The sequence below is a fragment of the Acinetobacter legionensis genome, from assembly GCF_057165765.1.
Map to the genome: position 1 here is coordinate 3,863,987 of NZ_CM169896.1, position 57,671 is coordinate 3,921,657.

The window sequence follows — 57,671 nt, forward strand, 5'->3', positions numbered from 1 at the left end:
ATTCCTAAACTTTCAGGATGACCAATATGTACGGGAGCACCATGAACACTCGGCATACGCGCCGTAATTTTTACCGCCTCAGCTATTTGATGGGCAGGAATGGGGCGCATAGAAACCACCATATTCCCTGAAATACGTCCAGCAGAAAGGCATTCGATATTACTCAAATACATCGGTACATTGGTCTTGTCATGGATATGACGCACTTCAATCCCTGCGTCTTGTAAAGCTGTTTCAAAGGAGAAACTACAGCCAATTAAAAAGGTCACTAAATCAGGATGCGCGTTATAAAGCTCACTCGCATCAGTGAGCTCATCAACCATTTCACCGTCTTTCCAAACACGATATCGTGGAAAATCAGTGCGAATGTCTGTGTCAGCAGCCAATCGAGAGTGGTATACGCCTTCTTCCAAAACATCTAACACAGGGCAACTTTGTGGGTTACGCTGGGCATACAACAAGAAATCATATGCCCAGTCTTTGGGTACAGAAATCATATTCACTTGTGTCATTCCAGCAGCCATTCCTGCTGTGGGTTGATCAAAACCCGCACGAATTTGTTGTCGCGCATCCAATGCAGCTTTTAGTTGAACTGGATCGACTTTAATCTCTTTAAACATGTGTATTGTCCTTATTGTTTTATGCACAAAATGAACGAACTTGAATGTCGTTTTTTAACAGCTCAGCTTTAATCGCTGCGGAAATTTCTAATGCGCCAGCAGTATCACCATGTAAACAAATCGTATCGGCTTGAATTGGAGTAAAGATGCCATCAATTGACTCAACCCCGCCATTTTTTAACATCGCAACAACACGTTTTGCCACAAACTCTGCATCATGCAAAACAGCACCCTCCAAACGGCGTGAAACCAGTGAACCATCACGGTTATAAGCACGATCAGCAAAGGCTTCTGAAACCACTTTTAGACCTGCCTGACGTGCTTGTGCAACCAAATTTGACCCAGCCAAAGCAACCAGTACCAATGCTGGATTATACATTTTAATGGCTTCAATCACGGCTTCGGCTTGTACGGGATCTTTGGCTACGGTGTTATACAATGCCCCATGCGGCTTGACATATTGCACTTTGGAGCCAGCAACTTTTGCCAAACCATCAAGTGCCGAAATTTGATAGAGCACATCTGCAATCAGCTCGTCTTGAGACAGATCCATATTACGGCGACCAAAACCAACCAAATCTGGGTAGGAAACATGCGCACCAATCGTGACATCTAATCGCACTGCTTGTTGAAGCGTTTTCAATATTCCCAATGGGTCACCTGCATGGAAGCCACAGGCAATATTAGCACTACTGACAACAGGTAAAATTTGCTCATCATTGCCCATTTTCCATGAGCCAAAACTTTCACCCAAGTCACTATTTAAATCGACATACATTGTGATCATTCCTTTTCAATTGAGTGTGAAGTTGATTAAAGCTTGGTGAGGTAATTAAATACCGTCGTGAATGACATATAACCCATCCACCATGTGAGTAAGCAGGTTAATACACCCAAAACCAGCAACCATTTTGGATAATTATAATTGCCCATCATGTCTTTACGACATGCCGCAACATAGACAAAAATCGTTAAACCAATTGGTAATACCAAACCATTAAAACCACCCACAAAGATCAATAAGCCCGCTGGTGTTGCACCTAGAATCACGTAAAGCAACAGGGCTAAAGAGATAAAGCTAATCGTGAGGTAATTGGTATGTTTGGTGGTTAAGTTCTTTTTAAATGCGGACATAAACGAAACAGAGGTATAAGCTGCACCAATTGTGCTACTGATTCCCGCTGCCCAAAAAATCAAGCCAAACAGTTTAAAACCAAATGTACCCGCAGCATATTGGAATGCTTGCGCAGCTGGATTGGCATCGTGACTTGCTAAATCGATATTTGCGCCGCTGACCACAACCCCTAAGAATGCCAAGAACAATACATAACGCATGATCCCGACCACCACAATACCTTTGGTTGCGGCTCTGGCAACTTCATCAATATTTTCTGGTCCTACAGCACCTTTGTCCAATAAGCGATGCGCGCCTGCGTAGCAAATATAACCACCCACTGTACCGCCAACAATGGTTGTAATGATTGCGAAATCAATTTGATCAGGTGCAAAAGTTTGTTGAACGGCTTGCCCCACAGGTGGCATGACAATAAATGCAACGATCACGATCAAAACAATTTTGAGTAAACCCAAAATAATCATGCTCTTGTCCATCGCCAGTGTGGCTTTTCTGGAGGCAAAAATCAGAATTGCCAAAGCACCGCTCAGCACGCCGCCGACCTTGGTATCCAACCCAAAGAGTGCATTTAAGCCCAGTGCAGCACCTGCAATGTTACCGATACTAAAGAAAAACCCACCTAAAATAACCAGAAATGCGAGTAAGTAACCACTCCCCGGTAAAGCTTTATTGGCAATATCAGAAGCGCGCATTTGCGTTAAGGTAACTACACGCCAAATGTTTTGCTGAACAACGTAATCAATAATGATCGAAACTAGGATTGCAAAGCCAAATGCAGCACCTAATTTCACTGTGAATACAGCGGTTTGGGTTAGAAAACCTGGCCCCATCGCCGATGTTGCCATCATAAATATAGATGCAACAATTGCCCATTGGCGGTCAGATAAAAAAGAAGATTTCAATAAAGACATGTAGGCGTTCCTCATCCATTTGAGCTTAATCAACGCTATTTCAAGTGAAACAAAGAACATCTATTTTTCTAAAATATGAAATTCTTTAATCCTTTAAACTTTTAAGATTTTTTGGTTATGCTGAACCAAATCTGTATTTCAAATAAAAGCATAGGCGAAGGTGAGTCACAATAAGACTTTATTCAAAATTTATTAAACGTAAGATATTGAATTCATATGTTTTTATTATTTTTAAAATCATTTAATAATGAATATTTATCACTTTCTATAAGTTCTCATTATCAATATTTCATATTTTTGCAATTTTTAAATCAAAACCAAAGCCGAATAAAATGCCGTTTTATTCTTCACTATCTAATTTTATTATTCAGCTTTTTCATGGCATTTTCCGAAGTTAAAACCGCTAAATCGGTCAACTTTTCTTTTAATGCGGTGTTATTGCCTTGTGTATAGATTGCGGTAAAGTGGAATGTCTTTAATTGGATTGGCGTATCCAAAATTTCCAATCGCCCATCTAAAATTTCTTTGATTGCCGTTAGTTTAGGTACCACTGCAATCCCTAAACCTTGTTCAGCTAAACGTAATAATGTGACCAATGAATAACTTGTAATGGATAGTGGTTCATCTATCTTTTGTTCTTTCATTTTTGCTTTGAGCTCTTTATAAGGATAGGTAATTCTTGGATAGGTTAAAATGGTATGCGACATCAATGCCCGCAATGACATCTGCCCGATTCCACCTTTAAATGAAGGTGATGCCAGAAAGCTTAATTCAAAATCACACAATGAACGTTCTATACATTCAAAAGGCAAAGTTGGCCCCAGTAAAAACGCCATATCCAAATCACCAGTGCGTACACCTTCTTGTAAATCTGGAGTTAAATTCACCACGATTTCAATGGAAACTTTTGGAAACTCTTGCTGGACTTGCTCCATATATTCCACTAGCCAAGTATGGACAATCGTTTCGGAAACCCCTAAACGAATCGTTCCTGTTAAATACTGACTTTCTGTGAGTTCAGCCACTAAGTCTGTTTCCAGTCGCATAAACTTTTCAGCATATTTAAATAAGGTCATGCCCTTATGCGTGGCTTTTATTTGACGAGAACGGCGATCAAGCACTTTAAAACCGAGATCATTCTCAATCGCAGTAATTTTTTGAGAAATTGCAGGCTGAGTCGTTTGAAGCTTTGTTGCGGCTTTATTAAAACTGTTTAAGGTCACCACCCAATAAAATGCTTCGAGGTTTTTTAAGTTCATAATCCATCTTAACCCACAAATTTAGCGCTTGCGTTATGCAAATCCTTTGCCAATACCATTGCTATGTGTGAATTTACTCTTGATTCAGCACACCTCAGCCACTCATATTTCACTTTCGTTAGATCAATAATGCGGAGGACGATTGGTCATTGGGTCAAATGCTGCAATACCTTCTGACAAATCAGCAGATTCTATACGTTGGTAAATTAACTGCATTTGTTTTTTTAAATCAGCGATTTCCAAGCTTTGTTGCGCTACTTGATCATTTAATTGTTCGACTAAATCATCTAAAAATGCAATTCGGACTTGCAAATCTTCTATGGGTGCGGAAAATGACGCCTGATCATCAATATTTTTATGTTTAGTCATTTTTAGTCCTCAGTGTGGGATGTTTAGGAAACCGTATGGCCTATATTACTATAAGGGATGTCCAACTTGCGTTTGGTGGACCTGCCCTGCTCGATGGCGCAAACTTCAATTTAGAACGAGGCGAACGAGTCTGTCTGATTGGTCGTAACGGTGAAGGTAAGTCTACTTTACTCAAACTGATTGAGGGAAGTTTATTGCCTGATCAAGGTGAAATTGCATTACAAAATGGTATTACAATTTCTATGCTTGCTCAGGATGTACCGATGGATTCGGGCAAAGTTGCAGATATTGTTGCCGAAGGTGCAGGAGAAGCCGCGCTCGTCCTAAAAGAATACCACGAAGCCAGCGATGCTTGTGTATTAGGTGATATGGAAGCTTGTGATCGTATGGGCAACCTACAACATAAGCTGGATTTGCTCGATGGTTGGGCATTAGAAACCAAAGTAAATTCTATCTTGAGCAAAATGGGCTTAGATCCTGAAGCGGATTTAGCTGATTTATCAGGAGGGCGTAAACGCCGTGTACTTTTAGCACGTGCATTGTTGACGCAACCTGACGTTTTATTACTTGACGAACCAACCAACCATTTGGATGTAGAAAGTATTGAATGGTTAGAGAAATTCTTACTTGATCAAAACAATCTGACCCTGTTATTTATTTCCCATGACCGTGCTTTTGTTGACAGTATTGCGACTCGTATTGTGGAATTGGATCGTGGTATTTTACGTAGTTATGAAGGTAACTACTCACGCTACCTCGACTTAAAAGCACAACAAATGGAAGCTGAAGAAAAGCAGAATGCGCTGTTTGATAAACGCTTGGCTGAAGAAGAGACTTGGATTCGTCAAGGCATCAAAGCACGTCGTACCCGTAACGAAGGTCGTGTACGTGCATTAAAAGATTTACGTGAACAATCTAAAGCACGTCGCTCACAACAAGGTAAAGTGAGCATGGCAACTCAAGAGGCAAATCGTTCAGGTAAATTGGTGTTCGATATTGAACACTTAAGTGTGGCTTTTGGTGATAATGCACCAATTATTAAAGATTTCTCTGCATTAGTACTACGTGGCGACCGTATTGGTTTAGTGGGTGACAATGGTGTAGGTAAGACCACCTTGATCAAAGCAATTTTAGGTGCACTTGAACATGGTGGTTCGGTAAAAACAGGTACACAACTTGAAGTGGCTTATTTTGACCAATTACGTAATGCGCTAGATCTTGAAAAATCAGTAATGGCCAACGTGTCTGAAGGCTCAGACTTTGTCGATGTTAATGGTGGTCGCCGTCATATCTACAGCTATTTACAAGACTTTTTATTCTCGCCTGAGCGCGCACGTACTCCTGTCAAAGCACTTTCAGGTGGTGAGCGTAATCGTATCCTTTTGGCGAAGTTATTGCTTAAACCGTCTAATCTTATCGTAATGGATGAGCCAACCAACGACTTAGACATGGTGACTTTAGAATTACTTGAAGAAATGTTGAGTGATTATAAAGGGACTTTGTTATTGATCTCTCATGACCGTGCATTTATGGACAATGTTGTGACATCAACTTGGGTATTTGATGGTAAAGGCAATATCGATGAATACATTGGTGGCTATCAAGACTATCTAGAACAACGTCCAGATCAGCGTGTTGTCGATCAGAAAAGTGATGTAAAAAAGGCCATTGCTAAAGCGGAAGCTGCTGCGACGCCTGCTGAACCAGCTGTTAAAAAAGTGAAGTTGAGTTATAAAGATCAACGTGCTTTAGAACAGTTACCCGCAGAAATTGAAGCTTTAGAAAAAGAACAAACTGAACTAACTGCAAAACTTGCAGATGGTTCTTGGTTTGTGACTGATGCAGATGCAGCCACCAAAGCGTCGCAACGACTTGGCGAGATTGATGAACTGCTGCTTGAAAAAATGGAGCGTTGGGATGCATTAGAAGAAATGACCAAAGGTTAATTCTTATAAAATCTTTCAATAAAAAACTCCGCAAATATGCGGAGTTTTTATTGAGCCTGCCGACATTGAAACCAACAACATTGATCAATCATCTTATAGATATACAACACATATTTTCAGCTTTATGTATTAACCAGATTTAAGGACATTGGAACATAACGTAACCCATGATTTTCAATGGTTTCATCTTTCACCACAAAGCCAAATCGTTCATAAACAGGTTGTGCATTACAGCTTGAATTTACCGTAAATACTGAAACACCAGACTTTTTCACCTCCTGCAAAATAAAGTCCCACATTGTTCGGCCAATTCCCTGAGCTTGCTTCTCTTTCGATATAAAGAAATGAACCAAATGGGCCGGATTCTTATACGCAATAACACCGATCATCTGCTGATGATCGCTATAAACAAAATAGTGAATTTCAGGATTCTCAAGCATTTTTTCAATCATACTTGCGGAAAACAGTTGTCGCCCACTGTCATTAATTGCAAACTCATCAATAAAAGGCGCAATCAATTGAGTAATTGCAATTAAGTCCTTAATGGTTGCTCTTCTGATTGTCTTATTCATGTGAGGGGCATTCCAATAGTGGAGTAGCAGTAAAAGATCAAAATGCTCAATTTAAGTCTGTAATCAGAATTTCGTTATCTAAATAATACTTGAAATGATATATAACAAACTCCTTCATTTTTAAAAATAAACGCACTTATTTAAATGGCTTAGTTCAAGTTAAAATGACGGCAATACTTTACTAATTAAAATTAAATAAAACTTAAAAAATCAAAGCACTTACCATTCCCCACTCATCTTACCAATGATCATTTCATTTATACTGAATTTCGCTACAAGCACTTCATGATGTTTCCATACAAATCCACCAAGATATGATTATCGAATCTAGTTCAGATCTCGAATTATTTAGTGAGAATATGATCATGAAAAAAGTTACATCATTACTTGTTGCAGCATTCACCACAGCAATTTTCGCAGGTTCTGCAATGGCAGCAACTCCAGCACAGCATTCGACTCAAGCGGTTAAAACCCATCAAATGCAAAAACAACATAAAGCTGGCCATAGCCAAAAACACCATGCCGCTGCACAAAAATCAGCAACAGCAAAAAAAGTAGAGGGTAAAGCAGCAACCAAATAATCCACTTTAAAACGTTGTTTTAAAACTGTCGCTTTATAAAATTATGATCCTCATGCTTAAAAGCTACACCAACAGTGTAGCTTTTAAATTTTTAGCGAATGCTCTGGATCGCTTCAAATCCATTCAGCTACTTTAAACCAAACTTCTCAGCAGGCTTGATTAACCATAAGGATAATTTTCTTAATAAAACATCAAAAAATTGCTGTTGTAACATCCAGCAAGTCAATACAGATAAACCAATACAAATCCCAATTTCCACAAAAATATGAAAATCCAGTTGCCAATAACGTGCAATCAACATCACCACAAAACCATGTAGCAAATACACCGCCAAAGTGTTTTTCCCAAGTTGCACACAGCCAATATTCAATAATTTTGTCCATGCAAACATCGCGAAAATGCCCAAACTCGACATCAATAGACAGCCTATTCTGATCCACGTACCATCCCACATACTTACCTTAAGCTGCTGATAACTTAAACTGCCATATAACCAAAATGGGTTGATTTGGGTGAAATATACCAAGCTTGCAATGCCCATCACGATAAATCCAGCTAAAACTTGAGTGAATTTAAATTGCTGAATTTTCTCGACAATGGTTTTGCCATAAAGCGCACCCACAATAAAAAATGGAAAGAAGCTAAAAATTCTTCCGATAGAGTATTGGTAATTGTTCCAAGGGCTTAAACCGATACATAAAGCAAGAATCAGTGCAATCGGCAGTGCAAATTTTGTTTTTATCAAAAAATGGGTAAGCGTTGTCCATACCATCATGCCCAACAGATACCATAAGATCCAATAAGCTCGTTCAAAAAAATTCCAACTAAGTTGAAATTTACCTGACCAGATGGCATCAAATGCAGGAAATAGAATTTGAAAGGGCAAATAGAGCGAGACAAAAAATAAAATATTCTTAAACCACTTACTGTCTTTAAACAACATGCCCGAAATAAAGATAAAAGCAGGCATATGTACAAAATAAATCGTACCTAATAAGACATGATCAAGCGGATCTTTCCAACCGATCATGCGTTCTAGAAAATGCCCGAGCACCACAAGAAATATCAGTGTTGCCTTACAACTGTCTAAGTAGGTATTTCTCATCGCAAGGTTGTCTAGAATAATCAGTGAATAACTGTAATTATATACCTAAAACATGTACGTGCTTTTGGTCAATCTCAGCAAGATGCTGGCGATAGATTTTAAAATTTTCCAAATCAAAACACACGAAACTGACTTCCTCTAAATTGGTCGTCTGGGTTAAAAACTTAGTCACGCTGTTTATGGCAATAAATGCTGCCTCTGATTTGGGAAAACGATACATGCCTGTTGAAATATTCGGAAATGCCAGTGTTTTTAGCTGATATTGCTCAGCGAGTCTTAAACTGTTCAGATAGGCTTTTGCAAGAAGTTCATTTTCAGCATGCTGTCCATCTTGCCAAGTGGGGCCCACGGTATGAATCACATAATTACAGGGCAACAACCCCGCTGTGGTAATCACTGCTTCACCAATTGCACACCCCCCCTGTCTGGCCTGAATCTTTTGACAATCCTCCAAAACAGCTACCCCACCTTTACGATGAATCGCACCATCCACACCACCACCGCCAAGTAACGAGCTATTGGCAGCATTCACAATTGCATCCACCTTTTGAACTGTAATATCACCTTGAATTAACCGAATTATTTTCACGTCATGCTTCCTTGCTTATCCTCAATGAGAGTGAATGACATCTTGAATTTTCTTCTTTAAACCGCTTCATGCTACACTCCTTTCAGTTTTAACTGCCCCAAAATTTACAAAACTGCTATGAGTAAAAAGCATCAATACGAGCCTGGAAAATTTTATTGGGCATTTTTACATCCGAAATATTGGGGAATCTGGATTGCGATTGTATTTTTGATGATGCTCGCAATTATGCCTTGGGCAATTCAGTATCGCTTAGCAACACTGTTGGGCAATATTGCCTTTGACCGACTGAAATCGCGTCGTGAAACAACAACGCGTAATTTAGAAGTCTGCTTTCCAGAATGGTCGCCTGAACAAGTCATCGACAATTCAAGACAAGTCTTTGTTGATCAAATGGTCGGGGTCTTTGAAACCTTAAATGCATGGTACTCACCACAATGGTTTAAAAACCGTGTCAGTATTCAAGGTCTAGAGCATATCCGACAAGCCAAACAAAATGGTCAAGGCATACTGTTACTCGGCACTCATAGCACCATGCTTGATGCTGGTGGTTATTTATGTGCACAATTTTTTGAACCCGATGTCGTGTATCGCCCACAGAATAATCCTTTACTCGATATGCTGATTTATCGTTGTCGTGCAACGATTTATAAAGCGCAGATTGATCATGATGATATGCGTGGATTGATTCGCCATCTGAAAGAAGGTGATGCGATTTGGTATAGTCCAGATCAGGATTTTGGATTAAAACAAGGGGTGATGGCACCATTTTTTGGTACGCCCGCTGCAACGGTAACAGCACATCGACGTTTATTGAAAATATCAAAAGCTGTCGCGATCCCACTGTATTTCTATCGTGATGGTGATATAAAAGATCCAAAATACCATGTACTTATTGAACCTGCTGTTGATCCATTACCCAGTGAAGATGAAATGGATGATGCGATTCGTGTCAATAAAATCATTGAAAATCAACTACGGATCGCGCCGACACAATATATGTGGTTTCATCGTCGCTTTAAAACACGTCCCAAAGGCTATGAGAAAATTTATTAATTTTGAAAGCTTTCGTTTTTAACAATCAGGAGATATAAAAATATCTCCTTTTTTATTTTGGTCATCTAGCGTTTAAATACCATCGTTCATGGCGAACTGCGTCTAGTTACATATGCCCACTTTCTTGATTAAACAATGCGAATTAAGATTTATCAATAATAAGCTAAATACATTCAAATTTAAGGAAAATAAAACCATGAATATCATCAATAAAGTTCTTTTTTCATGTTTGATCAGTTCCAGTTTGATATTTACTGCATGCTCAGAGCAAAAAGCAGATATCGCCCAAAACAAAACCTCAGAAACTACGTCTAGGGTAACAACTCAAGGCAATTGGAAAAGCAAAGCGACTGAACTGAGTACAGCCAACGCAACAGAGATTACAACAGACTTGGCTCAACTTAATCAGATCATCAATCATGCAAATACTCAAGCACTTCAATTAAGAGCGGAGCTTCAATCAGCTGCTTCCCAACCTGAAAAGCGCCAGCAGATTTTACTCAAAGCCAATGATATACAAGCGAAAACTCAACAACAAATTATGGCATTAAATTTAAAAAGTAGTGAAGTACAAAGTCTACGCACACAGATGATTGATAATTTAATCACCAGCCAGAAAATGTATACGCTTTCAACAGCCTCAGATTTTAATCCAAATGCACCCAGTGATGAATTTAAGCAACTTGGTAAACGTTCAATAGCTCTTCAACAAAAAATTTCTGCTGAAATAGACGCCTTAAATCAACACTATGGAAAATAAAAACAATCTGGATCATAAGCGGGTTAAGTAGAAAGACCTAACCTTTCCATGCTCGAAAACGTGCCATCGCCCAAATCACATAAGGCCAAAAAATCATATTGACTATACTATGGATACTTTCCCAAATACGCCAATAGCCTCTACCAAAAATATCTGCGCGTGCATTAAAGATTTCAATTACAAATGCAAGCACAACTGTGGCGATAATCGCAAAATTTGATTTAAGTTGTCTTTTATGAATTGCAGCAACAATAAAATAAATGATTAAACCTGCATAGATAAATAAAGCATCACTACTTAAACCTGTAAAATGTTTAAGACTTGAAGCGAATTCTTGAACTTTTGCGAAAAACATAGCCACTCTTTTTTATTTTCAATCTTATCTGTTCTAAATTATATACCACAAATAAAGCATAACCCGAGTTCTGCATCCTGCAAAACTCGGGTTCATGAGGTTGTGCTTTCACATCTTATTCTTATTTTCTTGGTTATCCATTCCAACATCAAATCCTTGATGATTACTCCATCGACTTCGTCTTCCTTAGTGAGATTTTCCGTTCTCATTCCCTGTGTCGATAAGTAAAGATTAAAACGAATATGCTTTTCATGCTATCCGCTTAGGGCCTAAATCCATGTAAGTAATTGCTTACAAAAAATAGCCATTTTTTAATTTTTTTGTCAGACAATCAGGTTCCAACTTTATAACTTTGCGCAATTTCATCGGTTACCCGCTTTTCCTCTTTCTCTGCTTTTTCAATTCCTTCTTGAATCGCCTCTTGCGCTTCACGCTCATCCGCGTCTGTTTGCTCCAACTCTTCTTGAGTCTGCTCAAAAATACGCCCTGTTTGTAATACTACATAAATCGGAAAATGATCTGAACCCACATGAGGCAGCCGTTGCATATGCACTAAAGCAAAATCTGTACTATGAAATAAATGATCCAAAGACCATCTCAAAAACTTATAGTCAGCATGGAAAGTGTTGATATATCGACGCCCCACACGTGGGTCAAGCAAACCACTGATACGCTGAAATAAACGCGTTGTGCGTGACCAAGCAACATCGTTTAAATCACCCATAACAATACAGCTCTCATCCAAGTCTTTAATCTGATCCCCCACAATAAGCAATTCAGCATCACGTAAAGTCGAGTCTTTGGCTTCTGTTGGGCTTGGTGGTTTGGGATGTAAACAATACAGTTGCACTGCTTGCCCAGATGGTAAAATCACCGTGGTATGAATAGATGGAATTTCATCACTGAGAATGAATTTAACCTCTGTATCGACCAACTTGAGTTTGCTATACAAATGCATCCCATAGAGGTTGTCTAAAGGTATAGCCACACGATAAGGATAGTCTTTTTCAATTCGAGCTAGTTCATTTTGCCAAGTTTGATCAGTTTCAAGCGTCAAAACAATATCAGGCTGGTGCTGTTCAATTTGCTCAAGCAATAAATGATATTGATCATTCGGTGTCAATACATTCGACACAATCACTGAAATTTGCTGATCAGGATTAAGCTGATCTTTCGTCACCTGTTTAACTTGTTTCTTCCAAACGAAGGTATAAGGCAAAACCATCTTTAATTGAAAAGCTAAGGCAGCAATCAATAAAAATAAAATCACCTCACGGATCAAGTCCCAGGGCGCTGTCCAAAACAACATCAATACCATTGCAATCAGACCAACAAATAATATCTGCAAGCGTGGAAAATCAGCACCTCTAAACCACCATTCATCACGGGGAATCAGTGACCAGAAACTTAGCCAAATCACAATCGACGCAAGTACTTCTATCCAAATCATATTTTGTCACTCTTATATTCTTAATTTTTGCATGATTCATAAATTAATATCAATTTTGCATGTATCATAAACAAGATATATTGCACAATATAGTGGTGTTTTCATTGTGTATGCTATTGCAGTTACACACCCTTTTGATACACTCAAACCCCCTTTTATTTTTTAACGCACCGAGGCAAAGTGGCATGAAAGTAGGTCTGGTCGGTTGGCGCGGGATGGTTGGTTCTGTCCTTATGCAACGTATGGTTGAAGAGAATGATTTTGCTCATTTTGAGCCATTCTATTTCTCTACCAGTAACGCAGGTGGTGAATCTCCTGCTTTTGGTGGTAAAACTGCTCCAGCACTTATGGAAGCGACGGACATTACCAGTCTGAAGCAAATGGATGTCATTATTACCTGTCAAGGTGGCGACTATACATCAGAAGTCTTTCCTCAGCTAAAGGCTGAAGGTTGGAAAGGCTATTGGATTGATGCAGCTTCTACATTACGTATGGATGATGAAGCAATTATTGTACTCGATCCAGTCAACTTAAATGTTATCAAAGACGGTTTGGTCAATGGTATTAAAACATTTGTTGGCGGTAACTGTACGGTTTCGTTAATGTTGATGGGCATGGGTTCACTCTTCCAACACAATTTGGTGGAATGGATGACGGCGATGACTTATCAAGCCGCTTCGGGTGCTGGCGCGCAAAACATGCGTGAGCTGATCACTGGTATGGGGTATTTATATAACAATACTCAAGACTTGTTAGATGATCCACGTTCTGCGATTTTAGATATCGACAGCAGAATTGCCGAATTACAACGTGGCGAAGCTTTCCCGAAAGCAAACTTCGGTGTGCCTTTAGCGGGTTCTTTGATCCCTTATATTGATAAGCAACTTGAAAGTGGTCAATCTAAAGAAGAGTGGAAAGGTCAAGTTGAAACCAACAAGATCTTAGGTAATGCTCAGATTGTTCCAATTGATGGTCATTGTGTACGTATTGGTGCAATGCGTTGTCACTCTCAAGCCTTAACATTGAAATTGAAAAAAGATGTTCCGCTTGATGAAATTGAGGACATGATTCGTCAGTCTAACCAATGGGCAAAAGTGGTTCCAAATACACGCGATGCGTCAATGACGGATCTTACCCCAGTAGCTGTGACTGGTACTCTATCTGTGCCAGTAGGTCGTTTACGTAAATTAAATATGGGTAAAGAGTATTTAGGCGCATTCACTGTTGGTGACCAATTACTTTGGGGTGCCGCTGAGCCTTTACGTCGTATGTTACGTATCTTAATCGACTATAAAAATGCTTAAAGTCACAAAAAACTTATAAACAATGAAAAAGCCGATCTATCTTGATCGGCTTTTTTATGTAACTATGTTTATGTAACTCTAATGTTAATATTTTACATATAGACTACAGCTAAATATTGTATTATGGGGATGCCTTGAACTTTGTCAGAACAATGGATAGAGATGACTGTATATAACAAATTAAAAATTGCCATTTTAGCCATCATGACGTCGCAAGCGGTGAGTGCGATTACAATAGACCCGATCCAAGTTCAATCAGGGTCTGGTGATCTGCTTTATGCTGAAATGAAGTTTAGTAATGCAAATTCAAATGAAAAAATAGAAGTCGGATTAGCCGATGCAGATGATATTCAAAATATTGGTATTTCAACGCAAGCACCTGGACATTTAAATTTTTATACTCGTCGTTCTGGAGATGGCACTGGGGTGATTGTGATTACCTCATCTCGCCCGATTGTTGAATCTGAATTAAATATATTATTAAAAGTCAAAGAAGGGAGTGCGACCCATATTCAGCAAGTCAAAGCCCCATTGACCCGTGGGCGTAGCAACATTCCTGCTCTAATGAGCAATGCTTTAGTCAAAGAAAAGCCTCTGACACCTCAAATCATCGTCAGCGAAAAGGATATTGCATTAAATTTACCAACCAGTACGCAATACCACGTGACAACACCAGAAGTCTTAACTCCACCAGCTATAGCAACCAAAGCAACGATGACAACGGATTCAGCTGGTACTTTGGCGATTAATGTGATTGCACCACCAGCACTCAAAACAGAACAAAAACCAACCACAGTTGCAACAAACACACCGCCTGCGGCTACAACCAATACTCCAAACCTTCGTCAAAGCAATCATCAAAGCAGTGCTCAGAATATGCCACAAACAACGGCGGTAACTGTACAGCAAGCGCCTCAACCTCCAGCCGAAAAAGCACCAGTGCCATCTGCAAAAGCTCAGACCCCACCCGCCAAATTAGACGAGCAAAAAGCAGAATCACAAAAGCCAAAAGATTCCAAAGCTGAGACCAAGCAAGCAAAACCGAATGAATCTCACGTAGAGAAATCGAAAGCAGAGTCACAAAAAGCGCTCAAACAAGAAAAGGCCAATAAAGCATTAGATAAACAACCTAAGCATATTGTTCAGGCCAATGAGTCATTGTGGAAAATTGCATCGCGGATTGCAGCAGAAACCAATCAAAGCGTTCCAGAAGTCATGCGACAAATTAAAGCAAATAATGCCAATGCCTTTATTCAAGGTGATGTAAACCGTATTCGTCGTGGTGCTGCGCTCAATCTTGCAGCAAGCTATCGTCAAATACCACAAAGCAAAAATAAAGTTGCAACGGCTGGACCTGAAATTGCCAAAAAGCAATCGGGTTCTGCCAAATATCGCTTAGATCAAGCAGAAATGAGTTTAGTCGCAGATAATGAACAACCCGCTGTTCAGAGTCAAGGAAAGCAAAATACACAGTTGAATCAGACCACTACTGAATTATCTACAAAAGTTATGACATCTCGTGAAAAAACGGTTAAATTACAGAAGAATGTGAACCAACTTGCAGCAGGTTTACAACAAAAGAATCAGCGAATTCAATTATTAAATGCTCAGCTTGCCCAATTGCAACAGCAATTAAAACAGCAGAATGCAAAGAAACCAAATAGTTAGGATATTCAAAAATATTGATTCATTGTGCTCAATGAAGGGGAAATAAAATGTTGTTGTATGTGATTCCATTTGTTCTACTTTTGGTCGTGGCCATCGTTTTAAAAAAACGAGAAGATGCCAATAAAGAAAATACCAGCACCAATAACAAAAAAAGTAATCATAAAAAGACATCGAAAAAAAATGTAGCGCGTACCGCACGTACCTCACAGAAACAACATACGACTGTTGTTGAAAATGAAGTTGTTGTTAAACAAGCAACAAAACCATTAAGCCCCGAATTAAAAAAGAATATTGAAAGACTAATTGCAGAGAAAAACTATTTCTCTGCTGAAGCAAAGATCAATCAAGTTTTAAACCAAGACAATGCTCAACATGAACTATATCTTTATCTTTTAGATGTACATCTTGCACAAAAAGATGAATTTGCAGTGAACCAATTGATTAATCATATTCGTTCATTGGGCTTAGACGAAATCGTCATTCAAGCAGAAGAACGACAAAAAGCCAATCAAGCGGATCATCCGATTGAATCCATAGCTTTTGAGCCTTCAAGCCCTGTAGTACCTGAAATCAAAAATACAGCTGCCTTTGATGCCTTGATTGGAAATACAGAAACGATTTCACAACCAACAGTATCTGAAACTCAAAATCTTACCCATGTCGATGCGCTAGAATTTAACCACTCAACTGTCACTGAACAGAAAATTGATACAACTCAAGAACCCGTTGAGCCTTTAGAATTTAATTTAGATCCGGCTTCTCAAAAAGAAACAACACCAACAACTGAGTTTTCTTTCGAAACAGCACCACCTGCCCCAGAAGTCAAAACTGAAGCTGTCAAACCGTTAGAATTCACGTTTACAGCAAATGAACCTACAGCAGTTCCAGTTGAAAAAGCGGCAGAAGTTGAAATCGCACCAGAATTCAAACTTGATTTTGCTGAATCGATTACGCCAGTAGCTACTGAAGAAAGCACACCAGTACGTGATTTTGAATTTAAACTCACGCCTACTGAACCAGAGACACAGCCCACTTTTAATTTTGATCTAGATCCGAAACCTGAAACAGTTGAGCAAGTGCATAGCACAGCAACACTTAGCCTTGAAACGCCTAGTGAAGCTGAAACCAGTCTGGCCATAGATGCAAACGACCCATTACTCAATTCATTCCCTGAGCTGGCTCAAGTGAATGAAGTTCAATTAAATTTAGACCTTGCTCAACAATATCTAAATTTGGGTGCATATGCTTCCGTTCGTGAGCTACTCTCACAAAATGAAGCAGCGTATACCGCTGAACAACGCCAACAATCACAAAATTTACTCAATCAAATAGCTTCTTAAATCTATTCGTCTTAAGATAAAGCAGTCATGAATGGCTGCTTTTTTATTATGAACAAAAAAATTGCTTTAATTTACATGGGTGGAACTTTTGGCTGTATTGGCGAGCCTTTAGCGCCAATGCCTGATGCTGAGTTTATTCCACAACTCAAAAAGGTCTTAGCACCTCAGTTTAAAATTGAGTGCTTTAAGGCGCCCAGTATCAAAGACAGTAGTGCATGTACAGCCATTGACTGGCTTATGCTGATTCAACAAATACAAAGCCTACAACTCCAAAATTTCCAACACTTTGTCATTATTCATGGCACAGATACGCTCAGTTATGCTGCGGCGACCTTATCACGCTTTTTAGCTGAGTCCTGTCATGTCGTCCTTACTGGAAGCCAATATCCACTGCTCAATATTCAAGGGGACAATACTCGAGAATTCACCGATGCGCTGGATAATTTAAATACTGCACTGGATGCCGTCACTCGACTTCCTGTAGGCGTGTATTTGGCTTTCTACCATCAAGTGATTCATGCCAGAACCACATTAAAAGCCCATAGCACTGCTTTAGATGCGTTTAAAGGACTCAAAGCAGAACAACAAATAGCGGTAGATCATTCCGTCCTTCAGGTACAACTTTCACATCTCGAAAAAGCCAAATCGCTGAATATCATCAATTGGATGATGGTGCCGACTGAAATATTACAGTTTGAACGTAATCTGGAAATTTTCTCCAAACATGCTCCGCATTTTCTGATCATTCAAGCTTATGGGGTAGGTAATTTAGCCGTAAATGCGAGCATTATCCAAAAAATTAAAAGCTTGCAGGAAAATGGCTGTCAAATCATTTTATCCACTCAAGTCCCTCTAGGCGGCATGGATCAGCGCTATGCGATTAGCCAATGGATCAAAGATTCAAAAATTTTAGTCAGTGATGCACTGAGCCAAGCAGATCTTTATGCCAAAATTGTTAAAATTTATTTACAATACCCCTCTTCGGAACAATGGCATGACCATTGGTATGATCATCCTGAATAGAGGTATTTATGCAACGTTTTGCAATTGGTATTGAGTTTTGTGGCATGCGATATAAAGGTTGGCAAACTCAACAGCCTGGCGTACGTAGTATTCAGGAAACCATGGAAAAGGTGCTCAGTAAAATTGCCGACGAGCCTATTATTTTACATGGTGCGGGTCGTACTGATGCGGGTGTCCATGCGACCAATATGGTGGCCCACTTCGACACCAATGCGATTCGGCCTATACGTGGTTGGTTAATGGGTTCAAATAGTCAATTGCCCAAAGACATTTCAATCCAATGGATTAAAGAAATGGATAACGATTTCCATGCACGCTTTAAGGCAAAGGCTCGTCGTTATCGTTATGTGGTCTATCAATCGGCAAACCGCCCTGCCTTATTACATAAACAAGTAACACATGCCTATTATCCACTCGATGTGGATAAAATGATTGAAGCGGCGCAAAAATTTCAAGGCACGCATAATTTTGAAAGCTTCCGCGCTGCTGCATGTCAGTCCAATCAGCCTGTACGTCATGTCAAACATTGTCGCTTAATTCGTCATGGCAACTATCTAGTATTGGATATTCAAGCAGATGGCTTCCTACACCATATGGTACGTAACATCATGGGTTGCTTACTTGAAATCGGTCAAGGTCTATATGAAGTGGATCATATTGATGAAATTTTTGCGGCACAAGATCGTAAAGCGGCAGGAATCACCGCACCACCAGATGGGCTTTATTTTATTCATGCAGATTACCCAGAACAATTTGAATTGCCTAAAATGCCTTTAGGGCCACATTGGTTAAATATGCCTGAATAATTTTTTGGGGCTGCATATAAAAAATCCTTCTCAATAGAAGGATTTTTTATATTAAAACTGTTCAGTTCGTTTCCCACAAGCATACGATTTAACGCTGCTTACGCTTTCTATATTCCACAGGCGTTTCATTGGTCCAGCGTTTAAATGCACGGTAAAAAGTACTTGGCTCAGAGAATCCAGTCAAATAAACAATACGCTCAACACTTTCAGTGGTATTGGCCAACAGTTTCTTGGCTAAGCGACAACGATAATCAGAAAGAATTTGCTGAAAACTGGTATTGGCTTCCGAAAGCTGTGTACGTAAACGACGTGGGGTAATGCTGAGTTGTGCAGCAACAGTTTCAAGGGTTGTTTCACCACTTTCCAAGGTTGAACCTATCGCACGGCGTACTTCACCCACCAAATCATAACGTGCAAGCTCTTGCAGTTTTTCAATTGCAAGTTGTTCATGCAATTGCAATAACTCAGGCTCCGCTTGCCACAATGGATATTCTAAAATGGAAGGATCAAAATAAAGACGTGTCTCTTTTTGTCCTAAACTGACAGGACAACCATAAACACGATAATACTCACCATCAGAAGCGCCATTGGCAAAATTAAAATCGATGTAAATCGGTTCAAATCGTCCTTCAGTGATAAATTTAAAGAAGCGTAAAATCCCTGAAATAGCACATTCTGAAAAATGACGATTGACGATGTTCTCACCCCAAGGCTGTTCACCATTGGTTAAATAACAACGCCCGTCATCATCAATGATCAATTTGGCATGAAATGCATCGCTAATTAAACGTTGATAAGCCAAAGCTCGCTTTAAACCTTCGCCAAAGTTTTCACTTGAAATAAACAGGTGTTCGATCACTTGCCCACGATACAGTGGCAAGTGCTCTCCGAGGTGTAAACCAATATCTGGATCATTACTGACTTCCTCCGCAGCGACCCAAAATGCAAATTGTGCATTCAATGGTGTTCGAGCATTTTGGTCGACCTGACCCAATGCTACCCCAGCCTTTGATAATATTTCTTCTGTCGGCAATCCTGCACGACGGATCGCTTGATAGCCTAATCGTAAAACAACCGAAGCATCAGTTAGCTGACTCACGCAGTGCCCTTCCTTGTATGTTATTCATTTATACTTAAAACATTTAATTTAGATTACAGTCGATTGACCAAACTGACAATATTTATCCGCTTTTTTTTGTAGAAATTGTTTAACAATATGTTCGCTTATTTTCAAGTCATCTACCGCCTTGTAATGCCGAATATTCTTGTCTTTCTGTAAAAAATTGCCTATAATTTGCGCCTTTCCAATTTGATCATCAGGTAGGCTATGGCCAATAAAGAGGAACTTATCGAGTTCGAAGGCGTTGTCACCGAAACGCTTCCTAATACTATGTTCCGTGTGCGTTTAGAAAACGGTCACGAAGTGATTGCTCACATTTCTGGTAAAATGCGTAAACACTATATTCGTATTTTAACAGGCGATAATGTAAAAGTTGAAATGACACCATATGACTTAACTAAAGGTCGTATTACATATCGTGCACGCTAAGTTTTAGTGTAAGCAAAAGCCACTTTTAGGTGGCTTTTTCATTATCCACAAAATTTACCCTCCTGCTTACGCTTTTTAGTCGTCTAGCAATTATATATCTGACACATTAAAATCTGTTTCATATACCTATTTATCACTTGTAATCCATTTACTTCAAAGTTGATAGCACTAATTTGTTCTAAATTTTTAATACAACTGATCTTTTCACAGCTTCATCAGTTCTGTCTGTTTGACTCTATTTGGTAAAATTTATACGACTTGGTTTGCCCTGCAACCGATCTACATACATATGCGTGTATATTTATTATACTGAATAGAGATCATTTCTAAATTAAGTTAACTATGGATCAGGTGAAGCTTATGAAAATATATGTATGCATGTTTTTGTTCGCCTCTATTGCACTTGTTGGATGTAACAGCTTAAACACTCGACCTGCAAATTTAGATGAATATTTACAACAATTCATTGGTAAAAGCAGTGCTGAGATTCAAAGCAATTTAAACTTTAAGGCGATGGGTTATCAGGTAAGCGATAAAATCCAAACCACTAATAACGCGTTAAGCTATACCATCCTTAGACCAATCAATATCCCCATGGCAGGAGGCAATGCGACTGTAGGGTCAAATGGGATGGGTATGCCAGTGATTCGTTATGATACTATGGGCACGCCAAGCTATGACATTAATTTCAATTGTAAAGTTACTTTTAAATTAAAAGATGGTGTTGCTGAATCTGTTGAGTATTTAGGTCGAGCCTGTTAGCTATTTTAAAGCGAATCTAATACCTATCGGTATAATGGTGAGAATATGGTTAGACTTTTATCAAAACTTATCAGAAGCTAAAATTTAAAATAAAAAACACAGCTTAAGCTGTGTTTTTTATTAGCAAGTATCTAAAACAAGTGCTTAAGCAATCACTGCAACGACAGCCTCACCCATTTCAGCCGTACCCACTTTACGCATACCATCAGACATAATATCACCAGTACGCAAGCCTTGGTCTAAAACTTGCCCTACAGCATCCTCAATGGCTTTTGCAGCCACTTCTTCACGAAAGGTGTAGCGTAGCATCATTGCCACAGAAAGAATGGTTGCAAGTGGATTGGCAACGTTTTGGCCTGCAATGTCAGGAGCAGAGCCATGACAAGGCTCATACATACCTTTGCCATTCTCATCTAAAGAGGCAGATGGAAGCATACCAATAGAGCCAGTTAGCATTGCTGCTTCATCGGAAAGAATGTCACCGAACAAGTTCCCAGTCACGATCACATCGAATTGTTTTGGCGCACGGACCAATTGCATTGCTGCATTGTCAACATACATATGTGAAAGTTGAATATTTGGATATTGCTGTTCTTTGAGTGCAGTCACTGTCTGCTTCCAAAGCTCAGTTACTTCAAGTACATTGGCTTTATCCACTGAACAGACTTTACCGCCACGTAAATTTGCCATTTCAAAAGCAACTTTTGCGATACGTTTAATTTCAGACTCTGAATAAACGTCAGTGTTATAACCTTGCTTCTCACCATTTTCGAGTTCACGAATACCACGTGGTTGACCAAAGTAGATGCCCCCCGTCAGCTCGCGAACAATAAGGATATCTAATCCAGAAACAATTTCAGGTTTAAGACTAGACGCATCCGCCAATTGCGGATAAAGGATTGCAGGGCGTAAGTTAGCAAATAGATTTAATTCACTACGAATTTTCAATAAACCACGTTCTGGACGAATTGAACGTTCAATGTTATCCCATTTTGGACCGCCTACAGCACCTAGTAAAATTGCATCTGCTTTTTTCGCTTGTTCCGCTGTCACTGCTGGGTAAGGTTCGCCATGTGCATCAATTGCTGCCCCCCCTAACAAACCTTGTTCCCATGTTAAACCTAAATTAAATTTATCATTGACACGTGTCAGTACTTTTTCAGCAGCAGCAACGATCTCAGGACCGATACCATCACCTGCCAAAATCAAAATTTGTTTAGACATTTGTAGTTCCATTTATTTTTCAGTATCTATACTGATGTGAGATTAAATCTTCTGTTCAACAAATTCGCTCACGCCAGTCACCGCATTATGTGGACGACAAAAACGGCGAATTGTCCGTTTTTCTTGAATCATATCGACACATAGTGGCGTCGGTGAAGAAACATTCAGCAAACTTCCTGAACCCTGTGACCTTAAGCGATACATCTTAAATGTGTATTTTTGATTTGCTTTAAAATCATGAATAACATGGAAAATTTCAGCATGCTGTTTAGTGATTGGATAGAATCGAATCACCATCTCATATTGCTGAGGTGGAATCGTTAAATAAACACCATTTTGATCTAAAGGCTCACCCGTTAATTTGAGATAACCCTTTTGAATGGCACTACGATTGGCACGTTGTGCACGTTCATCCATGATAATCACATCATTTAAGCGCGCAAATTCACAATGTTCTGCACCTGAACAATAGACAGAAACTGAATTTTGGCTGACATGTTTATTTTCAGCTTGCTTGATACGCATTAAATCAACCATTTGAGTAGATTGACATGCACTAAGCATAAGGCTTATTAAACCTATTAAAACACTGCAACTCAAAAACTTAGTCATTGCTCAACCCCAACCCTCACTTCACTGAGTTAACATTCATTTTGTTATACTTGCATGTTAGCAAGAGTTAGGCATTCACGCTATGTGTAAAATGTTCGCTGAAAATTAACCTTGAATTTCAGCAAATACCCAAGGGCGTGATTGTTTAGTTTTTTCTTCATAAGCACGAATTTCATCCGCAGCCTGTAAAGTCAAACCAATATCATCCAAGCCATTCAATAAACAGTGTTTACGGAATGGATCGACTTCAAATTTAAAAGCTTCACCACTTGGAGTACGAACTTCTTGAGCTTCTAAATCAATGGTTAATTGATAGCCTTCCTGAGCAGTACATTCTTTAAATAATTGATCAACAACATGTTCAGGCAAAATCACTGGCAACATACCATTTTTAAAACTGTTATTGAAAAAGATATCCGCGTAGCTTGGTGCAATCACTGTACGAAAACCATACTCTTCCAATGCCCAAGGCGCATGTTCACGACTTGAACCGCAACCAAAATTGGCACGAGAAATTAATACAGATGCCGCTTGGTAACGTGGCTGATTCAAAATAAAATCAGGATTCTTCGGACGTTTAGAATTGTCTTGCCCCGGATAACCTTCATCTAAATAACGTAATTCATCAAATAAGTTATCCCCAAAACCAGTGCGTTTAATTGATTTTAAAAACTGTTTTGGAATGATTAAGTCGGTATCTACATTGGCACGGTCTAAAGGTGCAACAATACCCTGTTCAACGGTATAAGCTTTCATATCTTTGCTCCTTAAGCCTGATTAGAATGAACGTACATCAACAAAGTGACCTGCAATTGCTGCCGCAGCTGCCATTGCTGGACTCACAAGGTGAGTACGTCCACCATTGCCTTGGCGGCCTTCGAAGTTACGATTTGAAGTTGAAGCACAATGTTCACCTGGTTGTAACTTGTCAGCATTCATCGCCAAACACATTGAACAACCTGGCTCACGCCACTCAAAACCAGCTTCGATCAAAATTTTATCTAAACCTTCCGCTTCTGCTTGTTGTTTCACTAAACCAGAGCCAGGAACAACCATCGCCTGTTTAATACTTGACGCTACTTTTTTACCTTTCGCCACTTCTGCAGCAGCACGAATATCTTCAATACGTGAGTTGGTACAAGAACCAATGAATACTCGGTCTAATTGAATATCAGCCAACGCCTGACCCGCATTTAAGCCCATATATTGATAAGCACGTGTCCAATCATTACGCTGTACATCATCTTTAGCCTGCTCCAACGTTGGAACAGCTTGAGATACAGGAATCACCATCTCAGGAGAAGTCCCCCAAGACACTTGCGGTTCTATTTCTTCACCATTTAAAACGACGATCGTATCAAAGTATGCATCCTCATCAGAATGTAAAGTATTCCAATAAGCAACTGCTGCATCCCACTGCTGGCCTGTCGGTGCATAAGGACGATCTTTAACGTACTCAATCGTTTTATCATCTACTGCAACCATACCCACACGCGCGCCGCCTTCGATTGCCATATTGCAAACTGTCATACGTCCTTCAATCGACATATCACGGAATACCTGACCTCCAAATTCAATTGCATGCCCTGTACCGCCAGCAGTGCCGATTTTACCAATAATTGCTAAAACCACGTCTTTTGGAGTGACGCCTTGACCTAATGTCCCATCAACACGCACCAACATGTTTTTCATTTTCTTCTGTACTAAACATTGGGTTGCCAATACATGTTCAACTTCTGATGTTCCAATCCCGTGTGCCAAACATCCAAATGCGCCATGTGTCGCTGTATGCGAATCTCCACATACCACCGTCATACCTGGTAAAGTTAAACCCTGTTCTGGCCCAACGACATGTGCAATACCTTGACGAACATCGTTAATATCAAACTGCACCACATTAAAGGTTTTACAATTATCATCTAAAGTCTGAACTTGGATACGAGAAGTATCATCTTCAATTCCAGCAATTCCTTCTGAGCGCTCTTTGGTTGATGTGGGAACATTATGGTCAGGTGTTGCAACGTTAGCACTTAAACGCCAAGGTTTACGCCCAGCAAGTTGTAAGCCTTCGAATGCTTGTGGAGAAGTCACTTCATGCAATAAATGACGGTCGATATAAAGTAATGCTGAGCCATCATCACGTTGTGTTACAAGATGGTCATCCCACAATTTGTCATACAAAGTTTTTACTGATTCTGTTTTTGCTTTTTGGTTTTCGCCTGCCATGTCGAAATGCTCCACTGGACTGGGTAATTCTTTCATTAGCTCAATTATAACCACGTTTTTACATAAATCTAATTTATCATTTTTATTAATTTAAAAACTTTTTGGAATTAATTTTGTCAAAATAAATAACCTGTAACCACATCCATAAATTATTCAACTTCTCTTTTGTTTAATCAATTATATATTTTCAATAATTTTAAAAGAATTGGGTTAGTCAACAATAAAAACCGAGAAATTAGCAAACAAAGTTGAGGTGTAAACTAAACAATAAGCAAGTTCATCATTTAAAAAAATGGATAAATGAGATAGAAAAAATCGCTATGCAATACATAAAGAATAGAATATCGTTTTATCCAATCAATATTAATCAAAAAAACCTTTTTACATTACAATTGATAATGATTATTATTTAACTAATCGATAAATCAGTGGTGAAACTCATGGCGGGTATCCAGAATTTCTTACAAAACAATCAACGTGTTTTCAAAAAAACCTTAAGTTATTACATTATGCACATCACCGTAGCAATGTTAGTTGCTTATGCAGTAACAGGTAATTTTTGGATGGCTGTGACATTAAGCTTACTTGAGCCGACCGTACAAGCATTTGCATTCTTTTTCCATGAAAAGGCTTGGAATAAACGAGACCAAAAAGCCGCTCAAAGTACTGAAATCAAAATCTAGATTATATGTTTTGCTGGGGCTGGAGATGCTAATCACCACCGCCTCCTCCGCAGCTGCTACAACTGCTACAAGAAGAAGATGAAGAATCTGAGCCTGTACTATGAGAGTGGCTCGAATCACTTGATGAACTTGAACAAGAGCTCGAAGAACATGATGATGTTGCAGAAGCCTGCGGAAGATCTGAGGCTGAACTCATCATTTGGCTATACATCGTAATCATAAAAGGTAAACTAAAAATTAAGCCTTGCTGCCAGCGAATATGGGCATCAACCTGAAAAAGTCGCGGTAAAACTTGAGTGCTTTGTGGATTCAAACGATGTAAATAACATGCGCCTTGCCAAGTATTGAGTAGTTGCTGTCTTTGAGCAGCTTGTTGTGATTCAGTTGCTTGTAAAGCATGTGGTTTATGAATCAGTTTATAGCCTAAAAAACGTTGAGTCATCGACTGATAAAACTCATCAAATTCTTCAATTAATATATGCCATAACGCGTCCACTGAATGCGAAGGCATTGCATATGCTCCTCTACGCCACAAATGAATTGCCAAATAGTCTTTAAAACCTTCTTCAATCAAGGGATAGTAAGATTGTCGAATATTCGGATGTCTTTGTTTAAAAGCAAGCCAAATATTATTTGGGATTTTAAAACTCACCAAATCTCTCATTTTTCTTAAGCGATTTAACCGAAGCTTCAACCAAATTATGCTGAGAATAGCGACGATAATGATGGGGAAATAGATATTAAAAAAATATACACAAATTAAACCCAAACCAGAAAATATGAGTATCGTGATAAAAAATTGAAGCCAAGTTTTAGAGAAAGTATATCTAGTATAATGTTGAAAATAGTGAATGGCGGTGTTTGATGATTGATTCAAATAGCTTTCCTTTTGTTGTTTTTATCCGCAGACTATAAATGAGCTTTGCTCAAATTGTATAGCAAAAAGTTGTATTAAAATTTTTCCAACGCATGAATGGAAGCAATCACTTTGTACAAAATAAAAAAAATTGAAAATTACTTTGATTAATTCTTAAAGTTTCTAAATAATGAATTACGCATAAAAATTCTTTATGGATGAAAATATTATGAATCTCGCTGCTTTTGAAGCTTTTGTCAAAGTTATGGAAACTGGTTCTATTTCTATGGCAGCAGAACATCTGTTTATTACTCAGCCAGCTGTCACCAAACGCATACATAGCTTAGAAGAATATTTCGGCGTCAAACTTTTTGAGTCCGCAGGTCGTGGAGTCCAAGCCACACATGCAGCGCATTCATTATTACCTAAAGTAAAAAACTGGTTAAATGAGTTGGGAGATATTCACCATACCTTAAGTCATGAGCAAGGCGAAGTTAGAGGAAAACTCAAGATTGGCACCAGTCACCATATTGGCTTACACCATTTACCACAACATTTAAAAAAATATGTACAGCACTTTCCTGAAGTTAAACTAGATGTACATTTTGTGGACTCTGAACAAGCACATGAACAAGTGCTCGCTGGGGATTTAGAACTGGCATTTTTAACCCTTCCGCCACAAGGTGATGAGCGTTTGCGTTATATCACGATTTGGAATGACCCTTTAGTTTTCGTGGTTGCACCCTTCCATCCTTTGGCACAAAAAAAGAATCTTAAGCTTGAAGATCTGATTGAATACCCAAGCTTATTGCCAGCAGCACAGACTTATACCAGCCAAATCACATTGGCAGAATTTGAAAAGAAAGGTTTAAAGCCGAAAATCACCATGAGCAATAATCCACTTGAATCTATTCGTATGTTGGTTTCAATTGGTTTAGGCTGGTCTGTTTTACCTAAAACCTTATTAAATCAAGACTTACAACAACTTGATATTCGTTTCGAAATGAACCGCCAATTGGGTATGGTTTGGCATCCTGGGCGTACACAATCTAGAGCTGTACAGGAATTGATTGAGATGATGAAATAATCCCTGCAATAAAAATCCCTTATCTTGTGACTCAAGATAAGGGATTTACATATTACACAGGAATGATCTTACTAATTATTCCCTTATAAAATCTTCATTGCACAATTTTTTACTTTACTGAGTCCTCATGTAAAGACTCGTTTAACTGATCAACCACTAATGCCCATTCACCATCAGATTTAATTTTTTCAGCAAGAAACTGACGTTGTCCCTCACTCCAATAAGATGCGTCTGTAATTAATGTATCTGCATCCAACTGGTGATTTGCAATAAAACTTTGAATCGCCTCTTCGCTAGAATCCAAACCGAGTTGTTCAAATAAATTGGTCATTCTTGGACGTGTCTGGCTCATTATATAATCTCCGTCAGTTTTAAAAGTGCTCAAATCAACATAGCATTTTTATAATGAAAATGAAGTACAAAATCTTCATTTATAAAAATTTTTACAAAACTTAGCATTTTTAACAAAACCATGAACCTATAAAAAAAAGTGATCAACACTACTTTAAATCACAATAATGAATCTATCTCAAATCGACCAATCTTGGATATCCCACCCCTGTTCTTTGGCGAAGTGCTCAAGACGATCATCAGGATTTACTGCAATCGCATGATCAGCATATTCCAATAAAAAACGATCATTAATAGAATCTGAATAAGCCCATGATTCAGTGACAGTACGTCCATCGAGCCATTGATCTAAACGTGCCAATTTACCTTTTTGGTAACATGGGACATTAATCACTTTCCCTGTGTATCTCCCATCTTTTATTTCAGCATTGGTCGCAATAATTTCGCTGATACCAAATTCACGGAAAATAGGTGCTGTAATAAAATCTGAGGTTGCCGTAATACCAACCAACGCATGTCCTAAATCTTTATGTTTTTGAATCGCGGCAAAACCAGCTGGACGCATTTGTGGGCGGATCACTTTTTGCATAAACAACTGATGTAACTCAGTTAAATAAGTATTATCGTGTTGAGTAAGAAACTCAAAGACAAATTCATTATAAGCAATTGGATCAAGCTTGCCTGCTTTATAATCTTCATAAAACTGATCATTCATCACACGATGTCGGACTGGATCGACCAAGCCTTCATTGACTAAGAACTCTCCCCAAGAATGGTCAGAATCTGTATTTAATAAGGTGTGATCTAAGTCAAACAGCGCCAATTCCATAAAAATACTCGTTTAAACTGAAATTTAAGAAAAAAATTGTAAATCTATCACCGCTAGTCGATAGAAATTCGTTAAGATCATAGCAATTTTAAAACATTATTACTTTGACTTTATCGAGTTGGACAAAAGAGTGTATGTCCCCATATATAAAGTCAAATGAAATTAACAAATTTTAGGTAGCCAAATGATCGACTCAGAAGGTTTCCGACCCAACGTCGGGATCATTTTGGCAAACGATATTGGACAAGTTTTATGGGCAAAACGCATTGGACACAATGCTTGGCAATTTCCTCAAGGAGGTATCCAGTTTGGAGAGACTCCTGAGCAAGCTCTATTTAGAGAACTACGAGAAGAAGTTGGGCTCCTACCCGAACATGTCCAAATTATTGCCCAGACAGATGACTGGTTGCATTATCGTTTGCCGCTTCGATACATTCGCTCGGATTCCGATCCGATTTGTATTGGACAAAAGCAAAAATGGTTTTTACTGAAACTCACAGCTTCAACGAAACATATTCAGTTGAATCTCTCTGACCCGCCGGAGTTTGATCAATGGCAATGGGTTAGTTACTGGTATCCGCTTGGACAAGTGGTGAATTTTAAACGAGATGTATATCGTAAAGCGATGATGGAGTTATGTATGCGAATGCCGAAATATACAGCTGAAATTTCTTCAAAATATGAATGATTTTTCAAGGTAGTACTGTTATAAATAATACTGATGAAGTCGCTTTAAAACATAGCTTAAATTAGGAGCATACATCCATGTCGAACATGCAACTGGACACATTAAGACGTATTGTACAAGAGATCAATGCGTCAGTCAGTTTGCATGATTCCTTGGAAATCATGGTCAATCAAGTTTCCGAAGCCATGCATGTTGATGTTTGCTCTATTTACCTTTTAGATGAACGTAACCAGCGTTATGTACTCATGGCAACCAAAGGCTTAAATCAAGAATCTGTAGGGACAGTTTCCTTACAACTTGGCGAGGGTTTGGTTGGTTTAGTGGGACAACGTGAAGAGATTGTCAACTTAGACAATGCGTTTAAACATGAACGGTTTGCCTACTTCCCCGAAACAGGGGAAGAGATCTATAACTCGTTCCTTGGTGTTCCAGTCATGTATCGCCGCAAAGTGATGGGCGTGATGGTGGTTCAGAACACCGAACCTCAAGATTTTAGCGAGGCAGCAGAATCATTTCTGGTGACCTTATGTGCGCAACTCTCTGGGGTAATTGCCCATGCACATGCAGTGGGTAATATTGATGTTTTCCGAAAACCCAGCAATTCATCTAACTACAAGACCTTCCAAGGTTCATCTGGTGCAGGCGGTATTGCACTTGGCCGTGCCATCATCCTTTACCCTCCGGCAGATTTAGCTTCGGTACCAGACCGTGATGCCGATGATATCAGTGAAGAACTTAAGCTTTTAGACCAAGCCATTGCGTCTGTACGCAATGAAATTCAATCGCTTGATGACAAGATGCAAGATTCGCTCATGGCGGAGGAACGTGCTTTATTTAGCGTGTTCTTACGTATGTTGGATGAAAATGCCTTACCTGCTGAAATTAAAGAAATTATTCGAGATGGAAGCTGGGCGCAAGGTGCAGTTAAAAATGTGATTGAACGCCATGTTGCGCTTTTTGCGCAAATGGAAGATGACTATTTACGTGAACGTGTATCTGATTTAAAAGACCTTGGACGCCGAATCCTAGCTGCGTTACAAGAAGGCGATACTAGTCATAAAGAGATCACCTCTGAAAGTATTTTAATTGGGGATGAGATCAGTACGGCTGCTTTGGTTGAGCTCCCTGTAGATAAAATTGCTGCGATTGTAACCTCTGAAGGCGCTGCCAACTCACACATGGTGATTGTCGCGCGCGCGCTTGGTATTCCAACTGTCGTGGGTGTTACTGAACTGCCGGTAAATACGCTTGATGATGTCGAAATGATTGTCGATGCTTATCAAGGTCGGGTTTTTGTCAATCCACCACGTCGTTTACGTACACGTTATAAAGAGATCCAAAAAGAAGAAGAACAAATTGCCAAAGATTTAAAGCAATATGAAACCAAAGATGCCATTACCCCTGATGGTGTTGCAGTAAAGCTGTATGTAAATACCGGTCTCATGATTGATGTGGTACGCGGAGTTCAACGTGGTGCAAAAGGTGTAGGGCTTTATCGTTCTGAAATTCCATTTATGCTGCGTGAACGTTTCCCAGGCGAAGAAGAACAGCGTGCGATCTATCGTCAACAGCTCAGTCACTTTGCCAACAAACCTGTGGTGATGCGTACACTTGATATTGGTGCGGATAAAGACCTACCATATTTCCAAATTGAAGAAGAAAATTCAGCGTTGGGATGGCGTGGCATTCGTTTTACCCTTGATCACCCTGAAATCTTTTCCTCACAAATCCGAGCAATGTTAAAAGCCAGTATCGGCTTAAACAATCTGCATATTTTATTGCCAATGGTTACCAGTGTCAGTGAAGTAGAAGAAGCACTTTACTTACTGGAACGTGACTGGATTGCAGTTCAGGAAGAAGAACAAGTTAAATTTGCCAAACCTAAAATCGGCATTATGGTTGAAGTACCGAGTGTACTTTTACAAATTGGTGAATTTGCTGAATTGGTCGATTTCTTCTCAGTCGGTTCAAATGACTTAATACAATATTTATTGGCAGTAGATCGTAATAATCCACGCGTATCTAGTGTTTATTCACACTTCCATCCTTCTGTACTCCGTGCTTTAACACGGTTGGTTCAAGAATGTCATAAGTATGAAAAACCAATCAGTATTTGTGGAGAAATGGCGGGTGACCCACTCTCAGCCATTTTACTTATGGCAATGGGATTCAATACCTTGTCGATGAGTTCAAGTAATATTTTGCGTGTGCGTAAAGCGATTTGTCATGTATCAATGACAGATGCACAAAAGTTATTAGAAGAAGTAATAGCGATGAATAACCCACTCATGGTCAAGAGCTGGATGGAGTATTACTTTAAGCATCATGGTTTGGCCGATATGGTGAAATCGAATCGTTTGGTCAATATTTAATTATTTATTTTTATTAGATTTTTATAATTATTTAAGCAAAAATTGCAGTCCACAAAAAAGGCCGATAATCATCAGAATATCGACCTTTTTTGTGTTTATCATAACCCCGTTTTGCATTCTTTTTACGATCTACAAACACTTGGCTTTTGTTGACTTCATGCATGTGTTTGGCCACAAAGTTGTGAATCACAACCTCTGGCATTGCTTTTTTCTTTGCCATTTTCTTTACCTATTTTGCTGTATACCACTTGATCAGTGGGAATCTGATATTACGCTTTTTTGTGTAGAATACAAGTATTTGTATTGATCAAGTTTGTGACTATTTTCTATTGCACTCTTTTTAACTATTGCATCAAGGCAAATTTGCAGACTTATCTCAAATTGATTTTAATCATCAAAAGATCATTTTTAATTTAATTAAAATTTTACAAATCAGATTGAAAACTTCATGTAATTCATGAGTATTGTTATCTATAGTATTTAAAGAAATTTGAATATAAATATGCTCAATAAAATATAGGGTGATGAGTTAGAACTGGAGGATCATGTGTTCAATCAAAAGAAATTATCGAGTTTTCTACTATTATTGGTTATTCCTACACTTGGTTTAATCGCATGTAGTAAACCTGAGAAAGCAGAAGTCATAACAACTGAATCAAGTGCGAGTTCTGTACCATCTGAAACTGCGAAAACTGAATCTACAGAGAACACTTTTGATCTCTCCAAGATTCCAATTTCAAATATTACACTTGGTCAGTTTCCATATATTTCTTTGCCAAATGGTTATCAGTTTCACGAAGCAACGACCGTAAATTTTGAGAAAATACCATTTTGGACAGGTCAACATATCGAAAATATTGAAGGTCAATTATATAGTGCAGCCATTCAACAAAATGAAAATTATAAAGAAGGAAGTTTTTTAGAATTGCAACGTAATTTGGAAAATGTAATCCAGCAATTGGGTGGCAAACAAATTACACAGAGTAAAATTCCTCAACAAGAATTAGAAAAGATCCCACAAAAATTCCAAGTCGATTATGTTGCAGGATTGGGAGATATTTTTAATAACCCGACACAGACCTTTGTGATACGTCAAGCCAATAAAAATATTTGGTTCCAATTGACACAGGCAGGGAATGGACATGCTGGCCTATTCGTCGCAGAAACTAAACCTGTTGAAATTACAGCTAAAGTATTAAATTCAGGCCAACTCAAAACAGCTTTGGATAAGGACAATAAAGTCAATATTGAGGTTAACTTTGCCACGGATCAAGCGAATATTTTGCCCGACTCTCAACCCCAAATTGAACAAGTCATTCAACTGCTAAAAAACAACCCTGAACTCAAATTGAGTATTAATGGTCATACAGATAATTCAGGTAATACCAAACATAATCAAACGCTTTCAGAACAACGTGCAAATGCTGTTGTTAAAGCTTTAACCAATAATACTGGAATTCAACAAAGCCGTTTAACAGCCAAAGGCTTGGGAGATACACACCCTATTGCGAATAATTCAACTGAAGACGGTAAAGCTTTAAATCGTAGAGTTGAGCTGATCAAATCTAATTAATTCTGTGAAATGCTGAGTTCAATGAACAAAGAAAACTCATTATAAATAAATGGGTTTTCTTTTAAAAATAGCTCACTCACTACATACCCGATGTCCTCAGTAAAACTCTATCTAGCAATCGTTTTACATCCACAGCTTGCATATCTAACATTTCAGCAACTCATCCATAAAACATACTATAAGGTGTTTTAATAAAAGCATCCGCTTGTAATCTACTGTTGATTCTTCCGCTCATAAACAAATTTTTATTAAAAGATAAAAACTGCGATAACAACAACTTATTTACTGAAATAAAAACTTAATTACAACAAATTTCAATAAAAAACATAAATATTAAATATTTTCAACAATATAAATTTGCCAAATCCAAAAAATGCATATATATTGTATATACATTTTTTGGATTATCACCTTTGGGGATAAATACGTCATGGCTGAATTACCCAAAAAGACAAAGGTGAATAAAAAAGATGGGCAACTCTTAATTCGCATTAACAGTGCTGAGCGTGACCAGTTTTTACAACTCTGCGAAACGATGGATACCAGTGCAGCGCGTGAGTTAAGAAAATTTATCCGTAGTTTTATCAAAAAACATCAGCCAACGGATACTCAAACTAAGGAGTAACATGATGTCTAAGCAAGTTAAATCTTTAAAACAGAAAATCAAAGCACGTTTGGAAAAAATCTCCAAACACGAAGGTAAATTGAAAAAGCTCAAAAAAAAGCTTAAAAAACAAAAGTAATTTCGATTACACATCCCAAGCTTGAACTTTGATAAAAGTGGCTTAAAAAAAAGCGGCATTATTTACATAATGCCGCTTTTGCGTTTTCGAAGGGATTAAGCTAAAGCTCTATCTAACAAACGTTTTACATCCACAGCTTGTGCATCTAACATTCCGACCACGCGTCCATAAAACGCACTATAACGTGTTGCAATAAAAGCATCCGCAACAAAATCTGGTGCATATTGTTTCAGCAAAATAGCTTGTGCCAAGATAACCAAACGACTGACTAAGCTACGTGCCATAAATTGCAATTCATCTGCTTGTAAGCCATTAAATAATTTAAATAAAGCTTGTAATTCATCTTGTAAAATTGGATCTTGAGATGCAACTTGTGCAAATGATTTAAATAAGACTTCAATTGATTCACGGTCACGTTGAATTGCACGTAATACATCCAAGCACATCACATTACCAGAGCCTTCCCAAATGGTGTTTACAGGGGCTTCTTTAAAAATACGTGCCATGATTCCTGTATCGACATAACCATTGCCACCGAAGACTTCCATCATCTCACCTGTCAACTCCACGGCACGCTTACACACCCAGAACTTTGCTGCTGGTGTCATGATTCGTCTCCATGCCAGAGATAATTCATCATCACTCTCATAGCAATGCGCAAGATGAAAACTCAATTGCATGGCTGCTTCTGTTTCCAAAGCTAAATCCGCCAATACCGCTTGCATCAACGGTTGTTCCGCCAAATGTTTACCAAAGGCTTTACGCTGACGGGTATAGGCAATACATTGCACCAAAGCCTGACGTAACATCGCACTTGAACCGACTGAACAGGTCAAACGTGTATAGTTTGCCATTTCAATAATCGTGGGAATCCCGCGCCCAGCTTCACCGATCATAATGCCCCAAGCATTTTTAAATTCAACTTCTGAGCTTGAATTACTGCGATTACCCACTTTATCTTTGAGTCGTTGTACTTGAACCGAATTTTTTGTCCCATTTTCTAGCCAACGTGGTACAAAAAAGCAGGCCAATCCATCTTGTTCAGTTTTTGCCACGACTAAATGTGCGTCACACATTGGTGCGGAAAAGAACCATTTATGTCCTGTCAGTAGATATGCTTGCCCACGTCCTGACTCAGCTACAGGAACAGCCCGTGTTTCATTAGCGCGCACATCTGACCCGCCCTGCTTTTCCGTCATCCCCATACCTAACCAAATTGATTTTTTCTGAGAAATCGGAATGTCACGTTCATCGTATTCAGTCGATAAGAGCTTTTCACCAACTTTTGCCCACAACTCAGGTTCATTTTGAATTAAGGGAATACTACCTAGCGTCATAGAATTAGGGCATAGATTGCCACACTCGACTTGTCCACTCAGGAAAAATCGAGCCGCCCAATCGACCCATTTTGAACTTGATTGTGGATGATTAAATGGATGTGCGTGTGTGTCAAATTGTCGATTTAGCCGCATCCATTTATGCCATGCAGGATGAAACTCTAGAAAATCTTTACGGCGACCACGAGCATCAAAACTATGTAATTCAGGAGTATGTCGATTGGCCAAATCGGCATATTGATAATATTCAGTAGAACCCGCAATCTTTGAAAACTCAGTTAGGCATTGCTGATCCTGACTGCCATAACGTTGCAAAATTTCTTGTAAGACTTGATCTGTAGTCAATAAATTATAGTTTTGCAGTTCGTCAAACTGATTGCTGATTTCATGTGTTTGCCAATTCTCTGCTGTGTTCATCCTGAATTCCTGTCTTGTTGTTTTTACCAATTGCATTCAGTATAGAAGAAAATACCTTCAAGGATGTTCGGATTATTTTTATGGCTTTACCTGCAATCAATGTGCGTCGTAAACCCCGCCAATCAAGGGCACGTATCACGCAAGAAGCGTTGATGGAAAGTTTTGTTCGGCTTTTACATGAACATCCTGCCAATAAAATTACCATTCGTGAAATTACTGATCTTGCTGGTGTGGGTTTAGGGACGTTCTATGAGTATTTTTCTAAAAAAGAAGATTTGATTGCTTTAACCATTCACCAACATGTAAAAAGCAATGCAGAAGTCTTAAAAAGTTATGCACAAAGCGTGTATGACTTATCCACAAAATCAGATTTTCAAAGCTATTTACAGCAAATTATTCATTTTCAACTTGAGCAAATTCAAACACAACAATTTTTATGGGCCCAGTCTTTCTTATTAGAACGACAGGTTTCCAGTATTGAAACGTATCAAAAAAGTTATGCCATGATGGTAGAGATGTGGCAAAACATGCTGAAACCTTTTATTCAGGATGATGAACAACTCAAACAGATAAGTCTAAATGTACAACGAATTTGCTATGGTTTTGTCTCGCAGACATTGTTGATCGAACCTGAGTTTAAGGATTGGAAAGTTTTGGAAGCGGATATGGTTCAAATTATAAATAGCGTTATATGTATTAAAAAACAGATTTTCTAAAATTGAATGCAATCAATTTTCGCTCTGCAAAATATTCTCAAATGGATGAAGACAAGTTGGTTATATCCAAGTCCATTTTCACAAAAAAACACAAGCTGTTGATTTTTATTTTTTTATATTTTAAACCATCATTATTATTGTAAATAAAAGCTGAATTATTATTTTACCTATCAGTACGCAGAGCTCTGCCCCATTAATCGCCAAAACAAATCAATAATAATATTTTTATCAATTTTACAAATATAAAAAATCACTCTAAAGTAAAGTTATCGCTTTAAAACATTGCTTGCTCTTCCTTGATCAACAATATTTTTAAAGCAGATAAAGACCGGTAAGTTGTTTCTAAAAATAAATGACAAATCATTTATTTTTAGATCAATTAGATTTAACAATTGTTCACTATATTGGTTTTTCAATTACGGTTAATGTCATGTAATAGCGAATATTCTTTATCTATTCCATCTATTCAAAAATGAATACATGATTAATTAAAAATGGAGAAATAGAATGAGCCAAGACTCAAAAAAATGTCCTGTAACCCACCTGACAACGGCTTTTGGTGCACCTGTTGTAGACAACCAAAATAGTTTAACGGCAGGCGCACGTGGTCCTCTACTGGCACAAGATTTATGGTTAAACGAGAAACTGGCCAACTTTGTACGCGAGGTTATTCCTGAGCGCAGAATGCATGCAAAAGGTTCAGGTGCTTTTGGTACATTTACCGTAACTCACGATATTACTCAGTACACACGCGCTAAAATATTCTCACAAATTGGCAAACAAACAGAAATGTTTGCACGCTTCACCACTGTAGCTGGTGAACGTGGTGCAGCAGATGCAGAACGTGATATTCGAGGTTTTGCACTCAAGTTCTATACCGAAGAAGGTAACTGGGATCTCGTTGGAAACAACACTCCCGTCTTTTTCATGCGTGATCCGCGTAAATTCCCAGATTTAAATAAAGCCGTAAAACGCGACCCCAAAACCAATCTACGTAGTGCAACCAACAACTGGGATTTTTGGACGTTATTACCTGAAGCTTTGCATCAGGTGACGATTGTGATGTCTGATCGTGGTATTCCAAAAAGCTTCCGCCATATGCATGGTTTTGGGAGTCATACGTACAGCTTTATCAATGCAAACAATGAACGTTTTTGGGTCAAATTTCATTTCCGCACCCAACAAGGCATTGAAAATTTAACCGATGCTGAAGCGGAAGCGGTTGTTGCTAAAGATCGTGAAAGTAATCAACGTGATTTATTTGATTCGATTGAAAATGGTAACTTCCCAAAGTGGAAGCTTCAAATTCAAGTCATGCCTGAAACAGATGCAGAGAAAGTCCCTTATCATCCATTTGACCTTACCAAAGTTTGGCCTCATGCAGATTATCCACTGATTGATGTGGGTGAGTTTGAGCTGAATAAAAATCCTGAAAACTTCTTCCTTGATGTTGAACAATCAGCTTTTGCACCAAGCAATTTAGTTCCAGGTATTAGTGTTTCACCTGACCGTATGTTGCAAGCGCGATTATTTAACTATGCCGATGCTCAACGCTACCGTTTGGGTGTGAATTATCAACAAATTCCTGTCAATGCTGCACGTTGCCCTGTTCACTCTAATCACCGTGATGGTCAAGGCCGTGTCGATGCAAACTATGGCGGTTTACCACACTATGAACCGAACAGTTTCAGCCAATGGCAAGAACAAGCTCAGTTTAAAGAACCACCATTAAAAATCAGTGGTGATGCAGATTATTGGGATTTCCGCCAAGATGATTCGGATTATTTCAGCCAACCACGCGCTTTATTCAATTTAATGAATGACACGCAAAAACAAGCACTGTTTGATAATACGGCGGGTGCAATGGGTGATGCACTTGATTTTATTAAGTATCGTCATATCCGTAACTGTTATGCATGTGATCCAGCGTATGGTGAAGGCGTGGCAAAAGCCTTGGGCTTAACTGTTGCAGATGCACAAGCTGCACGGGATAGCGATCCTGGTAAAGGTCATCCTGGTTTTCAATAAGTCTAGTTCAATAAAAGTCATTCAATAGAAACCGCCTTCGGGCGGTTTTTTATTTTGTATAAATGCACTATATTGAAGAAACTCCCAATTGCGAGTAAAGCCATGCAACAGAAAATTGAAGCGCTAATTCAACAACATGACATCATTTTATTTGATGAAATCTGTGTGTTATGTAATGGCTGGGCAAAGTTTTTAATCAAATATGATACACAGGCACAATTTAAATTAACTTCGGTGCAATCACCTTTAGGACAAGACATCTTAAGACATTACCAAATGCCCACTGAGCAATTTGATAGCATGTTGGTGATTAAAAATGGGCAAGCCTATAGTGAATCCACTGCGTTTTTAAAAGTGATTGAAAGCTTAGGACCACCCTTTTCATATTTAAAAATGGGGTACGGGATACCTAAATTTATCCGAGATTTTCTATATTGCCGAATCGCTTTAAATCGCTATCGTTTATTTGGTACAACTGCACAGTGTTTACTGCCTTCATCTAAAAATAAAAAACATTTTTTGGAACATAGCATTGATGCAAAATTCTAAAGTACTTCAGAATGCCTTATTGACCATTCATATTTCACTGGCTGTATTATGGTTTTATCAAGGGCTCATCCCTAAAATTATATATAAAGTCATCGAAGAGCAACAATTTTGGCAATTTACAGGGATTCAATTGTTGCCCATTCCTAGACTTATTGAACTCTCAGGATTTGGAGAAATAATATTTGGTGGATTATTTCTTATTTTTAGACAATCAAAGCTTCTGCATTATTTAAATATCATCGCGATGCTGTTGTTTTTACTGGTTGTTGCGATCGTTTATCCACACTATTTTGCGCGGGGTTTTAATCCTTTCATCATGAATACCGCAATGGCCACACTGTCTATTGTCGCAATTCAACTTCTCAATGCTCAAAAAGCCGAATAAACTTACATTCGCATATTTGTACCAAACTGCTCTTTCCATCCTTTGGTTTCAGTCGCAATTTGCTTGGCAAGTTTGCTTTTCACTTCTTGAATTAAGCGCACTCGTTCCTGTCCATGCACAAATCGACCTTTATAATCACTTTGCATGGTTTGAATATATTCATTCAGTGCACGTTGTTGTTGTTTGGTTTTGGGAGCGGTATGCAAAAATTGAAGGTATTCCTCATCTGGGTTTGTGCTAAGCGGATCACCCAAAATATCTTCAACATATAGTACAGCACTGACTAATTCCACTTTACCCTTTGCATCCACAGTATAGGTTTGTTTGCGCACACCATAAGGATAGGTCCAGAGTCCCTGCCGATCACCCGAAGCCCAGTAGCTATAAAAAATAATCTTATTATCTTTAATCTCATAATCACCCAATTCAATCTGGAGAATACTACAGTCACCCGTGGTTGAATAAATTGTATGCGTGAGCAGCTTTTTATTATCTCGATATAATTCAATATCTTTTCGTAATAAATCAACATCATCTTGATTCATCCCTGTTTTCAACTCAAAATTATTTTGATTAATTTGTATATTTTGAGTCTCAGCAAAAGCTGTACTAGATAATGCCAGTAACATCAATAAAGTTTGGATTATTTTCATTATTCATCTCCCTTGATTTTTCAATCAGGAATCAACACTATTTTTTAGTCTGGGTAAATACCCCCTAATCCTGACACAGCTTTTGCAAAACTGGAAGTATTTCACCTGCCTGACTAAAGGGTTGTGTCTGACGATAATGCTCGACCTTTTTAACCAGTTTATAGTTTTTATCATCATGACTTTTAAACTGCTCAAGTCGTGTAAATGTCCGATCCTTACACAGTACTTGATAATAATTAATCATGTATTGCCTTTTTGGGTTCACACTTTTAACCCAAGCTTGAATAAGTTGATTCCCATCAGATATTGTGGTGATACTTTCAAAAAATTGATTATTTGAATTTTGATGAATTAATTTCCATTCATCACCCGTTTCCAAGTCATATTTTTCATTGAGAGGTTTGATACTCTCTGTATCATCTGCTGCTGGACTATCTTCTTCGGCTGTTGCCATAGTCATCTGATCTCCATCAGCCCCAGCCGCTTGAGTTAGGTCTATAGATTTTGCAGCAACTGAGCTCATCACCAAGCAAAACAACAAAGTACTCGATAAGATTTTTATCATTTTTAGTGTTCTCAATTTTTTAGCGCTCTCAATTTTTATGGCTCAATAAGACTCACTACACCACCAATTTACGGCCTTCACGAATACAGTAGAATGGATTAATCATTTTTGATGAATTCTTCATAGCCTTTTGTAAATCCTGCTCAGGCTGTTCCCGCGCTTCATCCGTCAATTGGAAAGTACGGTAATGAATTGCCAAAGAACGCTTGGCTTGTAAATCTAAATGCGCCTGAAAAGCATCTTGTGGATTCATGTGCATATATTTCATTAGCGCTCTTGGTTCATACGCACCGATTGGCAATAACGCAATTCGCGGTGAACCTAACCGTTTTTGAATTTCTTTAAAATGCGGTGAATACCCCGTATCGCCAGCAAAGAAGAAATGACCATGTTGCGATACCACAGAAAAACCACCCCACAATGCAATATTCTGATCACGTAAACCACGACCCGAGCCATGCTGTGCTGGGGTATAAATAATTTTTAAGTTTTTAAACAATGCAGATTGCCACCAGTCCATCTCAATCACATGGAACTCTTTAGGCAAGTAACAGGCATTGCCCAAACCTGTATAGATTGGCATGGCAAACTTGTTGTGTAGCCATCTTAAAGAGGCTAAATCCATATGGTCATAGTGATTATGACTGAGTAAAACTGCATGAATCTCTGGCAATTGTTCTAAAGCAATTCCAGCAGGAATCACACGTTTTGGTCCACGCCCATGTTTCGGACTAACATAGTCGGCCCAAACAGGATCAGTTAAAAAGTTATAGGGACCAATTTGAACCAGTACAGTCGCATGACTCACAAACCAGATTTGCCAATCATGTTCATCAGCATCTGGTCGATTCTGAGGTAATACGCGTGTTGCCGCATAGAATTCTGATGATTCTTTTTGGGTATCCACATTCCAAGTATATGATTTTCGGGTACCCAGCCATTTCATCAAATCCCAACGGCTACGCCCTTGTGGTTTACGTACTTCATTAAAGAACCGTTCACCATTGTGCTGATTTGAACCAATCACACTAAATACAGGTTTATACCATGTATGTGACAGACAATTTTCAGTATCAATTCGATAATGCAATTGTTGAACTTGCTGAGATGGAACAGTCTTATTTTGCATTGTGTTGTCTTGTACCGTTGTATCTTCAAGACGGACCATTGGCTCTTGTTTCGACATGATTACTCTAAACGCCCTTTCATTCTTTCAAGCCATACTTGCTGTGTTTGTGGCTTCACGAATAATGCCACGATTTCGGGATGAATACTTTTAATCTTTGCTTCAATTCTGTTCACACAGACTTCGATATCATCTGAAGTTAAACTATCTTTAAACTCTAAGCTTAAAGAAGCAATCACTTGATGTGCGCCCATTTGTTCAGTCAATACGCCATTTGCTGAATGTACGGCAGGATCTTCTTGAGCAATTTTCAATACATTATGACGCAGTTTTGGATCTGCTGTTTCACCCATCAACAACCCTTTGGTTTCCCTTGCCAAAAGCAAGGCTGATATAGCCAAGACAACACCAATCAGTACCGAAGCCACACCATCTAAAACGGGTAAATTAAACTGCTGAGCACAAAATATTCCCAGCAATGCAATGATTAAGCCAATTAGAGCTGCTGAGTCTTCAAATAAAACAGTAAAGGTTGTCGGATCTTTACTGCGACGGAATGCTTCAAAATATCCCATCTGACCTTTGGTCTTTTTAAATGTTTTCAACGCAATAAACCATGAAGCTCCTTCACAAAGCAGCGCAAATCCGAGTACCACATAGTTGACCAATGGGGATTGTATAACTTCTGGATGACGAATATGTTGAATACCCTGATAAATTGAAACTACCGCACCTAAAGCAAAAACCAACAGTGCAACAATAAAGGCCCAAAAGTATAACTCTCTTCCATAACCGAAGGGATGATGATAATTTGCAGGCTGTTGTGATTTTTTTAAACCATACAGCAATAAGATTTCATTTAAAGTATCTACGACAGAATGGACTGCCTCACTGAGCATCGCTGAACTATTTGTAATATAGGCGGCAACAAACTTAACCAGAGCAATGGCTAAATTGCCCAAAAGTGCTGCATATACAACAATTTTGTTGGAATCTGACATTTATTGTCCTGTTTTTTATCATCAAATAGATCAATTTGATTTTTATAGCTGTCCTGCTTCATATTAGCGAAACTATCTGTGATTTTTCTTTATTTTTTGTTGTTTTTCACAATTGAGTGAATCTTTTATGGAACCCAATTTAACCAATATTCTAAATACTCCGTCGCAGTCTCATCCACAATTATTGAAAATTTGGGAAGCTTCTGTGCGTGCGACTCATGACTTTTTAAATGAACAACATATTTTACAAATTAAAACACTCATCATTCAGCATCATTATTTTGATCATGTGCAGTTGTTTCATGTGGAACGTGAAGGTCAAATCGCTGGGTTTATGGGACTGGCTTATCAAAAGATTGAAATGTTATTTATTGACCCTAATTTTTTTGATCAAGGCATCGGTTCAATGCTCATTCAAAAAGCTTTTGAGTTAGGTGCACATGAAGTAGATGTCAACGAACAAAATATTCGTGCTTTGGAGTTTTATAAGAAACATAACTTCCAACAAATTGCGCGTTCAGAACTTGATGCTGAAGGTAATCCATTTCCAATTTTGCATTTAAAATTAAAGAAGCCATCCGTCTAAACGTTTTGAGATAAAGCGATATCAAAAACATCAGCATGAACGCTCTCATCAACTCTAGAATCTCTAGATACATAAAGCTGACTTTACCCAATCTCAAAGTCAATTTTATTAAATTCTCAGTATAATCATGTCTATAAGATAGATTGAAACAACTTAAACCAGTGCAATCAAACACTTTTCAAGTGTTCGTTCATATAAATTAGGATCGCTATAGATTAATGGCGAGATATGGCCATTATGTAGATTAATGAAAGTCTTGATATCAATTCTTTCATTCCTGCAAGTACCATTTTGACAAGCAAGAGCCATAGATAAATTGATTCAACTTTGTACAAATGATTGCTTCTAGGCTAGAGCTTAGAGAAATATTTTTTATTTTTATTAAGATATTTTATAGATTATTCACCATGTTATTTTCTATATTAAAATAACAATGAGTTTTAAAAGTTCATTTATTTTCTAAATACTATAATCATCTTCACCTGACAGTTGTTTATAGATTATACTATTATAAAATATTAGTAAGACATTTTTTGGATTATTCTTTGGACGCGTTATATGGAATTACGACATCTGAGATACTTCATTACTGTGGCTGAAGAACTAAACTTTAGCAAAGCAGCACTGAGACTTTATACGGCACAACCCTCACTCAGCCAACAGATCAAAGATCTTGAAGAAGATGTCGGTGTTCGACTGTTAAATCGGACAAAGCGTAAAGTTGAACTTACCGAAGAAGGCGCTGTTTTCCTTGAACAAGCACGCTTAACCTTAGCGCAAGCCGATAAGGCTGTTGCGATGGCCAGACAAGTTTCCAAAGCCAAACAGCAATTGTTAAGGATTGGGTTTGTGCCCGTTGCTGAAATGAAAATTTTCCCTTATGTATTGCCTAATTTAAGGGTACAAAATCCTGATCTCAAAATTGAGTTATTTAACTTAAATAACCTTGAACAAATACGTGCAATGAAAAAGGGTGAGCTAGATATCAGCTTTAGCAGACACAATTTTCATAATGAAGAATTTGAAAGTAAATTTGTGCTGCGTGAGCCGTTAATTGTTCTTTTACCCAAAGACCATCCTTTAGCAAAGCATGAACGTATCCCTGTTAAAGCATTAAATGCTATCGACTTTATTATCCCTGCCGAAGAACAATCCAGCACCTTACATAACACCATTTTAGAATTTGCCAAACACAATAATATTGAATTGAATATCGTCCAAAAAGCTGACAATATTTTACTGAATATCAACTCAGTTGGAGCGGGCTTAGGCTGTACAATTTTGCCGAGTTATATTGCGCCATTGACCACCAGTAACACCGTCATTCGACCTTTAGATATTGAACTGCCCTATCTAGACTTGTATGTGAGTTATCGAAAAAGTGCTGGCTCGGTTGCTATACAAAAGTTCATCGAATTATTAACCAAAGTATTTTATTTGGATATCAATCGCTTAGAGCAAGAATAAGAGCACTGCTCCAAAATTGACACAGCATTGTTTTTTAAATAGGACGGCTTAAACACATAAAACTTATGTCCATTTTTTTTACGCAAATACATCTCAATTTTTAACTTAGGCGGTGTCCATCATGATAGGACGTGCATTTCATCAATTTCGATCAGGTATACAGTCTCGCCCATACTTCTTTATTAGTTTTCTACTCACCGCAGTTGTATATATGGGGATGTCTTTTGGTACAGATTGGCAGTGGTCAACCAATTTGTTATTCAGTTGGAATATTGCCATTTTGATTTATCTCATCCTAACGATGAAAATGCTCTGGGCAACCAATCAAGCGCATATTTTAAAGCGTGCTCAACAGCAGGATGCTAGCAAATGGATCATTTTGCTGTTGGTTGTGCTCTCACTCATCATGTGCTTTATTGCCATTATTATTGAACTGGCACATTTGCCCGATGTGACTGGAATTAAAGCAGGACATATCGCTTTAGCGATTTTTACCATTATTTTTGCATGGTTATTTATGCATACCATTTTTGCTATTCATTACGCACATGACTTTTATTTGGCCGTAGAGAATCGACAGGATGGAGGATTGGACTTTCCGAAAACCCCTAAGCCAACCTATCCTGAATTTTTATATTTTAGTTATGTCATTGGTACTTCTGCACAAACTGCAGATGTATCTATCACTTCTCGCTCAATGCGAGTTTTAAATATTCTACATATCCTTTTGGCATATGGATTTAACACGACGATTTTGGCGATCTGTATTAATGTTGCTGCAGGTTTTATTTAACAGAAGTAAAAAATAGTGGGATTAACACCAAAATCCAATCTCCAAAGTTTTTTATAATTTTCTGCGCTTGAATATGACTAAAAACCTCAATACAAACCCAGTATGAGATCATGCTAAGTTTGCATCGTCTTGATGATTTAGTCGCTAAAAAGCACTTGATTATTTCTTAAGTTTTTTCTGCTTTTGATTGAATTAAGATACTTTTCAATTGCAGGATGGCTTTCAATCTCTGCCATCTTCAATTGCCAAAATAGCATGGAGCCAACAAACACATCGGCTACCGTAAATTGCTCACCACATAGATAAGGTTGAGCCTGCTCCAAGCCCTGAATTAAAGCCGTATAGCTGTCCTGAAAGTTTCCATAGCCAATATGCATTTTTTGTTCATCGGTAACCTCAACCTTTAATGCGCGATCCGTTGTGGCTGCATCCCACGGTCCAGCAGCAAAGAATAACCAACGGAAATACAAACCACGTTTTGGATCATCCAGCGCTGGTGCAAGCCCTTGATCAAAAAACTTATCTGCCAAATAGGCGCAAATTGCAGGCATTTCATAAATCACCACATCGCCATCGACTAAGGTGGGTACTTTGCCAAATGGGTTAATGTTTAGATAAGATTCCGACTTCATTTCAGTGTGATAAGCCAACTCAATTTTTTCAAATTCAGCTCCAAGCTCAATCAGTAGCCATTCAATAACGAGACCTCTAGACTGCGCGTTGCTATATAGTTTTAAGCCCATTTTTCCATTCCTTTATAGTGGTGTATTGAATATAAAGGGCGGCTGTGTCAGTTTTTGTCAGGAGCTTTTTAGCATGGATTTTTTTTGCAGCTCTTTTTGCCACCATGCCTGAAAAAGATGGCGCTTAAACTCTGGGTAAATGATTTCAGTCACATTTAATTTTTGTATACGATCTAAACGAAAATTTCGAAAATCTTCACGTAATTCACACCATGCAGCCAACAGCATTTTGTCATTGAAATATCCTAAAACAAAAGGCCAAAGCATACGGGTAGAAATATTTTGTTTTTCATCTAAATAATGCACTTCGATCTTGACCTGATAACGAATTGCTAGACGTACTTGTTCGACAATTTTTTCGTCAACCACAAGCCAATGGTTGATAGACCGAAGCATGGTTTCATCAATCAGCTCTTGTTTATTCTTGGGCAATACTGCATTAAGTTTGGCCAAAACTGAATGTGCAGCATTTTTCAATGCTGGATCTGGCACTGACCTTAACCAATGCAATGCCAAGAACACTGCTTCGACTTCTGTTTCATCCAAACTCATCGGAGGCAGTAAAAAGTTTTCTTTCAGCTGAAATCCTAAGCCCGCACTGCCCTCAATATTAACACCTTGGTCACGTAAACTTTCAATATCCCGATAAACACTTCGGACACTAATCTCCAAATGTTCTGCTAAGCATTGCGCGGTAATGGGATAACGCTGTTCACGTAAAAGTTGTAATAAAGTAAGTAATCGAATAGAGCGGCTCATGGTCAATTTTTTTATTATAACTCGTTGGTTTTATCTAAGTTTACGCTGAGAGCAATCTGCAAACAGCGTAAAAGCAACTAAGCAACTTCAGTTGCCTTAAGCTGTTGAGTTAAAAACTGATGTAAATGATCGACGTTATCCGCGATCGTCAGCGGATTAAAACGCTGTAATACATCAATCGCATGTACCCCATAACTCACCCCAACACGTGGCATAGCAATATTCTGTGCCATTTCTAAGTCATAAGATGTATCACCCACCATAATGGCTTGCTCCGCCTGAATCCCAGTGTAATCTAAAATTTCAGCCAACATCAATGGATCGGGTTTGGATTTGGTTTCGCTGGCCGCACGGGTGATCTCAAATAAATTCTGACTCTAGGTCTGAGCCAAAACACGATCTAAACCACGACGGCTTTTTCCTGTTGCGACTGCCAATTTGATATTTTGATTTTTTAAATCATGCAACATTTCAGAAACGCCAGCGAACCACAAATCATCTTTGGAATGCTCAACATAATGATCACCATAGCATTTTAAAATTTCAGTATGTAACTCTGGAACTTGAGGAAATAACACTTGAGCAACTTCAGGCAACCCCAAACCAATAATACTTTTCGCAGCATCAGCTGTTAACGGCTGCTCAAATTCTTTTGCAGCCACCAACAAACTCGCCACAATTTGCCCAACTGAATCAAATAAAGTGCCATCCCAATCAAAAATGATAAGCTTTACAGGTTTTTGCATGAATTATTTCCAATATTTGCTCAGTGTACGCATGACTCATTTTTAAATCTTATACGCTTTACATGACAAGCTAACGCATTTTTAAATACAAAGGGAACTTTTCATATAACAAGTTCCCTTTGTGTAAAAGATAAACTGAGCAGCAAGATAGAATCAATCTTTCTTTTGTGCTCTTAATTGTGCAACCAAGCTTTGCATATCTTCAGGTAAAGGCGCTTCAATCACAGGATAACCTGGAATTTCTAATCGCATCGCATGTAAGCTTAATCTCCGAGCTTTTGGTCCACGATATTCTGTTTCATGACCGTACTTATCGTCACCCACCAAAGGATGACCAATACTTAAGCCATGCACACGAATTTGATGGGTACGACCCGACAATGGAGAAGCATAGACCAATGTTGCGTGCATAAAGCGCTCTGCCACTTTCCATTGTGTCTTAGATTCTTTACCTTCATCTGAAACACGTACACGACGTTCACCATTGGACAATTCATAGCGCAATAAAGGTTGATTAATCAACTGTTGGTCTAAGCTCACTTGACCTTTGACAATTGCAGCATAGGTTTTTTTAATTTTATGCTCACGCAACAAGTCTTGTAGCGTTTTCAAGGTGCTACGTTTTTTACTCACCATCACCAGACCTGAGGTATCACGGTCAATACGATGAATCAATTCCAAATATTTTTTACCTGTCGCCGCACGTAAGCCTTCAATTAAGCCGTATGCCACACCGCTTCCGCCATGTACTGCAATTCCAGAAGGTTTATTGATCACCAATAAACCTTCATCCTCATACACCACACGGCTAAGCAAGCTTTGAGCAACTTTATCGGATACAGGTACATCAGTTTCATCTTTTTGCTCGAAGCGAATAGGTGCAACACGGATTTGATCGCCAATTGCCAGCTTAGTTTCTGCTTTTATACGCTTTTTATTGACCCGTACTTGGCCTTCACGAATTAAACGATAAATACGGCTTTTCGGCACACCTTTCAGGCGAGTAAATAAGAAATTATCGATGCGCTGGCCTTCTTGATGCTCGTCTACTTCAAACCAAGTTACATTTTGCCATTGTTGCGTAGAATTCATACAGTTAGGTGATCCAATAAAAAACTAAAATTTGATTAAAAACTGATCATTTAGACTATGCTTTTCATACAAAATAAGCATATAGCCCATAGGCAGATGATTCAAGGTTTGCTATAGTCAGCGCACGGATACCACCGTAAGTGAAATTTAGTGCCACCCTTTTTTAAAAATGAAAGCGTGACACATACGATAAAATTCACGACAGATGCGGAAAGGTCCCAAAAGAATATGCCGACGCCGAAGGCTTTATTATATCGGCAAAAAGACAAACTGTTGCGTTTAATTGTACTTAAAGTACAGAAATCAGTTTGTTTAAAAATATATGTCGCCAACCCAGACGTTGGTTTTTAAACATAAACTGATGCACATCAGGCAAGTCGCTGTAGAGTGTTATTCAGGACATAAGTGTTTGAGGCATTGGAACTGCACAATTTGTAAAGGTACGATGATAATTCCGTATCAAGACGCTCTCACAAAAGTTGAGATGCTCTTCGAGCAATGTGATAGTGAAAGACGAATCAAATCAGTCATCCAATGCACCACTTAAGTGCCAGTGAAAACCTCAAAACTTTAATCGTGCAAAGATTAAAGAAGTATTGCAGCATCAATACAGGCATCAAACCCAACCTTGCTCAAAACAAGTGGGTAAATTACTCAAATCATATTGGATGTATCCGTGATTTGGGCATTGATCCAATATTTTAGATGTTCGCTTCACTTAAAAAGATAGCGAGTTGTTGGTGTGAATCACTATTAGGTGTTACACCCATGAAACGTATGTTGATTAATGCAACACATGCCGAAGAAGTTCGCGTTGCACTCATCACTGGTCACCGTCTTTACGATTTCGATTTAGAAAACCGTACACGTGAACAAAAGAAAGCCAATATCTATAAAGGCCATGTCACTCGCGTAGAGCCTTCTCTAGAAGCTGTATTTGTAGAGTATGGAGCAGGTCGTCAAGGTTTCTTGTCGATGCGCGAAATTGCCAATACTTATTACAAGGCAGATCCTCGCCAAACTTCAAATATTCGTGAACTCATCACTGAAGGCACAGAACTTCTCGTTCAAGTTGAAAAAGAAGAGCGTGGCAACAAAGGCGCGGCACTTTCAACCTATATCTCTCTCGCTGGTCGCTATTTAGTATTGATGCCGAACAATCCGAAAGGTGGTGGTATTAGCCGTCAAATTTCGGGTTCAGTTCGTGAAGAACTTAAAGAAATGTTGGCGTCATTAAATACCCCACGTGGTATGAGCGTGATTGTTCGTACAGCAGGGATTGGGCGTTCACAAGAAGAACTTCAACTTGACCTTCAACATTTGCTAGATCTTTGGGCTCAAATCCAAGGTACTGCAAACTCTGGTCCATCACCAATGCTTGTTCATCAAGAAGCGGGTGTTGTGACACGTGCTATCCGTGACTATTTACGTGATGATGTTGCAGAAATTTTAATTGACTCAGAGCAAGCCTATAACGAAGCCTATAACTTTGTTAAAGCGGTTATGCCAAATCAATTGGATAAGTTAAAAACCTATACTTTAAATGAACCGTTATTTGCGCATTTTGGTATTGAAAGTCAAATTCAAACAGCTTATGAACGTGAAGTTAAACTTCCTTCAGGCGGTTCAATTGTGATCGACCAAACTGAAGCACTTGTTTCAATTGACATCAACTCAGCGAAATCAACACGTGGGCATGATGTAGAAGAAACTGCACTCAGTACCAATTTAGAGGCAGCGGAAGAAATTGCTCGCCAATTACGTTTACGTGATATTGGTGGTTTGGTTGTGATCGACTTTATCGATATGACCAAAGAACGCAACCAACGTATGGTTGAGGCCAAACTTCGTGAAGCGACGCAAAGTGATCGTGCCCGTATCCAGTTCGGTCAATTATCTCGTTTCGGTTTAATGGAAATGAGCCGTCAACGTTTACGCCCATCTCTTGAAGAAGCTACTGGTTATGTATGCCCTCGCTGTCATGGCACAGGCATGGTGCGTGATTTACGCTCACTTTCTCTTTCAATTATGCGTAAAGTTGAAGAGATAGCATTACGTGAACGTCAAGGTGAGGTTCAAGTTGAAGTGCCTGTTGAAATTGCAGCATTCTTGTTGAATGAAAAGCGTCACAGTCTGGTTTACTTAGAACAAACGTCAAATGTTCGTGTGACTGTATTGCCACATCCACATTTAGAAACTCCACATTACGAAATCTCATATAACCCTGAAGGTTTTGCGCCAACAAGCTATGAGCGTACTGAAGCTACACGTTCAAGCGAAAAAGAATTGGGCTATGAGTCATCTGAGTGGCATTTGGAAGAAGAGCAAACGCAACACAATACTGCACCGGCTCAAGCGCAAAACAATAAGCAAAATAGAAAACAACAACCTGCTCAACCACAAAAAGTTCAACAAACGGTTCAAGCACAAGTTGCTCAACCAGCTTCAAGCCCATGTGCTTGGTTAGAAAATCTGTTTGTCCAAAAGCAAGCGGCAACAGTTGACCAATCACGTTCTGCAAACAATGCAGCTGCGGCAATTGAACAAATGATTAATGGCGGTGCTATAAGCCGTGGTCAATTTGGTCAAGTGAATAATAATGTTGCTCCAACAGCGATTGAAGCTCAGGTTATTCCTGAAACCAATGCTTATCTTTCACATGCACCTGTTCAAAAACAAGAACCGCGTGAATATGAAAAACAGGGCGAGAAAGAAGAAAGAGCGCCGCGTAACAACAACAATAAAAACAAAAATCGTAACAAGCATAAAGAGTCACGTGAACAAAATACTGATCAACATCAAGTGATTGAAGAAGTGGTTCAGGTGCCTCGTCAAGAGCAACGCCAAGAACAGCGTCAGGAACAACGTGATCAACGTCGTCAGCAAAAGCAGCCACGTCAACAGCATGATCAAAATGCTGAAGCAACCCCTGCTGAACAAGCGGTTCCACGTCGTGATCGTAACCATCAGCAACGTCCAAACCGCCCAAATCGTCATCGCGATAGCAGCGTGTTTAATGATGAGCAACAACAAGCGCCAAATAACAATGCGCCAGTAGAGCATAATCAAACTCAAGAGCAACAACCTAAAGTTGAACTCATTGACACACCGAAGCATGCAGCTCTTGAAACAGCTTTAGTGGTCAATCTTGATCAAGCTCAAAGTGAAATTGTGGCATTAAACCCGCAACAAGTTGCTGCGCCAGCAAGCAACAAACCGAAGCGCCATGATCGCAATGAAAAAGCTGAAACTGTTGCTAAAGCACCTCGCACTGTAGACGCTCAACCAACTATTGCGCCTGCTGTAGAAAGTCAGACCGTAACTACTGAAGCAAAAACACCTGCAGCAGAGGTTCGAGTAGAACAGCCTGTGCAACGTGCCAGCAATGACCCGCGTCAAAAACGCCGTCAACAACGTGATGCTGCTCAAGCAAAAGCAACAACCCCTAAAATCGCACCATCTCAAGTACCGACATTAAATCAGTACACAGTGGGAACTTTGATTCGTCATGTTTATGGTGATGACTGTGCGGTATTGATTGAACAGTTTGGATTAATTCCAACATTCAATCGTGCATTGGTTAAGTTTACTGAAGAATATTCAGCGACCTTAACTGTGGAAGAAAAGACCGATGTACAAACCAAGCAGCCTGTAACACGTGATGTTGCTATCTCTAAAGCAGCGCCAGAAGCACAACCTGCTGATGTCTTAGACTTAACGCCACCAAAGCCTGAGAATGATCGCCGTGTAGCGAATGATCCTCGTGAACGTCGTCGTTTAGCAAAACAAGCAGCTGTACAAGCAAAGCAAGAGCATCAAGCTGAACTTGAGCAACAACCAGAAGAAGTGGAAACTGAGACTCAAGCAAGCCCAGTTGAAGCAGCACCTGTGGTTACTCAAAAAGAAGAAGTGCAAGCTGAAACACCCGTAGAAACTACAGTTGAAACAGCGCCTGCGGAAGTTGAAGTGGTCAAAGAAGCCCCAGCTAAGCCAGTTGAAAAAGCAATTGTTGCAACTGAAAAGGCGAAAAAGCCACAACAATCACTTGCTTTAGATACGACTGCTGAAGTTGGCATAGATGAAGATGCCCAAAAGGCAGACAATGTGGCAACAGATGAAAAACCGGCCCGTCCTCGTCGCCCTCGTGGCCGTCCGCCAAAAAAAGCGACACCACCAGCGGATGAGTAATGTGTAAAAATTTGCTTAAAATGTAGCGATTAAAGAGAACCTAGTCATTTCGATGGCTAGGTTTTTTTGCTATTTTGAAGAGATTATCAGGACATTTGTCAGATTAGGTTGATTGCACTAGTCTTATACGATTAAAAAGACAAATGTAATGTGAGTCGATGATACTCTAAAAATTGTATTGGATTACGAAAAATAAATAGGATTGATATGAGTCAAACAACACAGGCCGATCTCATCGGATTTACTGATGTCGCAGAGCGCTTACCACAGCTCATCAATAAGCTTCCCAATATCCTGACTGGACTTAAACAAGCTTATATCAGAACACCCAATACGCCTGCTGGGCTAGGTCTTGCTTTTGAACGTGCTGTAAAACGCAATCCTTATGGTGATGCGTTATTATTTGAAGATCAACGCTATAGTTATAAAGAGCTGAATAACTGGGCCAATCAAATTGCACACTTTTATCTTTCTATTGGCATAAAAAAAGGCGATGCGATCACGGTGATGATCGAAAATCGTCCTGAACTGATTGCGACCGTGATTGCACTGGCAAAAATTGGCGTAACAACAGCTTTAGTCAATACCTCACAAACAGGTAAAGTGTTGACACATAGTATCAACTTGGTCAATCCTGTTGCGGTGATCGTCGGTGAAGAATGCCGTGCTGCGGTAGATGAGATTCGTCAAGACTTAAACATTGCTCTAGACCGTCTACATTGGTTTGCAGATCAAAATACAATGCAAGAACCAGGTACAGCACCTCAAGGCTTTATCAATCTCGCTGAAAAAATTCAACAATTTCCAAAATTCAATCCTTCGACTACACAAAGTGTCAAAGGGAAAGATGGCTTGTTTTATATCTATACCTCTGGCACAACCGGTTTACCTAAAGCTGTGGTATTTACCAACAGTCGTTGGACATTGGCCTACGGAACATATGGTCATGTCTTAAACTTAGGTGAAGATGACGTGATGTACTGCACTTTACCGCTTTACCATGCAACAGGTATGGTAGTGTGCTGGTGTGGTGCAATTGCAGGCGGTTCAGCTTTGGCAATCCGTCGTAAATTCTCTACCTCTGCATTCTGGTCTGATGTCAAAAAGTTTAATGCGTCGGCAATTGGTTATGTCGGTGAACTTTGCCGCTACCTCATGGATGCACCTGCTTCAGAACTTGATCATACGCACCGTGTCACTAAAATGATCGGTAATGGTATGCGTCCAAATATTTGGGGCAAATTTAAAGAACGCTTTGGTATCGAAGAAATTTTAGAACTTTATGCCTCTAGTGAAGGAAATGTAGGCTTCAGTAATGTTTTTAATTTTAACAATACTGTTGGCTTCTCACCTACACCTTATGCCATCGTCCAGTTTGATAAAGAAAAAAATGAAGCCATTCGCGACAGTCATGGTATATGTCAAAAAGTCAAAAAAGGTGAAGTAGGCTTATTGATTGGTAAAATCACCAAGCGTTCCCCTTTTGATGGCTATACAGATCCTGAAAAGAACAAGTCAGTGATCATGAAAGATGTCTTTAAAAAGGGCGATTCTTACTTTATTACTGGTGACTTGGTTCGTGATATTGGTTTCCGACACGCTCAATTTGTCGATCGCCTTGGTGATACTTTCCGCTGGAAAGGTGAAAATGTTTCGACCACTGAAGTTGAAAATATTTGTAGTGAATACCCTAAAATTACAGAAGCTGTAGTTTACGGCGTTGAAATTCCAAATACCAATGGTCGAGCAGGTATGGCTGCCATTACTTTACATGATGGGGAAGAACTGACTGAACAGGATTTAAGCCAGCTTGCAGCCGAGTTTAAAAAGAACTTGCCAGCCTATGCAGTTCCAGTATTTTTACGTATCCAACAAATTGTAGAAACGACGGGTACATTTAAATATCAGAAAAATAAATTAAAGGAACAATCCTTTAATCCTGAAAAAACCTCTGATCGTATATTGGTATTACTGCCAAGTGCCAATGCCTATTGCGATGTCACTCCAGAGGTTTTTGCCAATATTGAAGCTTATAAATACCGTTTCTAAACTAAAAGCCCTGATTTCAGGGCTTTTTTAGTTCATTTTGTGTTATTTATAACCGAACGTTGCAAACTTTCTTAATTTTTACTTGCGCTCTATCAATATCTTGCTAAAATACGCTCCATCAAAACAAAGTGGTGTTTAAAAACTTTTTAGTTTTCTTGCACTACATATTCAAGCCTAGCTTGGATGAAGGTTCAGGGTCGTTAGCTCAGCTGGTAGAGCAGCGGACTTTTAATCCGTTGGTCCCGCGTTCGAATCGCGGACGACCCACCACTTAATTGTTTTGACCTGTAAATGGATAGCGATAGAAAATTTTCAATTTTCACAAATATCGAGTAAAGCACTGCTTTACACGTCCTCACTCAGGGTCGTTAGCTCAGCTGGTAGAGCAGCGGACTTTTAATCCGTTGGTCCCGCGTTCGAATCGCGGACGACCCACCATCTTTATGTTTTAACCTGTAAATCGATACCGATAGAAAATTCTCGATTTTCACTAATGTCGGGTAAAGCATCGCGCTTTACACATCTCCCTCAGGGTCGTTAGCTCAGCTGGTAGAGCAGCGGACTTTTAATCCGTTGGTCCCGCGTTCGAATCGCGGACGACCCACCATTCTTTCTTAGGGCTTCTTTCTGTACGGTTAAAGTACTACAATAGAAACGAAACCTGCAAATATTCCGACCAAAACCAAACATCTGCATTAGATGCTTCGCCACCCTCGAAAATTTTGCTTCATCATTTGTTCTCGTTTAACTATGGCTTAGACACGTTCAGGGTTGTTAGCTCAGTTGGTAGAGCAGTAGACTCTTAATCTATTGGTCGTGGGTTCGAACCCCACACAACCCACCAGATTTTTAACAAACTTATCCTCATTAAAATAAGTCCACTTAAATTTTTTACAACAGCACGATGTCATCAAATTTATTGTTTTATCATTCAATCAATACTAAAAATTAATACTCAAAAATATAAACTTAAATTTGAGTCAACTGATTCAACTATAAATAGCCAAACCTACAATCGTAATCAAATGACACAACCCAACCAGATCGTAAATCAATCACGTATATTAGCGTGACACAGATTTTCAAGAATTGCCTGAATCTTACTATTTTCCATAGATGTTATGGACATAAGGAATCTATCCCATAAATAAAAAAGTATAACCAATCTGAGAATTGGGTTAAATTTTATATTCAGTATCAGGCCCTAAGTTTTTTTAAATTAGGGCTAAAAGAGACTGAATAGTGTAGTAGTTACTCCATCGCAAAGAAATCAAAATTATTTATGAAATCACCTTAAAATTTCAAATCAAGATCATCTAATATTTTGAAAAAATTAAGGCCAGAATAACCATGAACAAATTAAAGAAAAAGTATCCCAAGCCTGTATTTGTTCAATATTCAATATCGATATATACATCTGCTTGAATATCACTTGAATTGAGTAAAACAATGGGTTAAAAACCAATCAACAATCTGTAGTTGAAAAATGACGTTTAAATAAAAAGAATTTTTACGAAAAGTAAATCAATATGATTAAACCAATAATTTTATCGGTAATACTGACAACAATGGTAACCCATTCTGCTGTGTCCACAGAAATGGAACATGCAGCGGGTCTTAGCTTAAGTGGTTATGCCGCACTCGCAACAGACTACGTTTCCGTGGTCTAACCAATCTAATGATCCTACGCTACAAGGAAGCTTTGTACTGTCACATGACTCGGATTTATACGGTGGAATCTTTACTGCCGATACAAACTTCGGTGATTCAGCATCACTACATTTTGAATTTACCTCATATATTGACTATAACACGGCATTAAATTGATCTAAACAAATTAAACCTCTACTAGATTTGAGCTATAACCCATTTAACTACCTAGGTTGGTCAGATTGAGCATGGCATGAGTTTTCAGCACGTTTAACATTTGATAACGTATTTTGGGGTAAAGATAGTCTCTTAACCCATATTAATTATAGTAATGACTAAATTGAATTTATAGGTCATGCATAGAACTTAACCTTAGGCTATTCAGTACCATTGGCTGAAACAGGTTTTGGTCTGACATCA

54 protein-coding genes, 4 tRNA genes and 2 pseudogenes (1 of these 60 cut by a window edge) are annotated in these 57,671 nt (G+C 38.8%); 32 read left to right on the forward strand and 28 right to left on the reverse strand.

The genetic code is table 11. The features are described 5' to 3' along the window. The 5 genes and pseudogenes from AC2G3J_RS17605 to AC2G3J_RS17625 all read right to left on the reverse strand — a co-directional run. Nucleotides 1-620, reverse strand: partial view of a putative hydro-lyase gene (locus tag AC2G3J_RS17605; protein ID WP_336952178.1) — the 5' portion only. Its footprint begins 187 nt before the window's first position; the window shows 620 of its 807 coding nt (coding positions 1-620); its start codon is at nt 618-620; its stop codon lies off the left edge, out of view. Nucleotides 621-639: 19 nt separating this feature from the next. Beyond that, a complete protein-coding gene (locus AC2G3J_RS17610) occupies nt 640-1,398 on the reverse strand; it encodes a LamB/YcsF family protein (protein ID WP_483770377.1) in 759 nt (252 codons plus the stop codon). 35 nt (nt 1,399-1,433) lie between these two features. After that, nucleotides 1,434-2,685 (reverse strand): annotated as a pseudogene (locus AC2G3J_RS17615) (NRAMP family divalent metal transporter). 331 nt (nt 2,686-3,016) lie between these two features. Beyond that, nucleotides 3,017-3,925, reverse strand: a complete 909-nt coding sequence (mumR, locus tag AC2G3J_RS17620; RefSeq protein ID WP_336952181.1) for a LysR family transcriptional regulator MumR — start codon at nt 3,923-3,925, stop codon at nt 3,017-3,019. Between the two features lie 123 nt (nt 3,926-4,048). Then, the gene (locus AC2G3J_RS17625; RefSeq protein WP_004718047.1) at nt 4,049-4,294 is read right to left on the reverse strand and encodes a SlyX family protein; all 246 of its coding nucleotides are present in this window, start codon (nt 4,292-4,294) and stop codon (nt 4,049-4,051) included. Between the two features lie 35 nt (nt 4,295-4,329). On the opposite strand from AC2G3J_RS17625, the gene AC2G3J_RS17630 reads away from it, so the two are divergent. Beyond that, nucleotides 4,330-6,240 (forward strand): ATP-binding cassette domain-containing protein, encoded by a 1,911-nt coding sequence (locus tag AC2G3J_RS17630; protein ID WP_336952182.1) that lies wholly within the window; start codon nt 4,330-4,332, stop codon nt 6,238-6,240. A gap of 122 nt (nt 6,241-6,362) precedes the next feature. Here AC2G3J_RS17630 and AC2G3J_RS17635 read toward each other — a convergent pair whose 3' ends face one another. Next, nucleotides 6,363-6,812 carry a GNAT family N-acetyltransferase gene (locus AC2G3J_RS17635; RefSeq protein WP_336952184.1) on the reverse strand — a complete coding sequence of 150 codons (450 nt, stop codon included), beginning with the start codon at nt 6,810-6,812 and terminating at the stop codon, nt 6,363-6,365. 365 nt (nt 6,813-7,177) lie between these two features. Between AC2G3J_RS17635 and AC2G3J_RS17640 the strand changes: the two genes are divergently transcribed. Next, nucleotides 7,178-7,393 carry a hypothetical protein gene (locus tag AC2G3J_RS17640; protein ID WP_224964682.1) on the forward strand — a complete coding sequence of 72 codons (216 nt, stop codon included), beginning with the start codon at nt 7,178-7,180 and terminating at the stop codon, nt 7,391-7,393. A gap of 127 nt (nt 7,394-7,520) precedes the next feature. On the opposite strand, the gene AC2G3J_RS17645 is transcribed toward AC2G3J_RS17640, so the two are convergent. Then, the gene (locus AC2G3J_RS17645) at nt 7,521-8,498 is read right to left on the reverse strand and encodes an acyltransferase family protein (RefSeq protein WP_419327058.1); all 978 of its coding nucleotides are present in this window, start codon (nt 8,496-8,498) and stop codon (nt 7,521-7,523) included. A gap of 37 nt (nt 8,499-8,535) precedes the next feature. After that, entirely contained in the window at nt 8,536-9,087 is a 552-nt protein-coding gene (locus AC2G3J_RS17650) for an O-acetyl-ADP-ribose deacetylase (protein ID WP_483770378.1), read from the reverse strand. 117 nt (nt 9,088-9,204) lie between these two features. Here AC2G3J_RS17650 and AC2G3J_RS17655 point away from each other — a divergent pair, with 117 nt between their 5' ends. Both AC2G3J_RS17655 and AC2G3J_RS17660 read left to right on the forward strand, forming a co-directional pair. Next, nucleotides 9,205-10,140, forward strand: coding sequence for an LpxL/LpxP family acyltransferase (locus AC2G3J_RS17655; RefSeq protein WP_483770379.1), 936 nt, complete (start codon nt 9,205-9,207; stop codon nt 10,138-10,140). A 196-nt stretch (nt 10,141-10,336) separates the two neighbouring features. Next, the gene (locus AC2G3J_RS17660; RefSeq protein WP_336952189.1) at nt 10,337-10,900 is read left to right on the forward strand and encodes a PM1805 family lipoprotein; all 564 of its coding nucleotides are present in this window, start codon (nt 10,337-10,339) and stop codon (nt 10,898-10,900) included. A 37-nt stretch (nt 10,901-10,937) separates the two neighbouring features. Here AC2G3J_RS17660 and AC2G3J_RS17665 read toward each other — a convergent pair whose 3' ends face one another. Next, nucleotides 10,938-11,255, reverse strand: a complete 318-nt coding sequence (locus AC2G3J_RS17665) for a hypothetical protein (protein WP_419327055.1) — start codon at nt 11,253-11,255, stop codon at nt 10,938-10,940. Between the two features lie 331 nt (nt 11,256-11,586). Next, complete coding sequence (locus AC2G3J_RS17670; protein ID WP_336952192.1) at nt 11,587-12,705, reverse strand: endonuclease/exonuclease/phosphatase family protein; 1,119 nt, start codon at nt 12,703-12,705, stop codon at nt 11,587-11,589. Nucleotides 12,706-12,890: 185 nt separating this feature from the next. Between AC2G3J_RS17670 and asd the strand changes: the two genes are divergently transcribed. The 5 genes from asd to truA all read left to right on the forward strand — a co-directional run bounded on the left by asd (nt 12,891) and on the right by truA (nt 18,846). Further along, nucleotides 12,891-14,009 carry an aspartate-semialdehyde dehydrogenase gene (asd, locus tag AC2G3J_RS17675; protein ID WP_056516877.1) on the forward strand — a complete coding sequence of 373 codons (1,119 nt, stop codon included), beginning with the start codon at nt 12,891-12,893 and terminating at the stop codon, nt 14,007-14,009. 162 nt (nt 14,010-14,171) lie between these two features. After that, nucleotides 14,172-15,677: a FimV/HubP-related protein gene (locus tag AC2G3J_RS17680; protein ID WP_483770380.1), complete on the forward strand. Its 1,506-nt coding sequence runs from the start codon at nt 14,172-14,174 to the stop codon at nt 15,675-15,677. Nucleotides 15,678-15,724: 47 nt separating this feature from the next. After that, nucleotides 15,725-17,017, forward strand: coding sequence for a T4P machinery localization factor FimV (locus tag AC2G3J_RS17685; protein ID WP_483770381.1), 1,293 nt, complete (start codon nt 15,725-15,727; stop codon nt 17,015-17,017). A 48-nt stretch (nt 17,018-17,065) separates the two neighbouring features. Beyond that, nucleotides 17,066-18,040, forward strand: a complete 975-nt coding sequence (locus AC2G3J_RS17690; RefSeq protein ID WP_483770382.1) for an asparaginase domain-containing protein — start codon at nt 17,066-17,068, stop codon at nt 18,038-18,040. 8 nt (nt 18,041-18,048) lie between these two features. Then, on the forward strand, nt 18,049-18,846 hold the full coding sequence (gene truA, locus AC2G3J_RS17695; RefSeq protein ID WP_105713977.1) for a tRNA pseudouridine(38-40) synthase TruA: 798 nt from the start codon (nt 18,049-18,051) through the stop codon (nt 18,844-18,846). An 88-nt stretch (nt 18,847-18,934) separates the two neighbouring features. Here the strand turns inward: truA and AC2G3J_RS17700 are convergent, their stop codons facing one another. Further along, nucleotides 18,935-19,945: an AraC family transcriptional regulator gene (locus tag AC2G3J_RS17700; RefSeq protein WP_004718084.1), complete on the reverse strand. Its 1,011-nt coding sequence runs from the start codon at nt 19,943-19,945 to the stop codon at nt 18,935-18,937. A gap of 228 nt (nt 19,946-20,173) precedes the next feature. Here AC2G3J_RS17700 and infA point away from each other — a divergent pair, with 228 nt between their 5' ends. Then, nucleotides 20,174-20,395 (forward strand): translation initiation factor IF-1, encoded by a 222-nt coding sequence (gene infA, locus AC2G3J_RS17705; RefSeq protein ID WP_004718087.1) that lies wholly within the window; start codon nt 20,174-20,176, stop codon nt 20,393-20,395. Nucleotides 20,396-20,755: 360 nt separating this feature from the next. Then, entirely contained in the window at nt 20,756-21,157 is a 402-nt protein-coding gene (locus AC2G3J_RS17710; RefSeq protein WP_419327050.1) for a hypothetical protein, read from the forward strand. Between the two features lie 144 nt (nt 21,158-21,301). On the opposite strand, the gene leuB is transcribed toward AC2G3J_RS17710, so the two are convergent. The 4 genes from leuB to leuC form a co-directional block, all read right to left on the reverse strand. Continuing rightward, nucleotides 21,302-22,381 (reverse strand): 3-isopropylmalate dehydrogenase, encoded by a 1,080-nt coding sequence (gene leuB / locus AC2G3J_RS17715; RefSeq protein ID WP_336952198.1) that lies wholly within the window; start codon nt 22,379-22,381, stop codon nt 21,302-21,304. Between the two features lie 42 nt (nt 22,382-22,423). Beyond that, nucleotides 22,424-22,993 (reverse strand): hypothetical protein, encoded by a 570-nt coding sequence (locus AC2G3J_RS17720; RefSeq protein WP_336952200.1) that lies wholly within the window; start codon nt 22,991-22,993, stop codon nt 22,424-22,426. A gap of 105 nt (nt 22,994-23,098) precedes the next feature. Then, a complete protein-coding gene (leuD, locus tag AC2G3J_RS17725) occupies nt 23,099-23,749 on the reverse strand; it encodes a 3-isopropylmalate dehydratase small subunit (RefSeq protein ID WP_419358929.1) in 651 nt (216 codons plus the stop codon). Between the two features lie 21 nt (nt 23,750-23,770). Beyond that, on the reverse strand, nt 23,771-25,219 hold the full coding sequence (gene leuC / locus AC2G3J_RS17730) for a 3-isopropylmalate dehydratase large subunit (protein WP_336952583.1): 1,449 nt from the start codon (nt 25,217-25,219) through the stop codon (nt 23,771-23,773). A 440-nt stretch (nt 25,220-25,659) separates the two neighbouring features. Between leuC and AC2G3J_RS17735 the strand changes: the two genes are divergently transcribed. Further along, complete coding sequence (locus AC2G3J_RS17735; protein WP_336952202.1) at nt 25,660-25,902, forward strand: DUF2061 domain-containing protein; 243 nt, start codon at nt 25,660-25,662, stop codon at nt 25,900-25,902. A gap of 28 nt (nt 25,903-25,930) precedes the next feature. On the opposite strand, the gene AC2G3J_RS17740 is transcribed toward AC2G3J_RS17735, so the two are convergent. Further along, nucleotides 25,931-26,554 carry a UCP032817 domain-containing protein gene (locus tag AC2G3J_RS17740; protein ID WP_336952203.1) on the reverse strand — a complete coding sequence of 208 codons (624 nt, stop codon included), beginning with the start codon at nt 26,552-26,554 and terminating at the stop codon, nt 25,931-25,933. Nucleotides 26,555-26,987: 433 nt separating this feature from the next. On the opposite strand from AC2G3J_RS17740, the gene AC2G3J_RS17745 reads away from it, so the two are divergent. After that, nucleotides 26,988-27,845, forward strand: coding sequence for a LysR family transcriptional regulator (locus AC2G3J_RS17745; RefSeq protein WP_004718104.1), 858 nt, complete (start codon nt 26,988-26,990; stop codon nt 27,843-27,845). Nucleotides 27,846-27,954: 109 nt separating this feature from the next. Here the strand turns inward: AC2G3J_RS17745 and AC2G3J_RS17750 are convergent, their stop codons facing one another. Together AC2G3J_RS17750 and AC2G3J_RS17755 are read right to left on the reverse strand one after the other, a co-directional pair. Next, nucleotides 27,955-28,197, reverse strand: a complete 243-nt coding sequence (locus tag AC2G3J_RS17750) for a DUF2789 domain-containing protein (protein WP_483770383.1) — start codon at nt 28,195-28,197, stop codon at nt 27,955-27,957. Nucleotides 28,198-28,374: 177 nt separating this feature from the next. Continuing rightward, a complete protein-coding gene (locus AC2G3J_RS17755; protein WP_419327047.1) occupies nt 28,375-29,025 on the reverse strand; it encodes an HAD family hydrolase in 651 nt (216 codons plus the stop codon). A gap of 184 nt (nt 29,026-29,209) precedes the next feature. Between AC2G3J_RS17755 and AC2G3J_RS17760 the strand changes: the two genes are divergently transcribed. Next, nucleotides 29,210-29,713 carry an RNA pyrophosphohydrolase gene (locus AC2G3J_RS17760; RefSeq protein ID WP_336952205.1) on the forward strand — a complete coding sequence of 168 codons (504 nt, stop codon included), beginning with the start codon at nt 29,210-29,212 and terminating at the stop codon, nt 29,711-29,713. Between the two features lie 77 nt (nt 29,714-29,790). Further along, complete coding sequence (gene ptsP / locus AC2G3J_RS17765; protein ID WP_336952206.1) at nt 29,791-32,085, forward strand: phosphoenolpyruvate--protein phosphotransferase; 2,295 nt, start codon at nt 29,791-29,793, stop codon at nt 32,083-32,085. Between the two features lie 31 nt (nt 32,086-32,116). Here the strand turns inward: ptsP and AC2G3J_RS17770 are convergent, their stop codons facing one another. Then, nucleotides 32,117-32,305: a DUF7230 family protein gene (locus AC2G3J_RS17770; RefSeq protein ID WP_004718115.1), complete on the reverse strand. Its 189-nt coding sequence runs from the start codon at nt 32,303-32,305 to the stop codon at nt 32,117-32,119. A 327-nt stretch (nt 32,306-32,632) separates the two neighbouring features. Between AC2G3J_RS17770 and AC2G3J_RS17775 the strand changes: the two genes are divergently transcribed. Beyond that, nucleotides 32,633-33,658, forward strand: coding sequence for an OmpA family protein (locus AC2G3J_RS17775; protein WP_483770384.1), 1,026 nt, complete (start codon nt 32,633-32,635; stop codon nt 33,656-33,658). Nucleotides 33,659-34,088: 430 nt separating this feature from the next. Further along, nucleotides 34,089-34,283, forward strand: coding sequence for a hypothetical protein (locus tag AC2G3J_RS17780; protein ID WP_004718119.1), 195 nt, complete (start codon nt 34,089-34,091; stop codon nt 34,281-34,283). Nucleotides 34,284-34,496: 213 nt separating this feature from the next. On the opposite strand, the gene AC2G3J_RS17785 is transcribed toward AC2G3J_RS17780, so the two are convergent. Continuing rightward, nucleotides 34,497-36,155, reverse strand: a complete 1,659-nt coding sequence (locus tag AC2G3J_RS17785) for an acyl-CoA dehydrogenase family protein (RefSeq protein WP_483770385.1) — start codon at nt 36,153-36,155, stop codon at nt 34,497-34,499. A gap of 80 nt (nt 36,156-36,235) precedes the next feature. Here AC2G3J_RS17785 and AC2G3J_RS17790 point away from each other — a divergent pair, with 80 nt between their 5' ends. The 4 genes from AC2G3J_RS17790 (at nt 36,236) to AC2G3J_RS17805 (ending at nt 39,833) form a co-directional block, all read left to right on the forward strand. Further along, on the forward strand, nt 36,236-36,871 hold the full coding sequence (locus tag AC2G3J_RS17790; RefSeq protein WP_483770386.1) for a TetR/AcrR family transcriptional regulator: 636 nt from the start codon (nt 36,236-36,238) through the stop codon (nt 36,869-36,871). Between the two features lie 507 nt (nt 36,872-37,378). Further along, entirely contained in the window at nt 37,379-38,899 is a 1,521-nt protein-coding gene (locus tag AC2G3J_RS17795) for a catalase (protein ID WP_004718136.1), read from the forward strand. Nucleotides 38,900-39,001: 102 nt separating this feature from the next. Continuing rightward, nucleotides 39,002-39,448 carry a thiol-disulfide oxidoreductase DCC family protein gene (locus AC2G3J_RS17800; RefSeq protein WP_336952213.1) on the forward strand — a complete coding sequence of 149 codons (447 nt, stop codon included), beginning with the start codon at nt 39,002-39,004 and terminating at the stop codon, nt 39,446-39,448. Next, nucleotides 39,435-39,833: a DoxX-like family protein gene (locus tag AC2G3J_RS17805; RefSeq protein WP_336952214.1), complete on the forward strand. Its 399-nt coding sequence runs from the start codon at nt 39,435-39,437 to the stop codon at nt 39,831-39,833. Before AC2G3J_RS17800 ends, AC2G3J_RS17805 begins: the two co-directional genes overlap by 14 nt. Nucleotides 39,834-39,835: 2 nt before the next feature. Here the strand turns inward: AC2G3J_RS17805 and AC2G3J_RS17810 are convergent, their stop codons facing one another. The 4 genes from AC2G3J_RS17810 to AC2G3J_RS17825 all read right to left on the reverse strand — a co-directional run bounded on the left by AC2G3J_RS17810 (nt 39,836) and on the right by AC2G3J_RS17825 (nt 43,178). Continuing rightward, a complete protein-coding gene (locus AC2G3J_RS17810) occupies nt 39,836-40,486 on the reverse strand; it encodes a hypothetical protein (protein ID WP_483770387.1) in 651 nt (216 codons plus the stop codon). A 64-nt stretch (nt 40,487-40,550) separates the two neighbouring features. Then, entirely contained in the window at nt 40,551-41,051 is a 501-nt protein-coding gene (locus AC2G3J_RS17815; RefSeq protein ID WP_483770388.1) for a hypothetical protein, read from the reverse strand. A 55-nt stretch (nt 41,052-41,106) separates the two neighbouring features. Then, the gene (locus tag AC2G3J_RS17820; RefSeq protein ID WP_336952217.1) at nt 41,107-42,237 is read right to left on the reverse strand and encodes an MBL fold metallo-hydrolase; all 1,131 of its coding nucleotides are present in this window, start codon (nt 42,235-42,237) and stop codon (nt 41,107-41,109) included. 2 nt (nt 42,238-42,239) lie between these two features. After that, the gene (locus tag AC2G3J_RS17825; RefSeq protein WP_336952218.1) at nt 42,240-43,178 is read right to left on the reverse strand and encodes a cation diffusion facilitator family transporter; all 939 of its coding nucleotides are present in this window, start codon (nt 43,176-43,178) and stop codon (nt 42,240-42,242) included. 127 nt (nt 43,179-43,305) lie between these two features. Between AC2G3J_RS17825 and AC2G3J_RS17830 the strand changes: the two genes are divergently transcribed. From AC2G3J_RS17830 to AC2G3J_RS17840, 3 genes are all read left to right on the forward strand, one after another. Continuing rightward, nucleotides 43,306-43,764, forward strand: coding sequence for a GNAT family N-acetyltransferase (locus AC2G3J_RS17830; protein WP_419358939.1), 459 nt, complete (start codon nt 43,306-43,308; stop codon nt 43,762-43,764). 558 nt (nt 43,765-44,322) lie between these two features. Further along, entirely contained in the window at nt 44,323-45,231 is a 909-nt protein-coding gene (gene hcaR, locus AC2G3J_RS17835) for a DNA-binding transcriptional regulator HcaR (protein ID WP_336952220.1), read from the forward strand. 121 nt (nt 45,232-45,352) lie between these two features. Beyond that, nucleotides 45,353-46,024: a DUF1345 domain-containing protein gene (locus tag AC2G3J_RS17840; RefSeq protein ID WP_336952221.1), complete on the forward strand. Its 672-nt coding sequence runs from the start codon at nt 45,353-45,355 to the stop codon at nt 46,022-46,024. Nucleotides 46,025-46,161: 137 nt separating this feature from the next. On the opposite strand, the gene AC2G3J_RS17845 is transcribed toward AC2G3J_RS17840, so the two are convergent. The 4 genes and pseudogenes from AC2G3J_RS17845 to AC2G3J_RS17860 all read right to left on the reverse strand — a co-directional run bounded on the left by AC2G3J_RS17845 (nt 46,162) and on the right by AC2G3J_RS17860 (nt 49,364). Further along, nucleotides 46,162-46,767 (reverse strand): glutathione S-transferase family protein, encoded by a 606-nt coding sequence (locus AC2G3J_RS17845; protein ID WP_419358941.1) that lies wholly within the window; start codon nt 46,765-46,767, stop codon nt 46,162-46,164. Between the two features lie 57 nt (nt 46,768-46,824). Beyond that, nucleotides 46,825-47,526 carry a helix-turn-helix transcriptional regulator gene (locus AC2G3J_RS17850; protein WP_336952223.1) on the reverse strand — a complete coding sequence of 234 codons (702 nt, stop codon included), beginning with the start codon at nt 47,524-47,526 and terminating at the stop codon, nt 46,825-46,827. 77 nt (nt 47,527-47,603) lie between these two features. Next, nucleotides 47,604-48,272 (reverse strand): annotated as a pseudogene (locus AC2G3J_RS17855) (HAD-IA family hydrolase). A gap of 153 nt (nt 48,273-48,425) precedes the next feature. Further along, nucleotides 48,426-49,364 carry an RluA family pseudouridine synthase gene (locus AC2G3J_RS17860; RefSeq protein WP_336952225.1) on the reverse strand — a complete coding sequence of 313 codons (939 nt, stop codon included), beginning with the start codon at nt 49,362-49,364 and terminating at the stop codon, nt 48,426-48,428. 768 nt (nt 49,365-50,132) lie between these two features. On the opposite strand from AC2G3J_RS17860, the gene AC2G3J_RS17865 reads away from it, so the two are divergent. From AC2G3J_RS17865 to AC2G3J_RS17900, 8 genes are all read left to right on the forward strand, one after another. Beyond that, a complete protein-coding gene (locus AC2G3J_RS17865; protein ID WP_483770389.1) occupies nt 50,133-53,552 on the forward strand; it encodes an Rne/Rng family ribonuclease in 3,420 nt (1,139 codons plus the stop codon). Between the two features lie 207 nt (nt 53,553-53,759). Then, nucleotides 53,760-55,601 carry a long-chain-acyl-CoA synthetase gene (locus AC2G3J_RS17870; protein WP_336952227.1) on the forward strand — a complete coding sequence of 614 codons (1,842 nt, stop codon included), beginning with the start codon at nt 53,760-53,762 and terminating at the stop codon, nt 55,599-55,601. A gap of 194 nt (nt 55,602-55,795) precedes the next feature. Further along, nucleotides 55,796-55,871, forward strand: a tRNA-Lys gene (locus tag AC2G3J_RS17875). 92 nt (nt 55,872-55,963) lie between these two features. After that, nucleotides 55,964-56,039, forward strand: a tRNA-Lys gene (locus AC2G3J_RS17880). A gap of 93 nt (nt 56,040-56,132) precedes the next feature. Further along, nucleotides 56,133-56,208 (forward strand) — tRNA-Lys (locus tag AC2G3J_RS17885). Nucleotides 56,209-56,369: 161 nt separating this feature from the next. Beyond that, nucleotides 56,370-56,445 (forward strand) — tRNA-Lys (locus AC2G3J_RS17890). A gap of 685 nt (nt 56,446-57,130) precedes the next feature. Next, complete coding sequence (locus AC2G3J_RS17895; RefSeq protein WP_419379239.1) at nt 57,131-57,271, forward strand: hypothetical protein; 141 nt, start codon at nt 57,131-57,133, stop codon at nt 57,269-57,271. Next, complete coding sequence (locus AC2G3J_RS17900; RefSeq protein ID WP_419358945.1) at nt 57,234-57,428, forward strand: hypothetical protein; 195 nt, start codon at nt 57,234-57,236, stop codon at nt 57,426-57,428. Before AC2G3J_RS17895 ends, AC2G3J_RS17900 begins: the two co-directional genes overlap by 38 nt. Nucleotides 57,429-57,671: the final 243 nt, after the last annotated feature.

Excerpts from the sequence above, each read along its gene's own strand:
- AC2G3J_RS17610 (WP_483770377.1), bottom strand. The coding sequence starts at position 1,398 with ATGTATGTCGATTTAAATAGTGACTTGGGTGAAAGTTTTGGCTCATGG.
- mumR (WP_336952181.1), bottom strand. The coding sequence starts at position 3,925 with ATGAACTTAAAAAACCTCGAAGCATTTTATTGGGTGGTGACCTTAAAC.
- AC2G3J_RS17625 (WP_004718047.1), bottom strand. The coding sequence starts at position 4,294 with ATGACTAAACATAAAAATATTGATGATCAGGCGTCATTTTCCGCACCC.
- AC2G3J_RS17630 (WP_336952182.1), top strand. The coding sequence starts at position 4,330 with ATGGCCTATATTACTATAAGGGATGTCCAACTTGCGTTTGGTGGACCT.
- AC2G3J_RS17635 (WP_336952184.1), bottom strand. The coding sequence starts at position 6,812 with ATGAATAAGACAATCAGAAGAGCAACCATTAAGGACTTAATTGCAATT.
- AC2G3J_RS17640 (WP_224964682.1), top strand. The coding sequence starts at position 7,178 with ATGAAAAAAGTTACATCATTACTTGTTGCAGCATTCACCACAGCAATT.
- AC2G3J_RS17645 (WP_419327058.1), bottom strand. The coding sequence starts at position 8,498 with ATGAGAAATACCTACTTAGACAGTTGTAAGGCAACACTGATATTTCTT.
- AC2G3J_RS17655 (WP_483770379.1), top strand. The coding sequence starts at position 9,205 with ATGAGTAAAAAGCATCAATACGAGCCTGGAAAATTTTATTGGGCATTT.
- AC2G3J_RS17660 (WP_336952189.1), top strand. The coding sequence starts at position 10,337 with ATGAATATCATCAATAAAGTTCTTTTTTCATGTTTGATCAGTTCCAGT.
- AC2G3J_RS17665 (WP_419327055.1), bottom strand. The coding sequence starts at position 11,255 with ATGTTTTTCGCAAAAGTTCAAGAATTCGCTTCAAGTCTTAAACATTTT.
- AC2G3J_RS17670 (WP_336952192.1), bottom strand. The coding sequence starts at position 12,705 with ATGATTTGGATAGAAGTACTTGCGTCGATTGTGATTTGGCTAAGTTTC.
- asd (WP_056516877.1), top strand. The coding sequence starts at position 12,891 with ATGAAAGTAGGTCTGGTCGGTTGGCGCGGGATGGTTGGTTCTGTCCTT.
- AC2G3J_RS17680 (WP_483770380.1), top strand. The coding sequence starts at position 14,172 with ATGACTGTATATAACAAATTAAAAATTGCCATTTTAGCCATCATGACG.
- AC2G3J_RS17685 (WP_483770381.1), top strand. The coding sequence starts at position 15,725 with ATGTTGTTGTATGTGATTCCATTTGTTCTACTTTTGGTCGTGGCCATC.
- AC2G3J_RS17690 (WP_483770382.1), top strand. The coding sequence starts at position 17,066 with ATGAACAAAAAAATTGCTTTAATTTACATGGGTGGAACTTTTGGCTGT.
- truA (WP_105713977.1), top strand. The coding sequence starts at position 18,049 with ATGCAACGTTTTGCAATTGGTATTGAGTTTTGTGGCATGCGATATAAA.
- infA (WP_004718087.1), top strand. The coding sequence starts at position 20,174 with ATGGCCAATAAAGAGGAACTTATCGAGTTCGAAGGCGTTGTCACCGAA.
- AC2G3J_RS17710 (WP_419327050.1), top strand. The coding sequence starts at position 20,756 with ATGAAAATATATGTATGCATGTTTTTGTTCGCCTCTATTGCACTTGTT.
- leuB (WP_336952198.1), bottom strand. The coding sequence starts at position 22,381 with ATGTCTAAACAAATTTTGATTTTGGCAGGTGATGGTATCGGTCCTGAG.
- AC2G3J_RS17720 (WP_336952200.1), bottom strand. The coding sequence starts at position 22,993 with ATGACTAAGTTTTTGAGTTGCAGTGTTTTAATAGGTTTAATAAGCCTT.
- leuD (WP_419358929.1), bottom strand. The coding sequence starts at position 23,749 with ATGAAAGCTTATACCGTTGAACAGGGTATTGTTGCACCTTTAGACCGT.
- leuC (WP_336952583.1), bottom strand. The coding sequence starts at position 25,219 with ATGGCAGGCGAAAACCAAAAAGCAAAAACAGAATCAGTAAAAACTTTG.
- AC2G3J_RS17735 (WP_336952202.1), top strand. The coding sequence starts at position 25,660 with ATGGCGGGTATCCAGAATTTCTTACAAAACAATCAACGTGTTTTCAAA.
- AC2G3J_RS17745 (WP_004718104.1), top strand. The coding sequence starts at position 26,988 with ATGAATCTCGCTGCTTTTGAAGCTTTTGTCAAAGTTATGGAAACTGGT.
- AC2G3J_RS17750 (WP_483770383.1), bottom strand. The coding sequence starts at position 28,197 with ATGAGCCAGACACGTCCAAGAATGACCAATTTATTTGAACAACTCGGT.
- AC2G3J_RS17755 (WP_419327047.1), bottom strand. The coding sequence starts at position 29,025 with ATGGAATTGGCGCTGTTTGACTTAGATCACACCTTATTAAATACAGAT.
- AC2G3J_RS17760 (WP_336952205.1), top strand. The coding sequence starts at position 29,210 with ATGATCGACTCAGAAGGTTTCCGACCCAACGTCGGGATCATTTTGGCA.
- ptsP (WP_336952206.1), top strand. The coding sequence starts at position 29,791 with ATGTCGAACATGCAACTGGACACATTAAGACGTATTGTACAAGAGATC.
- AC2G3J_RS17770 (WP_004718115.1), bottom strand. The coding sequence starts at position 32,305 with ATGGCAAAGAAAAAAGCAATGCCAGAGGTTGTGATTCACAACTTTGTG.
- AC2G3J_RS17780 (WP_004718119.1), top strand. The coding sequence starts at position 34,089 with ATGGCTGAATTACCCAAAAAGACAAAGGTGAATAAAAAAGATGGGCAA.
- AC2G3J_RS17785 (WP_483770385.1), bottom strand. The coding sequence starts at position 36,155 with ATGAACACAGCAGAGAATTGGCAAACACATGAAATCAGCAATCAGTTT.
- AC2G3J_RS17790 (WP_483770386.1), top strand. The coding sequence starts at position 36,236 with ATGGCTTTACCTGCAATCAATGTGCGTCGTAAACCCCGCCAATCAAGG.
- AC2G3J_RS17795 (WP_004718136.1), top strand. The coding sequence starts at position 37,379 with ATGAGCCAAGACTCAAAAAAATGTCCTGTAACCCACCTGACAACGGCT.
- AC2G3J_RS17800 (WP_336952213.1), top strand. The coding sequence starts at position 39,002 with ATGCAACAGAAAATTGAAGCGCTAATTCAACAACATGACATCATTTTA.
- AC2G3J_RS17805 (WP_336952214.1), top strand. The coding sequence starts at position 39,435 with ATGCAAAATTCTAAAGTACTTCAGAATGCCTTATTGACCATTCATATT.
- AC2G3J_RS17810 (WP_483770387.1), bottom strand. The coding sequence starts at position 40,486 with ATGAAAATAATCCAAACTTTATTGATGTTACTGGCATTATCTAGTACA.
- AC2G3J_RS17815 (WP_483770388.1), bottom strand. The coding sequence starts at position 41,051 with ATGATAAAAATCTTATCGAGTACTTTGTTGTTTTGCTTGGTGATGAGC.
- AC2G3J_RS17820 (WP_336952217.1), bottom strand. The coding sequence starts at position 42,237 with ATGTCGAAACAAGAGCCAATGGTCCGTCTTGAAGATACAACGGTACAA.
- AC2G3J_RS17825 (WP_336952218.1), bottom strand. The coding sequence starts at position 43,178 with ATGTCAGATTCCAACAAAATTGTTGTATATGCAGCACTTTTGGGCAAT.
- AC2G3J_RS17830 (WP_419358939.1), top strand. The coding sequence starts at position 43,306 with ATGGAACCCAATTTAACCAATATTCTAAATACTCCGTCGCAGTCTCAT.
- hcaR (WP_336952220.1), top strand. The coding sequence starts at position 44,323 with ATGGAATTACGACATCTGAGATACTTCATTACTGTGGCTGAAGAACTA.
- AC2G3J_RS17840 (WP_336952221.1), top strand. The coding sequence starts at position 45,353 with ATGATAGGACGTGCATTTCATCAATTTCGATCAGGTATACAGTCTCGC.
- AC2G3J_RS17845 (WP_419358941.1), bottom strand. The coding sequence starts at position 46,767 with ATGGGCTTAAAACTATATAGCAACGCGCAGTCTAGAGGTCTCGTTATT.
- AC2G3J_RS17850 (WP_336952223.1), bottom strand. The coding sequence starts at position 47,526 with ATGAGCCGCTCTATTCGATTACTTACTTTATTACAACTTTTACGTGAA.
- AC2G3J_RS17860 (WP_336952225.1), bottom strand. The coding sequence starts at position 49,364 with ATGAATTCTACGCAACAATGGCAAAATGTAACTTGGTTTGAAGTAGAC.
- AC2G3J_RS17865 (WP_483770389.1), top strand. The coding sequence starts at position 50,133 with ATGAAACGTATGTTGATTAATGCAACACATGCCGAAGAAGTTCGCGTT.
- AC2G3J_RS17870 (WP_336952227.1), top strand. The coding sequence starts at position 53,760 with ATGAGTCAAACAACACAGGCCGATCTCATCGGATTTACTGATGTCGCA.
- AC2G3J_RS17895 (WP_419379239.1), top strand. The coding sequence starts at position 57,131 with ATGATTAAACCAATAATTTTATCGGTAATACTGACAACAATGGTAACC.
- AC2G3J_RS17900 (WP_419358945.1), top strand. The coding sequence starts at position 57,234 with ATGCCGCACTCGCAACAGACTACGTTTCCGTGGTCTAACCAATCTAAT.